Consider the following 57011-nt stretch of genomic DNA (forward strand, 5'->3'; position numbering starts at 1 on the left):
GTGAAGTCCGCGGCCATGTGCTGCTGATCGGCATCAACCGCCCGGCCAAGCGCAATGGCTGGACGCCGGCCATGTTCCAGCAACTGGCAGAGGCCTACACCCGGCTCGACGACGAGCCAGAGCTGCGCGTGGGCCTGCTCCATGCTTTTGGCGAACATTTCACGGCGGGACTGGATCTGCCCGTCATCGCCGAATTCATGAAGACTGGTCAGAAAGCCATCCCTGCCGGCCTCGTGGAGCCGCATGACTATGGCCTGCCCGGCTACCGCCGCCGCACCAAGCCCATGGTGGCCGCCGTCAAGGGCATCTGCTTTACCGTCGGCATAGAGCTGATGCTGGGCGCCGATATCGTCGTCGCTGCCGACAGCAGCCGCTTTGCACAGATGGAAGTACAGCGCTGCATCATGCCCACGGGCGGCGCCACGCTGCGCATGCCCGAGCGCGCCGGCGTGGGCAATGCCATGCTGCATCTGCTGACCGGCGACGCGTTCGATGCGGCCGAAGCCCTGCGCTGCAACTTTGTGCAAAAAGTGGTGCCTGCGGGCCAGGAACTGGACGAGGCTTTTCGCATTGCCGAGCGCATTGCCGCCCAGGCGCCGCAGGCCGTGGTGGCCACCCGCCTCAATGTCCTCAAGGCCATAGAGCTGGGCCAGGCCGCCGCCGTGGCCGATTTCATCCCCGTGCAGCAGCGCCTGGCCAATAGCGAGGACGCCGCCGAAGGCGTGCGCTCCTTCATCGAGAAACGCCCAGCCCGTTTCACAGGTCGTTAATTCCCATTCCAGGAGGTGATGATGCGTTTGAAGTCCTACACACGCAAGACGCTGGTGCCGCTTGCACTGACAGCGACGGTTTTTGCAGCCCAGGCCCAGACTGCGGCAGCCGCGCTGCCCGACCCGGCCAGCACCAGCGTGCAGGCCCTGGGCTGGATGCAGGGCTTTCCGCCTGCAGCCGACAAGCTCATCACCTTCGACAACCCCGTTGGCAACACCTTCCCCCGCATACGCTGGACCTTCTCGCATATCCGAGAAATCGCGCCCACAGCCAATGTCTGGCGCGGTCCCGGTGCGCCCAGCACCCTGCGCTCGGCACCGCTCGACATCGAGCAAGTGCGCTTCAAGGTCATGGGCACGGGCGAAGAGCTGAGCTTTGCCCAGGCCCTGGATCGCAACTACACCGACGGCATTCTGGTCATGCACAAGGGCCGCGTGATCTATGAAAAATATCTGGGTGCGCTGGAGCCGCAGCGCCCGCACCTGGCAATGTCGGTCACCAAGTCCCTGGTCGGCACCCTGGCCGCCCTGCTGGCCCACGAAGGTGCCATCAAGCCCGAGGCTCCGGTGACTGACTATCTGCCCGAGATGAAGAACACCGCCTATGGCGACGCCACGGTACGTCAGGTGATGGACATGACGATCGGCGTGAAGTACTCCGAAAACTATGCCGATCCCAAGGCCGAAATCTGGGACTACGCGCGAGCCGGAGGCATGCTGACCCAGGGCAGAGACTATGCCGGCCCCAGGAGCTTCTACGACTTCCTGCAGACCCTGCAGAAGGAAGGCGAGCATGACCAGGGCTTTGCCTACAAGACCGTCAACGCCGAGGTTCTGGCCTGGATCGTGCGCCGCGCCAGCGGCAAGCCTCTGGCCCAGCTGCTGTCCGAGCGCGTCTGGAGTCGCATCGGTGCCGAACAGGACGCCTACTTCATGGTCGATCGCATCGGCACGGAATCGGGCGGCGGCGGCCTCAACACCACGCTGCGCGACCTGGCCCGCTTCGGCGAGCTGATGCGCAACGAAGGCCGCTCCGCGAGCGGCCAGCAGGTACTGCCCAGGGCCGTAGTCCAGGACATTCGCCGCGGCGCCGACCCGGCAAAGTTTGCGAAGGCCGGCTATGCCACGCTGCCCGGCTGGTCGTATCGCAATATGTGGTGGGTCTCGCACAACCCCAACGGGGCCTATATGGCGCGTGGGATTCACGGCCAGGCCATCTACATCGACCCCAAGGCCCAGATGGTGGTGGTGCGCTATGCCTCCCACCCGATTGCGGGCAATGCGGGCATAGACCCGACCAGCCTGCCCATGTACCAGGCCCTGGCCGATGCTTTGACGGCCCGCTGAGCACAGGGCCGGACTGACACTGCGGCAGGCCCCGCTCTGGAAGCCTGTCAGCGTGGCGCCGCTGCGACACCCCGCTCGCTTGCGGCGACCTCCTGCAAGTTAAATTGCACGCAATTTAATTGTCTGCAATAATTCAATCCATGCGATCCGATGACAACCCTCTCCCCGACAGCTCCGAGCTGCTGCGCCTGGACAATCAGGTCTGCTTTGCGCTGTACTCGGCATCGCTGGCCATGACCAAGCTCTACAAACCCTTGCTGGATGCCATAGGCCTGACTTACCCTCAGTACCTGGTCATGCTGGTGCTCTGGGAAGGCGACCAGCTCACGGTCTCGGAACTGGGCGAACGTCTTTACCTGGATTCAGGCACGCTGACGCCCCTGCTCAAGCGACTGGAGAGCGCAGGCCTGCTGGCACGCCAGCGCGATGCACAGGACGAGCGCCGCGTGCGCATCGCCCTCACGGATACCGGCCGAGCACTGCGCGCAGAGGCCGAAAAAATACCTGCCTGCGTGCTTCAGAGCACGCAGTGCACACTGCCCGAACTGCAGGCCCTCACGGACCAGCTCGGCACACTGCGCGCACGGCTGGCGCCGCGCCGCAGCCACTCCTGACGATTTCCTCCACCCGCCCGTATTGCCGGGCAATCTCGCAAAGGAAGACACCATGGCCCAACTCGACAAGGTTCTGTACACCGCCCACGCCCACACCACCGGCGGCCGCGAAGGCGCTTCGCGCACCGATGATGGCCGCCTGGACATCCAGCTGAGCTCGCCCGGCGGCGCCGGCAAGGGCACCAACCCCGAGCAGCTGTTTGCCGCCGGCTATTCCGCCTGCTTTATCGGCGCCATGAAGGCCGTCGCAGCTCGTCAGAAGATCACCCTGCCCGCCGACCTGTCGGTGGATGCCGAAGTCGATCTGGGTCCCGTGGGCGAAGTGTTCGGCATCGCTGTGCGCATGAAGATCAGCCTGCCCGGCATGGACAAGGCTGCGGCCCAGCAACTGGTGGACACTGCTCACCAGGTCTGCCCCTACTCCAATGCCACACGCGGCAATATCGGCGTGACACTGACCATCGCTTAAAGCGGCTCAGACCAAAGGGCACCGGGCGCAGCCACATAGCGCCCGGTGTCCAGTTCGAGGACGCCCTCCAGCGTCAGCGGCCCCGCAATATCGACCGCCGCATAGCGGGCCAGCGCCAGCTGCTTCACCTCGAAAACCGGCAAGTCCCGTGGCAGTGCCAGCAACTTGTCCACAGCCTCGCGCAGCGGCAGCCTTCTCGCATAGTGGCCCAGGGTTACATGGGGCACATAGCGCCAGCCCGGCGCGGGCTCTGCAGGCACCAGTGCTGCATGCAGCTGCTGCAGGCATTCCTGCCCCTCGCCTACGCCCAGATAAGGCACGGTGGTAAAGCTGCCAGCCCCCGCGATCTGCACGGCAAAAGGGCGCAGCCGCAGGCTTTGCAGCATGGCGACATCGGCGCGCAGCGCCAGCCGGTCATATTCCCGCGCCGCATGCTCGTCCCCTACCCCGCACAGCCCTCTATAGGCCAGCGTGATATGCGGCTGGCGTGCATGACGCGGCAGCAGGTCATCACCGAGCCTGGATCTGGCCTGCTGCAGCACGGACTCCAGACCATGACCTTGCAGCATCACCACCCAGACCGCACACCAGGGGCAACCTTGATGCCACTCGGCAAAATCCCGGTCCTCGCAGGGCTGTGAAAATGCTTCGCTCTCTTGCATGCAGGCAGTGTGCCAGCACGGGCGACATGCACGGCATTCCGGTCAGTTTCCCGGGATTTCCGGCCGCCAGCACCCGCCAGAAAAACGGCAACAGCTATCAAATCAAAAGCAATTTTGCCCACGCATGTGCCATGCCATCCGGTTCGCAAGAGCCTGTTTGAGCCTGACAATGCGGGGATGAGCGATACCCAAGACCCTTCTCACCCCTATGCGGACCTCACGCCGGACTGCGTGATCGATGCACTGTGCAGCACGGGCCTTGTGCCGGACGGGCGGCTGACGGCGCTGAGTTCCTATGAAAACCGCGTCTATCTGGCCCACCAGGACGAGGGCGACAAGGTCGTCGCCAAGTTCTACCGCCCAGGCCGCTGGAGCCGTGCCCAGATCGAGGAAGAACATGCCTTCTCGCAGGAGCTGGCGGACAGCGAAGTGCCCGTGGTGGCGCCGCTGGTGCTGCAGGCTCAGACCGTGCACGAACATGCGGGCTTTCTGTTCAGCATCAGCCCCTGGCGTGGCGGGCGTCGCCCCGAGCTGGACGACTGGGAGGTGCTGGAATGGATAGGCCGCTTTCTGGCCCGCATCCACACCGTGGGGGCCGCCCAGCCCTTCACCCATCGCCCGGCGCTGAACCTGAAAAGCTTTGGCTACGAATCCATGCACTATCTGCTCGAACATGAGGTCGTCGCGCTCGAAGTACGCAGCCGCTGGCAGCAGGCTTGCGACAAAGCTCTTTCATTGATAGCGCCATCCGCTGATGGATTAAGCGCTGCAGGCCATTTTTGCTTGCATTCTGCGACGCAGATTCGCCTGCATGGCGACTGCCACCCGGGAAACATTCTCTGGACGCCTCTGGATGACGAAGGCCATGGCGGCCCGCATTTTGTCGATCTGGACGATGCACGCAGCGGCCCCGCCGTGCAGGATCTGTGGATGCTGCTCTCGGGCGACCGAGGCCAGCAGACCCAGCAGCTGTCGGCCCTGCTCGAGGGTTATGAGCAGTTCCGCAGCTTCGACCGGCGCGAGCTGGCGTTGATCGAGCCTCTGCGCACCTTGCGCCTGCTGCATTACAGCGCCTGGCTGGCGCGCCGCTGGCAGGACCCGATCTTTGCCATCAACTTCCCCTGGTTCGGCAGCACCGACTACTGGCAGGGCCAGGTGGACATGCTGCACGAACAGATCGAAGCCCTGCAGCAGGAGCCGCTTTACGCCTAGGGAGCCTTCAGCCGATATCTTCAAGGAGCTAGCAGCGCCCCTGCAAACGGCACTCTGGCACGAGCTGCCCACGTGCATCGCGCCATTGCACGGCATCGTCACTCTGCACGGGGACGGCGGGTGGTGCGGGCTGCGCCTCTGGTGCCTGCGGGCGATGGGGATCATGCAGCACGGTGGAGGATCCCACCCCGACACCCACGCTGGCACCGCCCACGCCGGTGGACGCGCCGACGCCGGCACTGCCCAGCACCTGCCCGCGCTGGTTGACGCCCACCCCCACGCCGACAGGCCCGACTCCCGTGCCGACGCCGGCGCTGAGGCCACCGCTGCCAAGACCCACGCCCACAGAAAACGGCCCCACCGGAATCCCGACCCCCACCCCGGCTCCGACGGAGCCGCAGGCGGGCAAGACCAGCACCAGAGCAGCGGCGCAGACCGTGCTCAGGATTCTGTGATGACCGGGCTTGATGGCGACTGGCATGCAATGCATCTCACTGATGTTGAACAACCACATTGTCACCGGCCGCACCTGCAAAAAGGTTATCGATCAGTAACTCGACCAAGGGCTTGAGGGCCAGTTTCTGCGAGCCCTCGGAGGCCAGCAGGTTGTTGTGCACCAGCGCCATCCAGAACGGGCTGGCCAGCAGCTGGGCACTGTGGCTGACCGAACGGGTCCTGAGCTCCCCCTCCTTCACGGCCAGCGCCAGCAGATCCTGCACATAGTTCTGCCAGGCGTCAAAAGCCAGCTCTTTGTAGAGCCTGGCCAGTTCGGGCGCATGGCGCGCCTCGCTGAGCACCAGACGTGCCAGCATCCCGCGCTCGCTGCTGTCCACGGCCTCCAGCGTCGGCAGCAGACTGCGGCGCAGAAAGGCACGCACCGTCTCGCCCTTGCGGCGCCTGAGCGGCCGGTAGACGGCCGAATGCCGCAGCGCATGCTCCACCACGCCCCGCAGCAGCTCATCCTTGGACGGGTAGTAGAGGTACAGCGTGCCCTTGGCCACCTGCGCGCGGCAGGCAATGCGCTCCATGGTGCTGCGGGCCACGCCGCACTCCACGAACTCGGCCAGTGCGGCCTCCGCAATCTGCTGTCGCGTCTGCGCCGTCTTGTCGAGACTCGGGCCACGCCTGCGCCGCCGAAGCGTTGCTCCCGTGCCGATATCCGGGTCTGCACCAGGGGCAGCCGTCGCGCCATCCGTCCCGCGCGGAAATCCTTTTCTAGAATTCATAAAATTGACCAATCAGTCATTTTTAATAATTCTAGGTCAATCCGACCGGCCCACACCGGACATGCGGACGACTGCCCCACCGATCTCTGCCCAATGCAATCCCGTCTGAGTCCCTATGCCTGGGTGTGCTTTTCCATGTGCGTTGGCGTCATGGGAACGGCGCTTGCCAGCCCGCTCTATCCGCTCTACCAGCAAGCCTGGGGTCTGCAGCCCAGCCACATCACGCAGATTTTCGTGACCTATATGCTGGGCGCCTTGATCAGCCTGCTGTTTCTGGGCCGTCTGACCAACCTCTTCGGCTTCCTGAAAGTCCTGCGCCTGGGGTTGATGGTGATGACCGTGGGCGTCATCGGCTCGGCCCTGTCCTGGAATGCCTGGAGCCTGGGTGTCTCCCGCTTCGTCATCGGTCTGGCCTCGGGCCTGATCACCACCTCGGCCTCCATCGGCATGACCCAGCTCAACAACAAGGGGGACCTGCAGCGTGCGGCCGCAACCACCAGCCTGACGATTGCCTTCGGCTTCGGTCTCGGGCCCGTGGTTGGGGGCCTGATGGCGCAATGGGTGCCGCTTCCCCTGGTCAGCAGCTATCTGCCGCCCATCGGGCTGAGCTTTATCGGCATCCATGCGCTGTTCAAGATCCAGCTACCGGCGGCCCGTCCGCCCCTCCGCAGCGAGCCCGGCCTGACACTGAAAGATGTTCTGCCCAGCATCTCCCAGCCACGCAAGCCTTTTCTCCATCACTACGCGCTGGGCTGCATGGCGGCCTTTTCCGCCTTCGGCATGTTCAGCCTGTTTGCCGCCATGGCCCCCAGCTTCATGGCCCAGATGCTGCCCTGGCATGGACCTGCGGTATCGGGCCTGTCCATCGGCGTCATCCTGTTTCTGTCGGCAGGCATTCAGCTGGTCGCCCGGCCCTACCCCACCAAGCGACTGATCGTCATCGGCTTCTCCGCGCTGGCAGCGACCAATGCCCTGCTGGTGCTCAATCTGTTTGCCGGCTCGCCATGGCTGTTCGCACTGAGTGTGCTGAGCATGTCCTGCGGACATGCCCTGTGCAATCTGTCAGGCATGGCCGTGGTCAACAAAGTCTCCAAACCCGTCAACCGCACAGGCCTGCTGTCCACCTATCTGGTCGTGGGCTATGTCGGCACCATCGTCCCCATCCTGGGCATGGGCTGGCTGTCCGACCATATCGGCCTGACGGGCGCACTGATAGCCTTCTGTGCCTGTCTGGGCCTGCTGTCGACTCTGCTGGGGGTCATCAGCGCACGGGCACGCGTGTTGCCCGTGCCCCGCCAATAGGGCCGGCTATCTGAAGTGCGGGCCTGCGCCCTGCGCCGCCAGACAGTCGTGGTCGTTGCGCAGCGGGCAGGCCTGCAGCGACAGGCAGCCGCAGCCGATGCAGGAGTCGAGCTGATCCCTGAGCTGGGTCAGCATGGCGATGCGTGCATCGAGCTGTGCCTGCCAATGCAGGGACAGACGGCTCCAGTCGGCCTTGCCGGGCACACGGTTGGCAGGCAGATGGGCCAGTGCCTGTGCAATCTCGGACAGGGGCACGCCCATGCGCTGAGCCACCTTGATCACGGCCACCCGTCTCAGTACCGCTCGCGCGTAGCGGCGCTGATTGCCGGCAGTGCGCACACTCTCGATCAGGCCCTGCTTCTCGTAGAAATGCAGGGCCGATACCGCCACCCCGCTGCGGCTGGCGACTTCTCCCACGCTGAGATCCGGCAGGCCTTCCGCCTCGGCCACCAGAGCGTTGCCGCATCCCTTCATGGTGCCGGCCTCTTCACACTTCACCGTCATCTCCCGCTGCATTCCCGTTGTCTCTGCCTGGCACGCCATGGTCACCATCCTGTGTGGTCATACAAACCTCTTGACCTCAAGTTTAGTTGAGGTTTAACAATGCCAACAGCTTCCGGAATCCCCGCCTGCCGTTGACGGGCCCTGCCGGACAAGCCTTTCCAGAAAGACTTTCATGGACGCCAAGCCCAGTTTCATTGCCCAAGCCCCTGCCCCGCAACCGTGCCATCTGCAGCCTGCCGGTCTCTATGACAGCCTGCCCAACGGCTACACCCATGTCGTCACCGCCCAGGAGCCGCTGCGCTGGCTCTTCGTTTCGGGCCAGGGCGGAGAGAACGCCCTTGCCGAGCTGCCAGACAACTTTGCGCAGCAGGCTGCGCAGGCTCTCGCCAACATCAAGACCGCCCTGTCCGCCGGTGGCGCGGACATGGGACATGTGCTCAAGCTCACCGTGCTCATCGTCGATCACTCGCTGGAGCGCTTCGAGCACTGGCAACGTGCCGTGAGACAGCACTGGGGCAGCGGCGAGCCCGGAGACCGGCGACCACGCTTTCCGGCCTGCACCCTGATTCCCGTGCCCAAGCTGGCCCTGCCCGGCATGCTGATCGAGGTGGAGGCCACCGCGGCCCTGCCCATGGCAATGGGCGCCAGAGCCGCCATGCCCGCCTGACCCTGCACCTGATCCCCTCATGAAAACCACAACACCAGCGGCCACCGCAGTCCTCTCCAGAACCACCCTGCTGCTCATGGCCACGGCCTGCGGACTGTGCGCCGGAGCCAATTATTTCAACCAGCCCCTGCTCAACTCCATGGTCCAGCATCTGCGGATCAGCGATGCCCAGGCCTCCAGCACCGTGACCATGGCCCAGGTCTCCTACGGCCTGGGACTGCTGTTTCTGGTGCCGCTGGGCGATATGCTGGAGCGCCGCCGCCTGGTTCTGACCCTGATGCTGCTGGCCGCCTGCGGCATGCTGCTGTCGGGTATCAGCGGCCTGGCAGGCAGCTTTGCGCTGCTGGCCGCCGGCACTCTGATGGCAGGGGTGTTCTCGGTGGCCGCCCAGGTGCTGGTACCCATGGCCGCCACCTTTGCGGCACCGGGTGCCAGCGGGCGTGCCGTCGGCCTGGTGATGAGCGGCCTGCTGATCGGCATTCTGGCCTCGCGCAGCGTGGCGGGGATTCTGTCCGACCTGGGCGGCTGGAGCACTGTCTATTGGGTGGGGGCCGTCAGCACCGCCTTCATGGCCGTGCTGCTGGCACGGGCCCTGCCCAGGGCGGCTCCGCCCGCGCCTGTCAGCTATGGCGAGGTCATGAAGTCCCTCGGGGACTTGCTGCGCCGGCATCCGCGCCTGCGCAGCCGCGCGCTGATCGGCGGCGCCGGATTTGCCACCGTGAGCGTGCTGTTCTCCACCATGGCACTGCTGCTGGCCGGGCCGGGCTTTGAACTCTCGGATCTGATGATCGGCCTGATCGGCATCGTGGGCATTGCCGGCGCGCTGATGGCCAATATCGCCGGACGCATGGCCGACAGGGGGATGGAGCAGTCCACCACACTGACCGGCGGCATTCTGATGCTGCTGGGCTGGCTGTGCCTGTGGCTGGGCGGCCGCAGCATCTGGTGGTTTCTGCTCGGCCTGCTGGTGGTCGACGGCGCCTTGCAGGCCCTGCACATCAGCAACCAGAACGTGGTCTATGCATTGGCACCCGAGGCCCGCTCGCGCATCAACGCCGTCTACATGACCACCTACTTTCTCGGCGCATCCATCGGCTCGGCGCTGGGCTCGTGGGCCTGGCTGGCCTATGGCTGGAGCGGCACCAGCCTCATGGGCGGCCTGCTGGGGCTGCTCACTGTGGCCATGGTGCTCTGGGATCGCAGCCTGCTTGCCCGTTCACGCAGCTAATCCATTTTGATAGCTGGCCGCTCTCTACCGATGAGCGATACAGCCAGAAATCATCAAAAAACCCCGCAGAGCCTCCACGCTGCGGGGTTTTTTATCGGGGTGACTGAACCGTTCAGGCCAGCAGCGCGTTCACACGCTTGACATAGGCGGCCGGGTCCTCGGGCATGCCGCCCTCGGCCAGCACGGCCTGGTCGAACAGGATCTGTGCCAGATCGTGGAAGTGGACGGAGCCGTCCAGCTTCTTGACCAGGGCATGATCGGGGTTCACCTCCAGCACCGGCTTGGTCTCGGGAGCGGCCTGGCCAGCCTGCTTGAGCAGGCGCGCCAGCTGCAGGCTCATGCCGCCGTCGCTGACCACCAGACAGGCGGGCGAGTCGACCAGGCGGCTGGTGGCGCGCACGTCTTCGGCACGGTCCTTGAGGGCTTCCTTGAGCTTGGCCAGCACGGGCTTGAAGGCTTCGGCGGCTTCCTCGGCCGCCTTCTTCTCTTCCTCGTTCTGCAGCTTGCCCAGGTCCACGGCCCCCTTGGCCACGGACTGCAGCGGCGTGCCGTCAAAGTCGTGCAGATAGTTGAGCGCCCACTCGTCCACGCGATCGGTCATCAGCAGGACTTCGATGCCCTTCTTCTTGAACACTTCGAGCTGCGGGCTGTTCTTTGCTGCCGCCAGGGTGTCGGCCGTGATGTAGTAGATCGCGTCCTGACCCTCCTTCATGCGAGCCTTGTAGTCGGCAAACGAGGTGTTCAGGCCTTCATGCGTGGTGGTGGCGAACCGCAGCAGCTTGGCAATGCGTTCCTTGTTTCCGAAATCCTCGCCCAACCCTTCCTTGAGCACGGCGCCGAATTCTCGATAGAACTGGCTGAACTTGCCTTCCTTGGCCTTGTCTTCTTCGCTGACCACATCCTGCACGCCATCCGCGCCTTCGGCTGCGGCTTCGTGCCTGTCGTGGCGCGCCAGGTCTTCCAGCATGGAGAGCACGCGCTTGGCCGAACCGTCTCGGATCAGGCGCACATCGCGGCTTTCCTGCAGCAGCTCGCGGCTCACGTTCAGCGGCAGGTCGGCAGAGTCGATCACGCCCTTCACAAAACGCAGGTACTGGGGCATCAGCGCCTCGGCATCGTCCATGATGAAGACGCGCTTCACATAGAGCTTGATGCCGGCGTGCTTGTCACGCTGGTACAGATCGAACGGGGCCTTGGCGGGGATGTACAGCAGCTGCGTGTACTCGGTGTTGCCTTCGACGCGGTTGTGGCTCCAGGTCAGCGGGTCTTCGAAGTCATGGCTGATGGCCTTGTAGAACTCCTTGTACTGCTCTTCCGTGATGTCCTTCCTGGCGCGGGTCCACAAGGCGCTGGCCTTGTTCACGGTTTCCCACTCGCCGGTCTTGACCATCTCGCCGGGCTGATCGTTCTCGCCGTCCTTCCACTCTTCCTTTTCCATCAGGATGGGCAGGCTGATGTGGTCGGAATACTTGGAGATGACCTGCTTGAGCTTGTAGCCGTTGAGGAACTCCTGGGCGTCGTCGCGCAGGTGCAGGATGATGCTGGTGCCGCGCTGGGCGCGTTCGATCTGCTCGATCTCGAAGTCGCCCGTGCCGCCGCTGATCCAGCGCACGCCGGCCGATGCCGGCGCACCGGCACGGCGGGTTTCCACGGTGATCTTGTCCGCCACGATGAAGCCCGAGTAGAAGCCCACGCCGAACTGGCCGATCAGCTGCGAGTCGGCCTTCTGGTCGCCACTGAGCTTTTCCATGAAAGCCTTGGTGCCGCTCTTGGCAATCGTGCCCAGGTTGTCGATCGCTTCCTGCTCGCTCATGCCGATGCCGGTATCGGTGATGGTGAGCGTGCGCGCTGCCTTGTCGAAGGATACGCGCACTTCCAGCTCGGGCTGATCGCCGTAGAGGCTGGCGTCTCCCAGCGCTTCAAAGCGCAGCTTGTCGCAAGCATCCGACGCATTGGAAATCAGCTCGCGCAGGAAGATTTCCTGGTTGGAGTACAGCGAATGCGTGACCAGGTGCAGCAATTGGGCCACTTCGGCCTGGAAGGAATGGGTTTGCTTTGTCATGTCTTTGTGAGCGAAGAACTGAAATCAAACGCCGCCCGGAGATTCTCTCAAGGCGATCCGCAGACTTAGCTAGGGCCTGCCCCGGAAATTTCAAGGGCGCTTCGGGCAAGAAAAAAAGCGCAAGCGCCGATTCAAAAAGAATAGCTACTTACGCTTTCCATAAAAGGGATAGATGCCGATTTCCCTTTAGAACCGGCACCTCTCGAAACCAGAGACAGCGAGCAACAGACGTCCCGCCGCAAGGCCTTCACCTCTCCCGAAGAGACAGAGGGAGGGCTGTGCCCCCCGGGCGCGAAGCGCCCTAAGGGGTGTCAGAAGCTTTCATGCGCAGCCAGATAGCGCCACTGGCCCGTGGGCAGATTGCCCAGGGTCACGCCGCCGATACGGATGCGCTTGAGGCCCACGACCTTGAGGCCCACCAGCTCGCACATGCGGCGAATCTGGCGCTTCTTGCCTTCGGTCAGCACAAAACGCAGCTGCTCCGGGTTCTGCCAGTCCACCTGTGCCGGCTTGAGCGGCTGCTCGTCCAGCGACAGGCCGTGGCGCAGCAGAGCCAGCTTCTCCTCGGGAAAGACGGACTGCACGTCCACATCGCGATCGCCGAAGGTCACGCGCACCAGGTATTCCTTGTCGACTTCCGAGTCCTCGCCAATGATCTGACGCGCCACGCGGCCATCCTGCGTCAGCACCAGCAACCCTACCGAGTCGATGTCCAGACGTCCGCAGGGAGCCAGACCCTTGAGCTGGCTGAAGTTGAAGCGCGTCTTGCTGCGGTCTTCGTTCCAGCGGTTCTCGTTCGTGATCAGCACCACGGCAGGTTCATGGCCGTCCTCGGCCTGACCGCTGACATAGCCCATGGGCTTGTTCAGCAGAATGGTGACCTGCTGATCCTGGCGCTCCTGAGCCTTCCGGTCGATCTCGATCCTGTCGCCAGGCACCACGTTCTGGCCCATGGTTGCGACTTCGCCGTTGACCGTGACCCAGCCGTTTTCCACCCACTCATCGGCCTCGCGGCGCGAGCACAGACCCATGTCGGCAATGCGCTTGTTGATGCGCAGGGCTCCGGGACGATCGTCCTGGCGCGCTTCCACTTCGGGCGCGCGCTTGACGGGAATGGCACGATCCGAGCCATCGGCTGCGGGACGATAGGTACGAATCCCGGTGGTGGGCCGGCGTGTGGCCTCCGACACGAACGAGCCGGGGATGTGGCGCTTTTCGGGCTCGCCACCACGCTCGTCGCGGCGACTGTCGCGGTGCTCTCCACGGCGCTCGTCATTGCGGCGCTCGCTACCGCGGCGGTCACCACGATCCAAGGAGCGGCCTTCGGGACGGCCACCGTAGCCACGGCTCTGTGGACGATCACCAAAGTCGCGGCCCTGCGGGCGATCACCACCACGGGACGGGTATTCGCGGCGTTCGCCGCCTTCGGAGCGGTCCGGGCGACCCAAACCACGGTTTTGCGGACGGTCACCAAAGTCACGGCCTTGAGGACGCTCGTCGCGGCGGCCTTCAAAGCGATCACCGCCACGACGTTCGCCGTCGCGTGGACGGAACTCACGGCGTTCGCCACCTTCGGAGCGCTCAAAGCGGCCCTGGTCGGGTCGGCCAAAACCGGACGAACGTGGACGGTCACCAAAGTCGCGGCCGCCTTGAGGACGCTCATCACGGCGGTCTTCACGAGGACGGAATTCACGACGCTCTGCGCCTTCGGAGCGCTCAAAACGGCCCTGATCGGGCCGGCCAAAACCGGACGAGCGTGGACGGTCACCAAAGTCACGGCCGCCTTGAGGACGGTCATCACGGGGACGGAACTCGCGGCGCTCGCCCGCGCGATCACCATCACGCGACTCGCCATAGGGGCGGAAACCTCGATCACCGCCGCCAAAGCGACGCTCGCCGCCTTCGGCAAAGCGGTCATCGCGATCAGTGCGGGGACGCCGCTCGTCACGCTGCGAGAAGCCGCCGCGGCGTTCGCCGTCGTCACGGACAGGACGTCCGCCATCGGGGCGACCCAAACCGGAAGCGCGGGGGCGCTCGTCGCGCTCACGCTGAGGGCGTGCGCCACGCTCGCCACGCAGGCCTTCGCCGCGCGGGCCGCGATCGGATCCGCCTGCGGGCCGGGCGCCACGGGCTGCAGCGGGCTTTTCCGCCTTGGCTGGCTTGGCCGGTGCACGCAAAACAGGGCGCGCCGACGATGCATCGGAGGGCGCGGAGGAATTGCCAGCACCAGGGGTGCCGGACTCTTTAGGAGGTTTGACTGACATTTGGGCGTAATTGTCTCGCGACGCGCGGGCGCGAGGCGAGAGTTATCCACAATTCCAGCACGGAGCTAGGTTATAGGACAGGCCTCATGCCAGCGCCCTGCGCGATGCGCTGAACTCGCCATGGCGCAGCGACTCCAGGTCCAGCACGCGCAGGCCGCCATATTCGATCTGGATCACGCGCTCGCGCTGCAGCACCGACAAGGCCTCGTTCACACGCTGGCGCGACAGGCCGACCAGATTGGCCAGTTCCTGCTGGGTGATGCGCAGAATCTGCCCCACGCCGGGGTAGAGCAAGGGGTTGAACAAGGCGGCCAGACTGCGCGCCACGCGCAGATCGGGGTTGCTCATGCGGTCGATCTCGCGCGCCGCGATGAACTGCCCGAGTCGCTCGTTGAGCTGGTTCATCACAAACCGGTTGAAGCCTATGGAGTGATCGAGCAGCCAGTGGAACATGTCTATGGGCAAGCCGCCCACGACGCTCCTGCGAATGGCCTGCACGTTGTAGCGGTAGGGCTCTCGCTTGATGACCGTGCCCTCGCCAAACCAGCCGCCGGGCGGCAGCCCGGCCAGCGTCATGCTGATGCCGTCGGCGCTTTCGGTGTTCATCTTGAGCAGACCGTCGACCACCCCGAACCAGTAGGTCGGCGGGCGCCCCGTGCGGCAGACATAGTCACCGGGCTCGGCATCGCCGACGAGCAGCACGCGCGCCACATTCTCACGCTCCAGCGGCAGCAGGACAGGCCACCAGGGAATGCCATCGAGTTCTGAGCTCAAAGGCTTGCGCCGCCTTTGGTGCAGGGACAGTTCTTGACTCATGTCGAGCAGCATTGCCAAAGCCGCGCTGGCGCAACAGCGGGATTTCCACGAGGCAGCAAATGCGCCATTTTCAGCAGCATTTGTTACAGCGGATTTTCACTATGCAGACTTTCCCTCAAATTGTCGTCAAACAGACATCTTGACGTCAAAGTCACCCATAGCATGCCTGCAAGACTTTCGTGAAGGGTAGCCGCTGCGGCTCAGCCCCCAACCAAGAGGATCAGGCATGACAACCACGTTCCCGCAACTGCTGCTCAAGCACGCGACAGAACGCCCCGATGCACCCGCACTGCGCGAGAAGGAGTACGGCATCTGGCAGACCTGGAGCTGGCGCGAAGCTGCGCAAACCGTGCGCCACATGGCTTGCGGCCTGCGCGCGCTGGGGCTCGAACGCGGCCAGAACCTGGCCTTCATCAGCGACAACCGGCCCCATGTCTACATGGGCTTTCTGGCCGTGCAGACCTGCGGCGCCGTGCCCATTCCGCTGTACCAGGACGCCGTGGCCGCCGAGATGCGCTTTGTGATGGAAGACGCCGAGATAGCGTTTGCCTTCGCCGAGAACCAGGAGCAGGTGGACAAGCTGCTGGAGGTACGCGAGAGCGTGCCAGGCATTCGCCACATCATCTACGACGACCCGCGCGGCCTGCGCAAGTACGAACAGCCCGGGCTCATCAGCACCCAGGAACTGCTGGCCAAGGGCCAGGCGTGGGACGCACAGCACGCAGGAGCCTACGAGGCCATGGTCCAGGCCGTCTCGCCGGACGATGTCTCGGTCATCCTCTACACCTCGGGCACCACGGGCAAGCCCAAGGGAGTGTGCCAGACCCATGCCAGCTTTGGCGAATCCGCCCGCGGCGGCGTGCAGACCGATGACCTCAAGGCCTCGGACAATGTGATCTGCTACCTGCCCCCGGCCTGGGTGGGAGACCACCTGTTCTCGTTTGCGCAATGGCTGGTGGCGGGCTTCACCATCAACTGCCCGGAATCCGCGTCGACCATCGCCATCGACCTGCGTGAAATCGGACCCAGCTACTACTTTGCACCGCCGCGCATTTTCGAGGGCATGCTGACCTCGGTTTCCATCCGCATGGAAGATGCGTCACCGCTCAAACAGTGGATGTACGCAAGGGCCATGCAGGTGGCGCGCCGCGTAGGCTCGGACATCCTGGACGGAAAGAACGTCGGCACCCTGGACCGGCTCAAGTACCAGCTGGGCAATCTCTTCATCTACGGACCGCTGCGCAACGCCATGGGCCTGTCGCGCATCCGCGTGGCCTACACGGCAGGTGCCGCCATCGGACCGGAGCTGTTCCGCTTCTTTCGCTCCATTGGCATCAACCTCAAGCAGCTGTATGGGCAAACCGAGACCTGTGCCTATGTCTGCCTGCAGCGCGACCGCCAGGTGGAACTCTCCAGCGTGGGCCAGGCGGCACCGGGCATCGAGCTCAAGATTGCCGACAACGGCGAGGTGCTGGTCAAGGGTGTCTCCGTGCTCAAGGAGTACTACAAGCGCCCCGATGCCACGGCCGAGGTGATCGATGCCAGCGGCTACTTCCATACCGGCGATGCCGGGGTGATCGACGCCAACGGCCAGCTGCGCATCATCGACCGGGCCAAGGACGTGGGAAAGACCAGCCGTGGCGCCATGTTTGCGCCCAACTACATCGAGAACAAGCTCAAGTTCTTCCCGCATATCAAGGAAGCCGTGTGCTTTGGTCATGGCAAGGACGAAGTCTGCGCCTTCATCAACATCGACTACGAGGCCGTGGGCAACTGGGCCGAGCGCCAGGGCCTGCCCTACGGTGGCTATGTGGACCTGGCCAGCAAGGCCAAGGTGCTGGAGCTGGTGGCCGATTGCATCGACAAGGTCAATGCCGACCTGGCCAGCGAGCCCGGCATGGCCGACACCCAGGTGGCGCGCTTTCTGGTGCTGCACAAGGAGCTGGACCCCGATGACGACGAGCTGACGCGCACCCGCAAGGTGCGCCGCAACTTCATCGCCGACAAATATGGCGTGCTGGTGGAGGCACTCTACTCCGGCAAGCAACAGCAGTTCATCGAGACCCTGGTGAAATTCGAGGACGGTCGCACGGGCAGCGTCAGCGCCACGCTGACCATCGTCGACGCCAGGCGCCACCCGGCTTCGGCCAAGGCCGCCGCCTGAGAGGAATTTTCATGACTACAAGAACCAGCGGCGACGTGATCCTGGATATCAAGAACATCAGCCTGCGTTTTGGCGGCGTCAAGGCCCTGACCGATATCTCGTTCAATGTCAAAGAGCACGAGATCCGCTCCATCATCGGCCCCAACGGCGCCGGCAAGAGCTCCATGCTCAACTGCATCAACGGCGTCTACACGCCGTCCGAGGGATCCATCACCTTCCGCGGCCAGACCTTCAGCCACATGAACAGCCGCCAGGTGGCCGAGATGGGGGTCGCACGCACCTTCCAGAACCTGGCGCTGTTCAAGGGCATGAGCGTGATCGACAACATCATGACCGGCCGCAATCTCAAGATCAGGAGCAACATCCTCCTGCAGGCCCTGCGCATCGGCCCTGCGCAGCGCGAGGAGATGCAGCACCGCGAGTTCGTCGAACACATCATCGACTTCCTCGAGATCCAGGCCTATCGCAAGACGCCTGTGGGCCAGCTGCCCTACGGCCTGCAAAAGCGCGTGGACCTGGGCCGGGCCCTGGCCATGGAGCCGCAGGTGCTGCTGCTGGACGAGCCCATGGCCGGCATGAACGTGGAAGAGAAGCAGGACATGTGCCGCTTCATCCTCGATGTGAACGAAGAGTTCGGCACCACCATCGTGCTCATCGAACACGATATGGGCGTGGTCATGGACATCTCAGACCGTGTCGTGGTGCTGGACTACGGCAAGAAGATCGGCGACGGCGCTCCCGATGAAGTACGCAACAACGAAGACGTGATCCGCGCCTACCTGGGCGCGGGCCACTGAAGGAGCAGTCATGGGATTTTTCTTAGAGACATTGTTCGGTGGCCTCATGGTGGGCACGCTGTACGCACTGATCGCCATCGGCTTCGTGCTGATCTTCAAGGCCTCGGGCGTCTTCAACTTTGCGCAAGGAGCCATGGTGCTGTTTTCGGCCCTGGCCATGGCGCGCTTTTCGCAGTGGATTCCCGGCTGGCTGGGCATGGAGCCCGGCGTCGTTGGCAACCTGCTGGCCATCGTCGTCACTCTGACGCTGATGGTGGGCGTGGCCTGGGTGATCGAGCGGCTGGCCCTGCGCCATCTGGTCAATCAGGAGCCCATCACCTTGCTGATGGCCACGCTGGGCATTGCCTATCTGCTCGACGGCCTGGGCCCCATGGTCTTTGGCAGCGAGGTCTACAAGATTGACGTCGGCATGCCCAAGGACCCCGTCTTCATCATGGACAGCCTGTTTCAGGGCGGTGTGATGATCAGCCTGGAAGACCTGTATGCGGCCTGCATCGCCGCCATCCTGGTGATCTGCCTGAGCATCTTCTTTCAGAAAACCAAGACCGGGCGCGCCCTGCGTGCCGTGGCCGACGATCACCAGGCCGCGCAGTCCATCGGCATTCCGCTGTCGCGCATCTGGGTCATCGTCTGGTCGGTGGCCGGTGGCGTGGCTCTGGTCGTCGGCATCATCTGGGGCAGCAAGCTGGGCGTTCAGTATTCGCTGTCGCTGGTGGCCCTGAAGGCCCTGCCCGTGGTGATTCTGGGCGGCCTGACCTCGCTGCCCGGCGCCATCATCGGCGGCCTGATCATCGGCGTGGGCGAGAAGCTCTCCGAGGTCTATATCGGCCCCATGGTGGGCGGCGGCATCGAGACCTGGTTTGCCTACGGCCTGGCCCTTTGCTTCCTGCTGGTGCGGCCCCAGGGCCTGTTCGGCGACAAGATCATTGACCGCGTTTAAGGCCGGAGGAGCAACAGATGTTTTATCGTGAAAACGGCCAGTTCAAGACCAGCTATGCGGCAGACCAGCAGATCTTCGGCGTCGCGCAGGACCGCTGGGTCATCCTGCTGATCCTGGCGTTTGCCTTCCTGGCCATCCCTTTCATCGCCAGCGACTACACCTTCCAGGCGATTCTGATCCCCTTTGTCATCATGTCGCTGGCGGCGCTGGGCCTCAACATCCTGGTCGGCTACTGCGGCCAGATTTCGCTGGGCACCGCCGCCTTCATGGCCGTGGGTGCCTATGCGGCCTACAACCTCCAGGCCCGCATCGAAGGCATGCCCCTGCTGGTGGCGCTGATCGGCGGCGGCCTGGTGGCCATGGTGTTCGGCGTGGTGTTCGGCCTGCCCAGCCTGCGCATCCGCGGCCTGTACCTGGCCGTGGCCACGCTGGCTGCCCAGTTCTTTGTCGACTGGCTTGCGACCCGTGCGGCCTGGGTGACGAACAACTCCTCTTCCGGCTCGGTCAGCGCCAAGCCGCTGGCCATTCTGGGCTGGGCCATCGACACGCCCATGGAGAAATACCTGCTCTGCCTGGTCATCCTGTGTCTGCTCGGCCTGGCCGCCAAGAATCTGGTGCGCAGCTCGGTCGGCCGTGAATGGATGGCCATGCGCGACATGGACGTGGCGGCGGCCGTGATCGGCATCCGCCCCACCTACGCCAAGCTCTCGGCCTTCGCCGTGAGCAGCTTCATCGTCGGCGTGGCCGGTGCGCTCTGGGGCTTTGTCCACCTGGGCGCCTGGGAACCCGCTGCCTTCAGCCTGGACCGTTCGCTGCAGCTGCTTTTCATGATCATCATCGGCGGCCTGGGTTCTGTCGTGGGCAGCATCTTCGGTGCCGCCTTCTTTGTGCTGCTGCCGCTGCTGCTCAACCAGGTGCCCCACTGGCTGGGCCTGCCGCTGTCCACGGCCACGGCCACCTATCTCGAGCACATGATCTTTGGTGCACTCATCGTGTTCTTCCTGATTGTGGAACCCCACGGATTGGCCAAGCTCTGGGCCACGGCCCGTCAGAAACTGCGTGTCTGGCCCTTCCCGCATTGAGCATGAAACACCTCCCGGGTCACCGCGCGCCTTGCGGCCCATGCACGATGCCCTCTCCTATTCCGGAGGGCGAGGGCTTGCAGGCAGCCGGCGACCTCCTCGCTGCGGGGCGGCATGGCCGGTCCCGCTCCTGGCGCGATGCCACGAAGCGAGTCATGCCGGATCAGGGAGCGTTGAGCTACCTCAGTATTCTTTTCTTCAAGACACCGCAGAGTGCCTGCAACCGGGACCGCGTCCCATACAACCCAAGGAGACCGTCGATGATGTTCAAGAAAGTTGCGATTGCTGCCGCTGCTGTTGCTGCGGGCATGGGAGCCCTGATGGCCTCGCCTGCCGCTCAGGCACAGGAGCAGTTTGTGCCTCTGCTGGTGTATCGCACGGGCCAGTTCGCGCCCCTGGGGATTCCATGGGCGGACGGCAAGCAGGACTACCTCAAGCTGGTCAATGCCAAGGGCGGCATCAACGGCGTGAAGATCAAGTTCGAGGAATGCGAAACCGCCTACGACACGGCCAAGGGCGTGGAATGCTACGAGCGCCTGAAGAACAAGGACGGTGGTGCCTCCGGCTTTGACACCCAGTCCACCGGCATCACCTTTGCCGTGACCGACAAGGCCCCTGGCGACAAGGTGCCGGTGGTCACCCCGGGCTATGGCCTGTCCCAGTCCGTGGACGGCAGGGTCTTCGAGTGGAACTTCCCGCTGCTGGGCAACTACTGGACTGCGGCCGACTCCATCGTGCAGGACATCCTGAAGAAGGAAAAAGGCAGCCTCAAGGGCAAGAAGATTGCCCTCGTCTATCACGACTCGCCTTACGGCAAGGAACCGATTCCGCTGCTGGAAAAGCGCGCTGCCAAGGACGGCTTTGAGCTGATCAAGCTGCCCGTGACCGCGCCCGGTGTGGAGCAGAAATCCACCTGGCTGCAGATTCGCCAGAACCGTCCCGACTATGTGCTGCTATGGTCGGCTGGCGTAATGACGCCCACAGCCGTGCGTGAGGCACAGGCCACGGGCTACCCGCGCGAGAAGATGTATGCCGTGTGGTGGGGCGGCTCCGACCATGACGTCAAGGACATCGGTGCCGGCGCCAAGGGCTACAACACGGTGACCATCCACAACACGGCCGAAAGCGACAAGGTGCATGGCGACATCAAGTCCATGCTCTACGACAAGGGTCAGGGTACGGCCAAGGACGCCAAGGAGCTGGGTCAGCTGGCACATACCCGCGGCATGGTGATCTCCATGCTGCAGGTCGAAGCCATCCGCACCGCACAGGAAAAGTTCGGCAAGGGCAAGGTCATGACCCCCGAGCAGGTGCGCTGGGGCCTGGAGAACCTGAACCTGACGCAGGAGCGCCTGAACGAGCTGGGTTTCGGCAAGATCATCCGCCCCTTCAAGACCAGCTGCGACAACCACCTGGGTGCCGACTGGGCGCGTATTGCCACCTGGGACGGCGCCAAGTTCAAGGTCAGCTCCGACTGGTACCAGGCCGACAAGTCCATGGTCGATCCGCTCTACAAGGAGTTCGCGGACAAGTACGCCAAGGAAAAGAACGTCAAGGTAAGGACCTGCACCCCCTGAGGCGCCTCGCGCCTTGCCCCTCTGCGGCGCTGAGCGCCCGAGGGGCACCATCCCCGCAACGGGGCGAGCGGCCGGCATCGGCCCTTGCATGATGCCTCGGTGCAAGGCTCGCCTCGTCGCAAATGGATTGATAAAAATCAGCCTAAATCGCTGACCCATCAAGCGTATATAGCTATCTATTTTGAGTTACCAGGTGACCGCATGACCGATAACGCGCACACAGTCTCCACGTCCCCGCAGGCCACGCCGCTGGTGGAAGTCAATGGCATCGAGGTCATCTACAACCATGTGATCCTGGTGCTCAAGGGCGTTTCGCTGCAAGTGCCGCACCAGAGCATCGTGGCCCTGCTGGGCGGCAATGGCGCGGGCAAGACCACCACGCTGCGCGCCATCTCCAACCTGCTCAAGGGCGAGCGCGGTGAAGTCACCAAAGGCGGCATCACGCTGGAGGGCGAGCAGATCGCCAACCTCTCGCCGGCTGAACTCGTCAAGCGTGGCGTGGTACAGGTCATGGAAGGGCGTCACTGCTTTGCCCACCTGACGATCGAGGAAAACCTGCTCACCGGCAGCTACACCCGCAGCGACAAGGGCGAGATTGCCGCCAATCTGGAGAAGGTCTACAACTACTTCCCGCGCCTCAAGACCCGGCGCACCAGCCAGGCCGCCTACACCTCGGGCGGCGAGCAGCAGATGTGCGCCATCGGCCGGGCGCTGATGAGCAACCCGCGCATGGTGCTGCTCGATGAGCCCTCCATGGGGCTGGCACCGCAGATCGTGGATGAGGTGTTCCACATCGTCAAAGACCTCAACAGCAAGGAGAAAGTCACTTTCCTGCTGGCCGAGCAGAACACCAACATGGCCCTCAAATATGCCGACTACGGCTACATCATGGAGAGCGGACGCATCGTCATGGACGGCTCCGCCAGGGATCTGGCCAGCAACGAGGACGTCAAGGAGTTCTACCTGGGCGTGGGCGGCGGCGAGCGCAAGAGCTTCAAGGACGTGAAAAGCTACAAGCGCCGCAAGCGCTGGCTGGCGTAACGGATACCCCCTGAGCGGCTGCACCGCTTCCCCCAAGGGGGGACGACAGCCTCGCTGCGCGGCGGCGCTTGCTCGCTGTCTCTCGCTGGGTGCAGGTCAGTTCTCAGAGCTAACGCCCATTGTTTTCCGTTTTGTTTGCAGATTTTCCCTACAGGATTTGCCATGAGTGACTTCTACGACTCCCTGGAAATACGCAGCCCTGATGAGCGCGAAGCGGCACTGATGGCGGCATTGCCCGCGCAGATCGCCCATGCCCAGCAGCGCTCGGCTGCGTTTGCCGAGATCCTCAAGGGCGTGGATGCGACAAGCATCACGAACCGCAGCGCACTGGCCCAGCTCCCCGTCACCCGCAAGAGCGAACTGCTGGAACGCCAGGCTGCGCAGCGACCGCGCCAGATCTTCGGAGGCTTCAACGCCATTGGCCTGGGCCATGACATGCCCAGGCTTTTCGCCAGCCCAGGCCCCATCTACGAACCTGAAAGCCGTCGCACCGATTACTGGCGCATGGCCCGCTCCATGTACGCTGCCGGATTCCGGTCTGGCGAGCTGGTGCACAACTGCTTCAGCTATCACTTCGTGCCTGCGGGCTCGATGATGGAGACCGGAGCCCAGGCCCTGGGCTGCACGGTGTTTGCAGGCGGGACGGGCCAGACCGAGCAGCAGGTGCAGGCCATGGCCGATCTGCGGCCAGCCGCCTATGTGGGCACGCCCAGCTTCCTCAAGATCATTGTGGAAAAGGCCCAGGAGATGGGGGTGAAGCTGCCCAGCCTGACCAAGGCCATGGTCAGCGGCGAGGCCTTCCCTCCCTCGCTCAGCCAATGGATGCGCGAACACGGCATTGACGCCTACCAGAGCTACGGCACCGCCGATCTGGGACTGATTGCCTATGAAACCAGCGCCCGCGAAGGCCTGGTGCTGGACGAAGGCGTGATCGTGGAGATCGTGCGCCCCGGCACCGGCGACCCCGTGGCCGAAGGCGAGGTGGGCGAGCTGGTCGTCACCACGCTCAACCCCGACTATCCCCTGATCCGCTTCGGTACGGGCGACCTCTCGGCCTATCTGCCGGGGACCTGTCCCACGGGCCGCACCAATGCCCGCATCAAGGGCTGGATGGGCCGCGCCGACCAGACCACCAAGGTACGCGGCATGTTCGTGCATGCCAAACAGGTGGCAGAAGTGGTCAAGCGCTTTCCGCAGATCGTCAAGGCCAGACTGGTGGTGACGGGCGAGATGGCCAACGACCAGATGCAGCTGCTCGTGGAGACCACGGAAACCTCGCCGGGCTTTGCCTTGCAGGTGATCGATGCCATGCGTGAGGTCACCAAGCTGCGCGGCGAAGTACAGATGGTGGCCCCCGGCAGCCTGCCCAATGACGGCAAGGTGATCGAGGACGCGCGCTCCTACCGATGAATCTCTGCAGAGCGGCTGACAGTCTGCTCTGCGGGCCGGCAGGACTTTTGTGCAACGCACGCGGCTCGCTGCGAACGCCATGGCGGATGTCGCCAATTAGCCACATGTCATCCGCTTGCTTTAGCGCAAATGCAATGTGATCGCCTGCTCCATCAAGGGATAACACTTAGGAAATAACAAAAACCCCACAGATTAGCGCTCCCTAGAATCCGGCTTTACGTCACGACAAGTCAACCGTCCTGGTCTGCTTGCACATTATTTTTAGGGAGACACTGTGAAAACTATTTTCAAGATCGCCACCATCGCTCTGGCCGCCACCGCCGCCATCAGCAGCCATGCCGACAGCTACCCTGCCGCTGGCAAGACGATCACGATCATCGTGCCTTTCACGGCAGGCGGCCCCACCGACAAGGTGGCACGCGACCTCGCTGAATCCATGCGCAAACAGCTGAACAACGCCACCATCGTCATCGACAACGCCGACGGTGCCGGCAGCACGATTGGCACGGCCAAGGCCGCACGGGCACGCAACGACGGCTACACGCTGCTGCTGACGCATATCGGCATGTCCACCATCCCGACGCTGTACCGCAAGCTGTCCTTCAACGTGCTCAACGACTTCGAGTACGCCGGCATCATCAACGATGTGCCCATGACACTGATCGGCCGCCCCACCCTGCCTGCCAAGAACTTCGCCGAAGTCAAGGACTGGGTCAGCAAGAACCAGGGCAAGGTGAATCTGGCCAACGCCGGCGTGGGCTCCGCCTCGCACCTGTGCGGCCTGATGTTCCAGGCCTCGCTGCAGCAGGATATGACGCCTGTGCCCTACAAGGGTGCGGCTCCTGCGATTGCCGACCTGATGGGCAACCAGGTGGACCTGCTGTGCGACCAGACCACCAACACCACTTCGCAGATTGCCGCCAAGAAGGTTCAGGCCTATGCCGTGACCACGGCCAAGCCGCTGACCACGCCTGCACTCAAGGACCTGCCCACGCTGCAGTCCCTGGGCCTGAAGGACTTCAACGTGACCATCTGGCACGGTCTGTACGCCCCCAAGGGCACGCCTGCCGATGTGGTGCAGAAGATCAACGATGCCATGAAGGCGTCGCTCAAGGACCCCGAGTTCATCAAGCGCCAGGAAGCCCTGGGTGCCGTGATTGCCACGGATGACCGCACCAACCCTGCCGGCCACAAGAAGTTTGTGGAATCCGAAATCGCCAAGTGGGGCAAGGTTATCAAGGCCGCCGGCATCTACGCCGACTGACAGGGCGCGAGCCAAAACAGAAAAGCCTGCATCTGCAGGCTTTTTTTCTGGGCAGCCGCATGGCGGCGGCTGGACTTACCAGGTCACTTCCTTGCCATCGGCCGCGCTGCGCCTGAGCATGTCGACAAAAGGCACGATGCGCTGGCCCAGAGCCACGCTGTCCTGGCTCGCGGCCGCCGAATCGTCTTCCTGCGCGTCGTCTTCCGGCTGCTTGCGCCTGGCTGCCTCCTCGGCGGCAGCCGCCTCCAGCGCGGCAATGGCCGCCGGAATCTGCTCTACGGTGATGATGCCATGCATCTCGTCTGGCGACTTGCCGATGATTTCCAGCAGCTTGCGGCCATTGGCGTCCAGCATGATGAGGTCTGCCGTGGCACGCGATTTGAATTTGTAGGGCATGGAGCGGTTCCTTCAACGGTAGATGTATTCCCGATTGAAAGGATAGCCGCTCTGCGCGCCCGCCATCGCGCCGCTGTGCAGATCTCCATCGGGTTTGCAGCAAAGCATCTGATGCAGCGCAATCCAGCCATGTTCGAAGCCCATGGCCGAGCCGGCCAGATAGAGGCGATAGGCGCGCAGCGCCTTGGCGGCTTTTTCTGCGTCATACTGCGCCTGCAAGATGGCCTGGGCCTCACCCAGCCGGCTCTCCAGCGTGTCCGACCAGGACCAGAGCGTGCGCGCATAGTGCGGGCGCAAGTTTTCGGTATCCACCATCTCCAGTCCGCTGGCCGCCAGATCATGCAGCACGCGGCTGACATGCATGAGCTCGCCACCGGGAAAGATGTAGCGGTTGATGAACTCGCCCATGCCGGCGCCCAGCTCCACATTGCTGACTCCGCCCGCCGTGATGCCGTGGATCAGCGCCAGACCACCGGGCCTGAGCATGGAATGGATGGTTTCGAAATATTCCGGCAGGTTGGCGCTGCCCACGTGCTCGAACATGCCGACCGAACCGATCTTGTCGAACGGCTCCACATCCCCCATTTGCCGGTAGTCGCGCAGCTCGACCCGGACCTTGCCCTGCAGACCCTTCTCGGCAATCAGGCGCTGCACATGATCGAACTGGTTGCGCGACAGCGTGATGCCATGGGCCTGGACTCCGTAATGTTCGGCCGCCCAGAAGATCAGCCCGCCCCAGCCGGATCCGATGTCCCAGAAGCGCTCGCCAGGCTGGAGCCTGAGCTTTTTGCAGATGTGATCGAGCTTGGCCTCCTGCGCCTGGGCCAGGCTCATGCTCTGCTCCTTGTAGTAGGCACAGGAATAGACACGGCGCGGATCCAGCCACAGCGCGTAGAAGTCGTCGGAGAGATCGTAATGAAACTGGATCTGCTCGGCATCGCGCGTCAGCGTGTGCATGGCCAGTGATCTGGCCTTGGAAACCGTCTGCCCCAGCCAGGAGGGCGCATGGCTGACCGGATCGCCGCGCAGCAGCCCGGCGGCGGCTGCCATGATGTCGCGGGAGCTGCCCTTGACCTCCACCCACCCCTCGACGATGGCCGAACCGATCGATCCGATCTGGCCGTCCAGCAATGCCGCCAGGGCCTTGGGGGAGCGAAAAACGAGTTGAACCGCACTGTGTTCAGACCCGATGCGCTCGCCCGATGGTAGTTCTACCGATGCCGTCACAGGAAGTCTTGCTAGCAACGGCTCCAGTGTGCTCAACAGGTTTTTCATGAAAACCATTGTTCACATCGACCATGGCAGGGTCAAGACGGCAAACATCTCCGAACCGGGACCGGTCCGGGTCAGACGAGGCCTCAGCTGCGGGCCTTCACCAACTTTTCATAGGCTTTGAGGGTGCCTGGGGCGATGGACTGCAGCACTTGCTCATAGGCCGTCTTGTGGCGCGCCAGCAAACGCATGGACGCAACGGTACGGCTGCGGCAGAACCAGTGACAAGTGTGTTGCATCAGCATCAGTTCGGCCGTCATGGTGAAGGCACGGCGCTTGCGCTCCTCCTCGTCGACCGCGTCGCCGACACGGGCTGCTGCAAGCGCCTGGGCGTGCAGCTTCATGGCCTCGCGCACATCCAGGCTGGCCGAAGGAAGAACGCGGGTCGCATAGGGCAGCGCCAGCGGCAGGGTGCTGGCACGTGTCTGCTCGGCTGGCAAGGTGGCAAATTCTTGTGCAAAACGCTGGAACTGGCTCACCAGGCTGCTCTCGGTATTGGCCAGCACGGGCCAGATCTGCTCACGCCGCTGGGCATCCTTCTCGCCGATGACGCGCAGATACCCTTCCATCAGATTGGCCATGAGCTTCTCGATCTGAAAGCGTGCCAGGTGCTGGGCCAGAAGCTGGGTGTGCTGGCGTTGCTCCTGCTTCTTGAGCACGTAGAGCACGGTGGTGACAATGATGGCGAGCGTTAGAAAATCCATGAAGCGAAACCAGACAGGCGGACAAGCGCAATGAGAAAAAGGATGAGTGTAGTCAGCCTGAGGGCTCTGCTGGGAATTGGCGCCGCAATGGCCGGCCTCACGGGCTGCAGCAGTGCCGGCTATTACTGGCAGGGTTTCAAGGGCCAGATGCAGATTCTTCAGGCCGCGCGGCCCGTCGATGACTGGCTGCGCGAGGACAGCACCCCTGCGGAGCTGCGACAGCGCCTGCAGACGGCGCAGCGCATGCGCCGCTTTGCCAGCCAGGAGCTCGCCCTTCCCGACAACGCCAGCTACACCCGCTATGCCCAGCTGCAGCGCCCATATGCCGTCTGGAACGTGGTGGCAGCCCCGGTCTACAGCCTGGAGATGCACCAGTGGTGCTTCCCCATCACCGGCTGCATTGCCTACCGGGGCTATTTCAGCCAGGAAGATGCACGGGCAGAGGCGCTCAGGCTTCAGGTCCGAGGGCTGGAGACCAGCGTCTATGGCGTTCCGGCCTACTCCACGCTGGGCTATCTGAACTGGCTGGGCGGCGACCCCCTGCTCAGCACCTTCGCCTCCTGGCAGGAAGGCGACTTTGCCGGTCTGCTGTTCCACGAATTGGCCCACCAGCTGCTGTATGTGAAGAACGACACGGCCTTCAACGAGTCCTTTGCCACCACGGTGGAGCGCATGGCCACGCCTTTATGGCTGCACGGCCACGCCAGCCCCGCCACGCAGCAACGCTGGCAGCAGGGCCTGCAGCGGCGAGAGCGCTGGCAGCAGCTCACACGCGAGACCCGCCGGCGCCTGCAACAAATCTACGAGACTGACGGTACCCGGCCCGTTGATGCAAAATCGCTGCCCGCGCTCAAAGACAAGGTATTGGAAGAATTCCGCAGCACCTATGCACAGCTCAGGGCGCAATGGATCGCCGCAGACGCGCCCCTGCTCACCAGCCCGGCCTTGCGCGAGCAGTATGACCGCCGCCTCGCCCAGACCGACGAGTGGGTGGCGCAGGCCAATAACGCCAGCTTCGGCGCCCTGGCTGCCTACGATGACTGGGTCCCTGCCATGACCAGCTGGTGGCTGAAGCTGCGCGGCGATGGCCCGGCCACGCAGGAAACCTGGCACCGCTTCTATGCGCAGATGCGCGATCTGTCGAAACTGCCTCCTGAGGAACGCAAGCTGCGGCTATGCGCCCAATGGGGAGAAGCGGCAAAAACAGCGTCGCAGTGTCAATAATTTCCTCCGATAGACAGAAAATCATTTTTTAACAGGGTTAACCATGTAGGAAGCTTCAGCGCTTTTTAAGAAAGTCCCGCCAGACTTGTCCGACACCCATTTTTTTGCCCTCTGCCGTGGCTATCCAAGACTCCGTTTCCGCCCCCGTTCACAAGGGGCTTTTTCAACCTCGCTCCCCTCAGTTCATTGCTCTGGCACTGGCCCTATGGCTGACGCTGACGGCCAACTGGGCCCTGTGGCTGCGCCTGCCCTCACTGGATGGCTACCACGGCAGCCTGGCCGTTCTTGCACTGCGGGTCGCACCGCTGGTGCTGGGTGCCAGCCTGTTGCTGACCTCCCTGTTCGCCTGGCCGCGCTTTACCAAGCCGTTCTGGATCGCGCTGCTGCTCGTGGCGGCCAGCTCCCAGTACTTCATGGTCAGCTACGGCACCGTGATGGACAAGGGCATGATCCACAACATCCTCCAGACCGACGCACGCGAAAGCTCCGACCTGTTCAACATCAAGCTGCTGCTCGAAGTGCTGGTCATCGCCATCCTGCCAGCCATCTGGCTGTGGAAAACCCCGCTCAAGCGCGCCCGAAGCATCTGGCGCAACCTGCTGCGCACCGCCTTGTTGCTGCTGGGGGGCATTGCACTGATCGCCGCCTCGCTGGCGGTCTCTTATCGAGACCTGGCGCCGGTGGTGCGCAACAATCTCTGGCTGCGCTACATGATCAATCCGATCAATCCCGTGCTGTCCGCGGCCTCGGTGGCTCTGGACCCTATCCTCAACAAACCCAAGCCTTTTGTCAGCATCACGAGCGGTGCAGCCCTGGGGGCCAGCTACGCTGCCGCCAAGAAGCCACCGCTGCTGGTGCTGGTCGTCGGCGAGACGGCGCGCGCCAGGAACTTCAGCCTCAACGGCTATGAACGCGATACCAACCCCGAGCTGGCCAAGCGCGACGTGCTGAGCTGGCGCAACGCGCGCTCCTGCGGCACCAGCACCCGCGAGTCGGTGCCCTGCATGTTCTCCAACCTGGGCCGAGAAGGCTTCTACGCCTCCAAGGTCGAGCATGACAATCTTCTCGACGTCCTGCAGGCTGCCGGACTCGCCGTGCTTTGGATCGACAACCAGGCCGGCTGCAAAGGCGTGTGCAAGCGCATTCCCATGGCAGATACCGCCGACAGCGTGAATACGCCTGCCGGCAAGGCCTTGTGCGCCCAGGATGGCGAATGCCTGGATGCCCTGCTGCTCGAGGGTCTGGACGAGCGCATCGCCAAGCTGGACCCCGCACGCCGCGCCAAGGGTCTGGTTCTGGTCATGCACCAGATGGGCAGTCATGGCCCCGAATACTTCAAGCGCTCCACTCCGGACCTCAAGGCCTTCAAACCCGAATGCGCCACCAATGCCCTGTCCAGCTGCCCACAGCAAAACGTGGTCAATGTCTACGACAACTCCATTCGCTATACCGACCATTTCCTGGCCCAGACCATCGACTGGCTCAAGACCCAGCAGAGCCAGTTTGAAACCGGCATGTTCTACATGTCCGACCACGGCGAGTCGCTGGGCGAACTCGGTGTCTATCTGCATGGCATGCCCTATGCCATGGCCCCCGATGATCAGAAACATGTGCCCATGATTGCCTGGCTGGGAACGCTGGGTGCTCGTACCGGCCTGAATCAGAACTGCCTGAGCAAGACACTGGATCAGCCCCTCTCGCATGACAACCTGTTCCATACGGTCATGGGCCTGATGGACGTCACCTCGCCGACCTACAAACAGCCGCTGGATGCATTTGCCAGCTGCCGCAAGGCCAGCTAGGTATTGACTGCGCAGCACAAAAAAGGCCTGCCGGATGGACAATCCGGCAGGCCTTTTTCCTTTTCAACCGCGATCAGCGTCAGCGCATCACTCGCCCTGAGAGCCGCGGCGTGCCCAGCCCGTGGTGTGCTTTTCCAGCAGATTGAACAGCTCGTACATCACCATGGCCATGGCCCCCACCACGATCAGCCCCGCAAAGGCCAGGCCCATCTGCATGGAAGAGCCGGCGGAGACCAGCAGGTAGCCGATACCCTCGTTGGCTGCCGTCATTTCGCTGACCGTGGTGCCCACGAAGGCCAGCGTGATCGCGACCTTGAGCGATCCGTAGAAATACGGCAGGGAACGCGGCAGGCCGACCTTGATCAGCACGTCCCAGCGCTTGGCTCCCAGCACGCGCAGCACATCTTCCAGTTCGGGCTCCAGCGTGGCCAGACCCGTGGCGATATTGACCATGATGGGGAAGAAGCTGATCAGAAAGGCCGTGAGAATGGCCGGGCCTGCACCGATGCCGAACCAGACCACCAGAATCGGCACGAACGCGGCCTTGGGCAGGGCGTTGAAAGCCGTCATCAGCGGATAGAACGCCGCATAGGCCAGGCGCGAGGAGCCGATCAGAAACCCCAGCAGCACGCCCACCACGATCGCCAGCGCAAAGCCCGCCATCGTCACCCAGTAGGTGCGCCACGCATGCAGGGCAATCGTGCCCGCAAACTCATAGAGCTGATGACCGATGGCCCAGGGGCTGGGGAAGATGAATTCCGAGACGCCGAAGCCCGAACAGATGATCTGCCATAGCAGGACGATCAGCAGCAACAGCAGCCAGGGAGCCCAGCGCTCGGCAGTTTTTTGATGTTTCATGGTGCGCCTTATTGAGGAATGGCTGCAGCGGTATCGGTGCCGCTTTTGCGCAGGGCTCCGATATGGCCGCGCAGCTCGTAGACGATGTCCGAGAACTCGGGGGTGTAGGTGACCTCCAGATCGCGCGGGCGCGGCAGGTCGATGTCGCGGCGCACCACGAAGCGGCCCGGGCTTTTGCTCATCACATAGACGGTATCGGCCAGGAACACGCTCTCGCGCAGATCATGCGTGACCAGGATCACATTGAACTTCTGCTCGGCCTGCAGGTCGCGCAAAATGCACCACAGCTCTTCACGCGTGAAGGCGTCGAGCGCGCCAAAAGGCTCGTCGAGCAGCAGCATCTGCGGCTCGTGAATCAGGGCGCGGCAGATGCTGGCGCGCTGCTGCATGCCGCCTGACAGCTGCCAGGGGTATTTGCGTTCATAGCCCGCGAGTCCGACCTTGCCCAGCAGCTCGATGGCACGCGCCTCGTATTCCTTGCGCTTTTGCTTGAATTGCGAGCGGTGCGGCTCCACGATCTCCAGCGGCAGCAGCACATTGTCCAACGTGGTGCGCCAGGGCAGCAGCGACGAGGACTGGAATGCCATGCCCGAGATCTTGAGCGGCCCCGTCACGCGCTGGCCATCGACCGTGATGCGCCCCATGGACGGCATCTTCAGGCCCGTGGTGAGCTTCATGAAAGTGGACTTGCCGCAGCCCGAAGGGCCGACGATGGCGATGAACTCGCCGCGCTGCACCGTGAGGTCGATGGCCTCCACCGCAAAGTGGTTGGCCTGCAGCAGCTCTTCGTTATAAGCCAGCCAGACGTCCTTGAATTCGACAAAGGGCCGGGCAGCTTCTGTATCTGATGACTTCATAAAAACAGGCTGTAGCGCCTGTCACACAAGCGCATCCAGCAATCAATCAATGGGCAATTACTTTTTGGGAAAAACGTCGAGTTCCGCGACGGGCGGCAGGAAACGGCCGTTCCAGAGCGTCTCGGGGTTCACGCGTGTCTTGGTCGCATAGACGTCAGAGATCTGGGAAGCCATCAGCGCCATGCGTGTCGGGCTGACCTGGCCAAAGCCTTCGCCGCGTGCATCGGCGGTGTTGATCACGGTGTCGATCGCCAGTTGCAGACGCCGGGTTTCCAGAGCGGTGTTGACGATGCCGTCGCGCTCCTTCACATAGGCGATGGCGGCTGCGGGGTTAGCCATGACTTCCTTGGCCCCTTTACTGAAGGCCTTGAGGAAGGCACGCACGGCTTCGGGGTTCTCGCGCACCAGCTTGGCGCTGGCGATGATGGCGTTGCCATAGAGCTTGACGCCGTTGTCGGCAAACGGCATGACCACCACATCGGCCGCCTTCACGCCGCGTGCCTCCAGGTTCAGCAGCGACGTAAAGGTAAAGCCCGTGATGGCGTCGATATCGCCGCGCACCAGCATGGTCTCGCGCAGCGGTGGATCCATGGTGGTCCATTGCACATCGCCCACCTTGTTGGCCTTGGCAAACAACGGAAAGCCGCGCCGGCCGGCATCAAACACCGGGGCCCCCAGCTTTTTGCCCGTCAGATCGGCGGGCTTGGCAATGGCACTCTTCTTGAGCGCCATGACCGAAGCCGGGGTATTGTTGTAGACCATCATCACGGCGACGGGTTTGTCCTTGACTTCCGGGTTGTTGGCATGAAACTCCATGAGCGCTGCCAGATCGGCAAACCCCATGTCGTAGGAGCCCGATGCCACGCGCTGAATCGCGCCACCGGAGCCGCTGCCGGCGTCCACCGTCACATTCAGACCCGCAGCCTGAAAATAGCCCTTGGCAACTGGCTGCAGGAACAGCGCCGCAGGTCCTTCGAAACGCCAGTCGAGCTGGAATTTGATGGGCGTGGCGGCAAAGGCGGCCGTGGCGCTGGCAAAGCTGCCCAGGGCCAGAACGGATTGCAGGAACAGGCGCTTGGTTTGCATGGTGGCTTCCCTCTCTCTATGTCAATGAATTGCGGTTGAATGCGTGCGGGTGCTCAGACCTTCCAGGCGCCCTGGTGCGAACTGCTGGCCTCTTCGATCAAGGCTGGCCCGATGCATTCGATGGCGTGCGAAGCGGCCTGAAACACATCGCGGCAGGACAGCTCGGCATCCTTCTGATCGAGCCGCTCGCCACGGAACACGCGCAGCCGCTCGGCATCGATGCCATAGACCACCCGGCCGATGGCGGACCAGAAGATCGCACCGGCGCACATCACGCAGGGCTCGGCCGATGAGTACAGCGTGGCGAGGGCCAGCTCATCGCGTGAATGCAGAGGGCTGGCCAGGCGGATGGCCGACAGCTCGGCATGGGCCGTGCAATCGCCGCTCTCGCCGTTGGCATTGCTGGCCTGCGCCAGCACGCGACCGTCGGCTGCCACGATCAGCGCGCCAAACGGACGGTTTCCACGCTCGCGCGCCTTATCCGCGAGCGCAATGGCCTGACGCAGATAACGGCCGTCGGTGTCACTCAAAGGCTGGGCTTGAGGCAATGACATGGTTGATTCCTCCTCAGGCCTTGGGCATGCGAGCCGACCTGGCGGGCAGCATGCTGCTGTTGAACAGGGCATCGGCCGATGGCGTGGTCTTGAGCGCAAAGGTCTGCACCACGCTGTCCAGTTGCTGTTCCATCACGCGCTTGCTGAAATCGCCCAGCCCATGGCTTTTCGTGTCTGCCGCTGCCACATACTGTGCGGTGATGGACCAGCGCTCCAGCTCCAGCTTCTCGTCGAGAATCGGCTCGCGCTGGCGCACGGCGGCAATGCCTGCGGCCGGGTTGCCCAGGCATTCCACGATCGCACGGTTGGTGGCGCGCAGGAAGGCGGCCACGACCTGCGGTTTCTCGGCGATCAGCTGGCTGGACGCCAGGATCGCGTTGCCATACAGGTGAACGCCTGCGTCGCTGTAGCGCAGGATGGAAAGCTCCTCGGGCTTGAGACGCGCAAACAGCGATACCGCCGAGTCATGGAAATAGGTGGCGGCATCCACATCGCCACGCACCATGACGTTGTCGCGTGCCGAAAACTCCGTCGTCGACCAGGCAAACAGATCGGCAGGCAGATTCCTGCGCCGCGCCACCATCGGCCAGGCTCGGCGCGTGGACTCCACCGCCGCCGCGGCCACCTTCTTGCCCTGGAGGCTTGCGAAGTCCGAAGTGATGCCCCGGTCCTTGCGCCCGATGATCACAAAGGGTGCGCGGTTGTAGTACTGATAGACAGCCTGAACACGAGGCGTGCCGGCGTTCTGTGCGTTGAACTCGATCAGCGAGCTGATATCGCCCAGGCCCAGCTGGTAGGCACCGCTGGCAATGCGGGTGATGGAAGCCACCGAACCCGACCCCACGTCCAGGCTCACATCCAGCCCCTCATCGCGGTAATAGCCGTTTTGCTGCGCCAGAAAGAAGGGCGCCGTCTGACCATTGACGCGGAAGTCCAGCGTGAATTTCAGCGGAGTCAGCGACTTGCCCTGGGCATGAACCCAGGGCGCAGTGCAAAGAGGCAGGGCGGCAAGAAAATGACGACGTTGCATGGAGGAACTCTCAGGTCTCTGGCGACAGGAATGCCGGCGGCGGCAGCCACTGGCAGGACTTGAGCAATTTCCTGGCACTGCACACGGATGCAGGCTGAACGCTTCTACTCGTTCAACCTTCTAGCAATTGGCGTGCCTGCTTTTGATTTCCGCTTGCCGGGTATCAACAAGGTGCACGCCCGAGCAGCGCATGCATGGATTCATGCACGGCAGTGCACCAGTTTGAAGCCATGCACCAAAACCAAGAGCGCCTGTGCCCCGGTGAATGGCTGGCACGCTGTTTGCTGCACTCAAATCAAGAGTAGAAGCGTTCAGCACGGTGCTTCTGACCATCGCCGGTCAGCAGCTTCGCGGGTCATTGCTCTTGAAGTGGGTGCGGCACACAGCCGCACCTGGTATCCACACTTCAGGTGCCCGCAACCGCAAGCCTCACTGGCATCGCCTGTGCCTGAAGTCATCGCAAGAGAAATTCGTATGCAGAGCATGACCAACCACTCTTACAGCCTTGGCGAACTGGACAAGGAAGCCCGCATGGGCGGGCAAGGCGCAGAAACCTCGGCGCGCGAAGTGCGCGTCATAGACATCAGCGACTTCGAGCAGCGCAAGCAGGAGATTTCCGAGCAGATCTGGAGCGCTTCGGTAGAAATCGGCTTCTTCCAGGTTTCCGGCCACGGCATAGCCCAGCCCGATATCGACGCCGCATTCGGCAGGGCCGAACAGCTATTTGCACTGCCGCCCGAAACCAAGGCGCAATGGCCGCTGTCGCGCAACGCGGGCTGGGAGCACAAGGCGCAGATTCGGCCCTCCACGCGCACTCCCGACCAGAAAGAGTCCTATCAGGTCACACGCCCACGCATGCAGGGCCTGTGGCCCAGCGAGCAGGAGCTGCCCGGCTTCCAGCAGGCCACGCTGGCCTTTGAGCACCAATGCTGGCAGGTGGGCATGCAGCTGCTGTCCTGCTTTGCCTACAAGCTGGGCTTTGACGAGGAATTCTTCACCCGTGCACACGACCCCGCCGTTCCCACCTACCAGAGCACGCTGCGCATGCTGCATTACTTTGCCGTGGACCCGGCGCTCAAGGACGAGATCGGCCTGTGGCGGGCCGGCGCACATACGGACTTCGACTGTCTGACGCTGCTGTTCCAGCGCGCCGGCCAGGGGGGACTGCAGGTGCTGCCCGGCAAGGAGGCCGATGCCCAGCAATGGACCCCCGTGAAGCCCGTGGATGGCGTCATCACCTGCAATATCGGCGACATGCTGATGCGCTGGAGCGACGACCAGTTGCCCAGCAACTTCCACCGCGTGCGCAACCCCCTGCCCCATGAGTATCAGGGAGCCCGCTACAGCCTGGCCTTTTTCTGCCAGGCCAATGAAGATGCGGTGATTGAAGGGCCGGCCAAAAAATATCCGCCCATCACCGGGGCGGACTACTTGCGACAGCGCATCAGCGCCAACTTCTCGAACAGGTATTGACCCCCTGGGCAGCTGCACCTGTCTTCAACACCCCGGGCTCGGGCCTGGAATCTTGTGGGCGGAAACGGCAAGGCCCCGGAACCCGGGGCCTTGCCGGCGATCAGAGGCGGGGCGTATCAGCGCAGCGACTCGATGAGATCGATGTACTGCTGCTTGGCCTCGTCCGGCGTCGTGCCCTCCAGCTTGGACCAGGCATCCCACTTGGCGCGGGCCACCATGTCCGTGAAGCTGGGCTTCTTGGCTTCGTTGTCACCTTCGGTCGCCTGCTTGTACAGGGCATAAATCCTGAGCAAGGTGGCGTTGTCGGGGCGCTCGCCGAGCGACGTGGAATTCTTGACGGTCTCTTCAAACCGGGCGTTCAGATCGGACATGAAAGGTCTCCTGGGCTTTGATCATCGAAGCCAGTGTAGCCAAAAATCCGATAAATTAGAACGACCGTTCTTTTTATTTGCAGAGTACTGCCTCGGCGGAAGACTGTCGGCCCTGCGAGACCGGCTCGCGGTTCGATGCCTCTCCTCGTGCTCGCCTTGCAGCTGCGGCAGGATGACCGGACCGCGGACGGCCAGAGGCGTCATGCCCATGACAGCGGGATGGCGATGGACGCCGATCGAGCGAGAGCACGACCACCTGACGGCCCGCCCGAGGCCTGCGTGCAGGGAGTCTTCCCCCGGACCGCTTCACCTCGGCGCGGGCTGGCGTGCGTCAGCCGCGCGCAGGCTGGGCCAGCCAGCGCTGGGCCAGCCTGACCCAGAAGGTCGCGCCCAGCGGAATCAACGCATCGTTGAAGTCGTAGCTGGGGTTGTGCAAGGTACAGGGACCGCCGCCATGCCCCAGGGCGCGGTGATCACCGTCGCCGTTAGCGATAAAGCAGTAGGCTCCGGGCTTTTCCTGCAGCATGAAAGCGAAGTCCTCGGCCCCCATGGAGGGCTCTTGCGGCACCACACCGGCATCGCCCAGAATCTCGCGCATCACCGCCTGGGCAAATTCTGCCTCGGGGGCCGTGTTGATGGTGGGAGGATAGTTGCGCACAAATTCGAACGTGCATTGCGTGCCATGGGCTGCACAGACGGCTTCGCTGATCTGCTGCATGCGCTGCTCGATGAGGTCCAGCACCTCCAGCGTGAAGGTGCGGACCGTGCCCTGCAGTTCCACGCTGTCCGGCACGACGTTGGTAGCCTCGCCCGCATGGACCATGGTGACCGACACCACGCCTGCCTCGATGGGCTTGACGTTACGGCTGACGATGGTCTGGAAGGCCATGATGAGCTGGGCCGCCACGGGCACCGGGTCCACCACCATGTGCGGCATGGCCGCGTGACCGCCCTTGCCCCGCACCACGATCTTGAATTCGTTGCTGGAGGCCATGGCCGGCCCTGCCCCCACGGCCATGGTGCCGGCCTTCATGCCAGGCCAGTTGTGCATGCCGAACACGGCCTGCATGGGGAACTGCTCGAACAGTCCGTCGCTCACCATCTCTCGCGCACCCCCACCCCCCTCCTCGGCGGGCTGGAAGATGGTGTAGACCGTTCCGTCAAAGCTGTCCCGATGCGCGGCCAGATATTGCGCTGCCGCCAGCAGCATGGCCGTGTGGCCGTCATGGCCGCAGGCATGCATCTTGCCCGCATGTCGGCTGGCATGATCGAAAGTGTTGAACTCCTGCATGGGCAGGGCGTCCATGTCGGCGCGAAGGCCGATGGCCCGGCCGCAGCTGCCGCCGTCACGGCCATGGATGATGCCCACCACACCGGTCCTGTCCAGACCGCGATGGATCGCTATGCCCCATTGCTCCAGCTTCGCCGCGACGAGATCCGAGGTTCGTATCTCCTCGAAACACAGCTCGGGGTGGGCGTGGATATCGCGACGCAGCGCGGCAATGTCAGGGGCGCTCGCTTCAAGTTCGGGCAGCAGGGCCATGCGCTCTCTCCTTGGGGTCATCAATGGCAAAGACGCCATGATGGCCCAAAGCGAGACAGCGTGCCCCGGGACTCCTCAAAGCCTCACACACGGACCTTGCCATCGCCCGTGAGCATGGACAGCTCGACAAAACGCGGCTTGCCGGGCTGTGGACGGAAGGCGATGGGGAAGCCCGCCACCTGCTGGCCATTCATGGCCTCCAGTGCCGCCACCAGGCCTTCGCGCTGCAGCCGGCCTGCGCCAGCCGCAGATTTCAGCGCCTCGCCCACAACGCGGGCGGCCAGGTATCCCTCCATGCTCGAGTAATCGGGCTGCAGCGAAGCACCGCTTTTATGCAGGGCCGCCTGGAACTCGCGAGCCAGGGGATGCGAGGTCTTGAACGGCGATGGCACGACCTGGGTCACCACCACGCCCTCGGCCTCCTTGCCCAGGGCCTGCGCCAGAGCCGAAGTGCCCACGAAAGAGACGTTGTAGAACTGCCCGCCATAGCCTGCCTGGCGGGCGGCTCGCACAAAGGCCGCACTGGCCGCATAGGTGCAGACCTGCACGATCACATCGGCACCCAGCGGCACCAGGGTCTTGACGGCCTGGGCCACGTCCCGCGAGTTGCGCTCCACCGTGGCGGTGCCCACCGCCTTGAGGCCATGGCTTTGAAGCGCCTGTGTCACCCCTTCGAGACCCGACTGGCCATAGGCATCGTTCTGGTGAAAAACCGCGATCTTCTGCAGCCCCAGCGAAACCAGCTGCCTGACCATGAGAGCGGTTTCATCGGCATACGAGGCCCGCAGATTGAAGACCACCTGGGCGAGCCTGGGTTCGCGCAGACCGGCCGCCCCTGTCAACGGGGCAATCAGCGGCAGCCTGGCTTTCTGCAGCAAAGGCAGCGCCGCCATGCTGGTAGGCGTCCCCAGATAGCCGAACAGGGCCGTCACATCGTCGGCAATGAATTTCTGGGTATTGGCCACGCAACGTTCGGGTTCGTAACCGTCGTCCATCGTGCGCAACTCCACCAGACGACGGCCGATCCCCCCCTGGGCGTTGAGCTGATCGAAGTACAGCTTGGCGCCCTGGGCGAACTGTATGCCCAGCTGTGCCGAGGGGCCGCTCAGCGCACAGGATTGCCCGAGCACGATGGACCCGCCCGCATCCTGGGCATAACTGGCACCGGTCAGGCCCCCGACGGTCATGGCCGCTGCTGCGGTCATGAACTGACGACGATTCCACTCCACTCGCTTGTCTTGCATTGCTCTCGCTCTTTCTCTACGGCTACACATCGCTACGGGCCGGATCGGCCCGCCCCGGCGTCTCGCATCTCTGGCTTTTTGACAGGGATGCGCGCCGCATAATAGGCTTACAAACCGGTCATCAGCCGCAAACCGGTCCAGATTTTTCGAGTCCACGACATGCCTCATATCGTTCACGTACGCGGCGCCTGCCCGCATGACTGCCCCGACACCTGTGCCCTGGTCACCACGGTGGTCGACGGCACGGCCACCAAGGTCCAGGGCAATGCAGAACATGGACACACCGGCGGCGTTCTCTGCGCCAAGGTCAGCAAGTACACGGAGCGCACCTACCACGCCGGTCGGGTTCTGCAGCCGCTCAGACGCAGCGGCCCCAAGGGCAGCGGCCAGTTCACCCCGGTGAGCTGGGACGAAGCCCTGAGCGATATTGCCCAGCGCCTGCACGACATTGCCCGGCGTGCGCCCGAAGCCATACTGCCCTACAGCTATGCCGGCACCATGGGTATGGTGCAGGGCGAAAGCATGGACCGGCGCTTTTTCCACCAGTTGGGCGCCAGCCTGCTGGATCGCACCATCTGCGCCAGTGCCGGCAGCGAAGCCCTGACCGCCACCTATGGCGGCAAGCTGGGCATGCGCGTGGAGTTCTTTGCCGAAAGCCAGCTGATCCTGATCTGGGGAAGCAACAGCATTGCCAGCAATCTGCACTTCTGGCGCTATGCGCAGGAAGCCAAGCGCCAGGGTGCCAAGCTCATCTGCATCAACCCGCGCAAGAGCGAGACCGCAGACAAATGCCATGAACACCTGCAATTGCTGCCCGGCACCGATGCGGCATTGGCATTGGCACTGATGCACGAGCTGATCGTGCATGACTGGCTGGATCATGACTATCTTGCCAAGCACACCTTGGGCTGGGAGGCGCTCAAGACCAGGGCCTTGCAGTGGCCGCCCGAGCGCGCGGCCCGTGTCTGTGGCCTGGGCGTGGAGCAGATCCGGTCCCTGGCTCGCGATTACGGCACGACCAGGCCAGCGGCGATTCGCCTCAACTACGGCATGCAGCGCGCACGCGGCGGCGGCAATGCCGTGCGTGCCGTGGCCTGCTTGCCGGCCCTGGTGGGCGCCTGGCGTCACCGCGCGGGAGGACTGCTGCTGTCCGCCTCCGGGGTCTCCCCGTTCAACCGTTCGGCGCTCCAGTTGCCGCAGTTGCTGGGTGAACGCCGGCCACGCACGCTGAACATGAGCCAGATCGGCGATGTGCTGCTGCATGAGGGCGATGCCATCTTCGGCTCCAGGGTGGAAGCCCTGGTGGTCTACAACAGCAACCCCGTGGCAGTGGCGCCCGAGTCGGCCAAGGTGGCTGCGGGCTTTGCGCGCGAAGACCTGTTCACCGTGGTGCTCGAGCATTTCATGACCGACACCGCAGACCATGCCGACTACGTACTTCCCGCCACCACGCAACTGGAGCACTGGGACATTCACGGCAGTTACGGCCACACCGATGTGCTGCTGAATCACCCCGCGATTGCGCCCCTGGGACAGGCGCGCAGCAATGGGCAGATCTTCCGCGACTTGGCCCGGCATATGGCCGGGCTGGACCCTGCGTTTTCCGCAGCCTGTTTCTCGGAGTCCGATGAAGCCCTGTGCCGTGCAGCAGTCGCACATACCGCGATTGATTTCGACGATCTCCTGCGACAGGGCTTTGCCCATATTCCGCTGCCCGATGCACCGTTTGCCGAGGGAGGCTTTGCCACGCCTTCGGGCCGATGCGAATTCGACAACCCCGCCCTGGCGCGGCTGGGCATCGACACCCTGCCCGACTATCTGCCCAATTACGAACCACCCACGAGCGCATTCCCGCTGGCCATGATTTCGCCGCCGGCACGCAACTTCCTCAATAGCAGCTTTGCCAATGTGGCCAGCCTGGCCCGCATGGAAGAGCGCCCGCTGCTGGAGATGCATCCCGATGACGCTGCCGCGCGCGGTATTGCCGACGGCGACCGCTTGCGGGTCTTCAACCGGCGCGGCGAGTATGTCTGCCACGCCGCCATCAACGGCCGTGCCCGCGCAGGCGTGGTGGTGGGTCTGGGCATCTGGTGGCGCAAGCAGGGGGCCAATGGCACGAATGTGAACGAATTGACGCATCAGCAGCTCACCGATATCGGCCGGGCGCCCTGTTTCTACGACTGCGCGGTAGAGGTGGAAAAGTTCGAAGTGTTGTCAGCCTGACACGGCCGCATGGTGGTTGACCATGTGCAGGGCTGCGGCGCAAGGAACCATAATGCAGGCATTCATTGAATTTGCGGCCGGGGTCTGAGCCTGTCAGAGCACACGGGTTCAGCGCAGAGCCGCCCTGCTCTCGCGACATCATCTGTGAAGAAATCTCTCCCCTGGCGGCACCGCCTCGCACCGGCCCGGCTCGACCTGCGCCGCCTGATCCTGGCCCTGACCATCTGCAGTGCGCTGATCCCGTTTCTCAACACCTTCTACGCCGGCTATCTGGTGCAGCGCCAGCAGCTGATCGACAACACGCTCGAGGGTCATCACGCCTACGCGACCAAGCTGGCCAAGAGCACGGATGATTTTCTGCAATCCGCACTGCAACAACTGGAATACAGCGCCCGTCTGATGGCGACGCGCATGGCAGATGTGGACTATCTGGCCCAGGAGGCCTCGCGTCTGCGCCTGCAGACCAAGAGCTTCAACTCCGTCACCATCATCGACCCCACGGGCTATGTGCTGGCGACATCGCCCGAGACCCTGCAGATCAAGGGCAAGACGCTGCAAAGCACCGGAGTGGCCCAGACCCTGAGCACCCGCGGTCCGGTCATCAGCCAGCCCTACATGTCCACGGCCGGCAACTACATCGTCTTCGTCTCCCAGCCCATTCTGGGTCCACAGGGGGAATTCCTGGGGGCGGTGGGCGGCAGCATCTACCTCAAGGAAGACAATATCCTCGACACCCTGCTGGGCTCGCACTACTACCAGGACGGCACCTATGTCTATGTGGTGGACAGGAACAAACACATCATCTATCACCCCGACAACCACCGCGTCGGTGACCAGGTGATCAACAACGATGTCATCAACGCAGTCATCCGGGGCGAATCGGGCACGGCGCCGGTCGTCAACAGCAAGGGGGTGGAGATGCTGGCCGGCTATGCCGTCATTCCGGCCTCGGGCTGGGGTATCGTGGCCCAGCGTCCACAGTCGGCCACGCTGGCCCCGCTCAATAAACTGATGCGCTCCGTGCTCTACAAGACCCTGCCCATCGCCCTGCTGATGCTGGTGATCATCTGGTGGAGCGCGCGCCGCATCGCCAGCCCCCTGCGCCAGCTGGCCAACGGCGCGCACGATATGGACAAACCCGAAACCGCGCAGAACATCCAGGCCGTCAAGTCCTGGTACTTCGAGTCCTACGAGCTCAAGAAAGCCATGCTCAAGGGCCTGAACCTGCTTCAACGCAACATCACCAAGCTGCGTGAGGACGTGAACACCGATCCGCTGACCGGCCTGGGAAACCGCCGCCATCTGGAAGCCGCCATCAATTCCTTCCAGGCGCAGGCGCTGCCCTTCTCGGTGATTGCCATCGACATCGATCACTTCAAGCGCATCAACGACGGATTCGGCCACGACACGGGCGACGAGGTACTCCGGCAGCTCGCGCGCACCATCCGCGAGGTCTCCCGTATCGATGACGTGCCCTGCCGCGTGGGTGGCGAGGAGTTTCTGCTGCTGCTGCCCGGAACCGCACCGGAGGATGCCACCCATGCCGCCGAACGCCTGCGCCAGCTGGTCGAGAAGATGGAGATGCCGCCCGTGGGCCACATCACCATTTCGCTGGGCGTGGCCCACTGGCCCGACAACTCCCCCGAGATCAAGACCGTCTTCCAGCAGGCCGATGCCATGCTCTACGCAGCCAAGCGTGCTGGACGCAATCGCATCATGGTCAGCCAGGCCAGCGTGCCTCCCGGCGAACTCTGAGGCCGGGCATCTGCCAGGGCTGCTGCCGCAGGGTCCTGAGCAAAGACACCAGGGGCGCACTTCGTCGCCGCGCCAGCCGCCAGCGCCAGGCAGGCGGCTGCGGCCCGGTCACGGTCACGGTCGCCATGAACGGCATGCCGACATTGCCTGCAGCTGTCCGATGAGCAGATTGCAGGCATCGTGAAGCGGGTACGCTGCAGCCTCGACAGCCAGTGCCTGTCAGCGATCAAGGCCGATTCCCGCGCCACTCTGTGTGCGGGTAGGCCTCTCACCGAGCGGCACTGCGCGCCTCAAGTGCCAGGAAGTGGTGGACCACGGGCTTGTCCGGCCCCTGGTGATAGCGCGCCGCGGCGGCCTGCAGGTCGGCGTCGGCCCTGGACACACGGCCATGCTGGCGCAGATGCTCGGCCCATGACTCGACCAGAAACCACTCGATCACCCGCCCCGGCTCGCCGGTGTGCTCGGCCACGCCCCAAGCATAGGCACCGTCACGACGGCGCTCCCGGGCCACGTGCTGCATGGCCTGCAGGAAGGCAGGCAGGTCGCTCTGCTGAACGCGGTACTCGACCTGGATCATCACCGGCCCGCGATCATGGGCCACGGGTTCGGCCAGCAGAGGCTCGGGCCAGTGGTTGGACGGCTGCAGATCGGCTTCGCCGCCCGGCAGCTTGACACGGTGGAAGACCAGAGACACCAGCACCAGGCCCACGGCGCCGCTCAGCAGCGTGACCGGCAGACCCAGCTGGCCAGCGATCAGCCCCCAGCCCAGGCTGCCCAGGGCCATGGCACCGTTGAACACCATCAGGTAGATGGCAAGACCGCGGCCGCGCACCCAATTGGGCAGCACCGCCTGGGCCACGCCGTTGAGCGTGGTCAGCGCAACAATCCATCCCAGGCCCAGCACCAGCATCAGTGCCACGGCAGCCCACCGGGGAGGAGCCAGGGTCAGCACGCCCATGACCAAGGCCGTAACCACGGACGCCAGCAACACCAGCCCGTCGGTATCCAGGTGCTTGCGCAGCCTGGGCAGCAGCACGGCCCCCAGGATGGCACCGGCCCCCACGGCACCCAGCATCACTCCGTAGAAGCCGGCCGTGCCGCCCAGCATGCGGCGCGCCACCAGGGGCAGCAGGGCCCAGACCGAACTGGCAAACAGGAAAAAGACTGCCGCACGCAGCAGCACCACGTGCAGTTCCCGGCTGGCACGGGCGTAGCGCACGCCGGCCCGGAAGGCGCCGAAGAACTGCTCGTTGAGGGCCGATGCCTCCGGCCTGGGTCGTCTCCACCAGATGAGGGCGGCGATCACGAACAGATAGCTCAGGACATCGAGACCGTAGGCGGCTGCGGCGCCGAAACTGGCCAGCAGCAGGCCGCCGGCGGCCGGGCCGATGGCCCGGGCGATGTTGATGCCCAGGGAGTTCAGGGCCACGGCACTCTTGAGTTCGCTGCGCGGCACCAGCTCGGGCACGATGGACTGCCAGGTCGGCCCCATGAGGGCGGCACCGATGCCGCCGACAAAGGTCAGGGCCACCAGGTACTCCACCGTGAGGGCATGGGTCTGGGCCAGCACCAGCAGCGTGCCACTCACGGCCCCCAGCAGCACCTGCACGCCGATGAGGAAACGGCGGCGGTCCAGGATGTCGGACAGCACACCGGCCGGGATGGCCAGCAGAAAAACCGGCAGCGTGGCCGCCGTCTGGATCAGGGCCACGGCCGTGGGGCTGGAGGAGAGTTCTGTCACCATCCAGGCGCTGGCCACATCGCGCATGAAGCTGCCGATATTGCCCAGCACCGTGGCGCCCCACAGCACGGCAAAGACGGGGATGGCCAGGGGCGCGAAGCTGCCCGAGGCGACTTTGGGGTTATCCGGCATGGAAGCCTCCGAGATCGTGCCAGGCGACGAGCAACATGCCGCCGACCAGGCCCCAGTGTTCAAAAAATGCATTGGCAGCACGTTGGCGCCCGGCCTGCGGCGCTGCCCAGAAGCGGTCGGCCAGCAAGGCCGCCAGCACGGTGAATCCGGCCAGGGCCAGAGCACCCAGCCAGCGGTACCAGCCCGTGAGGATCAAGGCCGATGCCCCCACCTGCAGCACCAGGGTGGCAGCGGCGATGGGGACTGCAGGGGTCAGGCCCAGGGCCTTCACCTCGGCGACAGCCCCGCGGAAATCCCGGGCCTTGTGCCAGCCCCCTTGCAGATAGGCCGCGCACAGGCACACAAGGGCCAGCGACTGCACCCAGGGGGCGGTGGCCGCAGCGCGAAGCGCCTCGCCCATGTCACACCGCCCAGCAGGCGCAGCCCAGTGCGCCCCAGAAGCCTTTGAGATCGGCCACGGGCAGCCTGCTGCTCCAGGCCGTGGCATGGGCATGTCCGTGCAGATTGCAGTTGCTGGCGCAGGCGCAGCTGGCAGCGGCGTTGCGCATCACGGACTGCAGCGGTGCGCCCTCCTGCACTCCCCAGGCCCCGTAGCCCTTGAAGGTGCGAACGGGGGACCAGTCGGGCATGGCCAGGGGCGGTGCCGCTTCGTCGAAATCGGCGAAAGCACCGGTGCCGTAGACCACCTTGCCCCCCACCACGGTGAGCAGGGCCGAGGTATCGGCAATGTCGGACTCGGGGCAGGCGAAGAAGTCCCGGTCGGGCACGACGAGGTCGGCCAGCTGACCCACCTGAATGCGCCCCTTCTTGCCCTGTTCGTTGCTGAACCAGGTCACGTTTTCGGTCCACATGCGCAGGGCCTGATCGCGGCTCAGGCAGTTGCGCTGGGGTGTGAGCTGCAGGCCACCGACGGTCTTGCCCGTGATGAGCCAGGACAGCGAGACCCAGGGGTTGTAGCTGGCGACACGGGTTGCGTCGGTGCCGGCGGACACGTTGACGCCTTTTTCCAGCATGCGCCTGACGGGGGGCGTGGCCTCGGCTGCGGCGGCACCATAGCGCTCCACAAAGTATTCGCCCTGATAGGCCATGCGGTGTTGCACGGCCACGCCGCCGCCCAGGGCCGCAATGCGGTCGATGGACTTGTCGGAAATGGTTTCGGCGTGGTCGAAAAACCAGTTCAGGCCGGCCAGGGGCGTGTCCTTGTTGACCTTCTCGAACACATTGAGGGCGCGGTCGATGGTCTCGTCATAGGTCGCGTGCATGCGCCAGGGCCAGCGGTTCTGGGCCAGGATGCGCACCACTTCCTCGAGCTCGCCTTCCATGCCCGGCGCCAGCTCGGGCCGGGGCTGACGGAAGTCCTCGAAGTCCGCTGCCGAGAACACCAGCATCTCGCCTGCGCCGTTATGGCGAAAATAGTCCGTTCCCTGCTTGTACTGCGAGGTGGCGGTCCAGCGCAGAAAGTCATCCTTCTCCTCCTTGGGCTTCTGCGTGAACAGGTTGTAGGCCAGGCGCACGGTGAGCTGGCCGGCATCGGCCAGTTCCTGGATCACCTCGTAGTCGTCGGGGTAGTTCTGCATGCCGCCTCCCGCATCGATGGCGCCGGTCACGCCCAGGCGGTTGAGTTCGCGCATGAAGTGGCGCGTGGAATTGAGCTGGTAGTCGCGCGGCAGCTTGGGGCCCTTGGCCAGCGTGGCGTAGAGGATGGACGCATTGGGCTTGGCCAGCAGCAGCCCCGTGGGATTGCCGGCGCTGTCGCGCAGGATCTGGCCACCCGGCGGCTCGGGCGTGTCTTTGGTATAGCCCACGGCGCGCAGGGCGGCAGCGTTGAGCAGGGCTCGATCGTACAGATGCAGGATGAAGACCGGGGTGTCGGGTGCCACGGCGTTGAGCTCGGCCAGCGTGGGCAGGCGCTTTTCCACAAACTGGTGCTCGCTGAAGCCGCCGACCACCCGCACCCACTGGGGTGCGGGTGTGACATCGACCTGGGCCTTGAGCATGGCCATGGCGTCGGCCAGGCTCTTCACGCCGTCCCAGCGCAGCTCCATATTGAAGTTCAGACCACCGCGGATGAGGTGCAGATGGTTGTCGATCAGGCCCGGCAGCACACTGCGACCGCCCAGATCGATGCGTCGGGTCTGCGCACCGGCCAGGGGCAGGACCTCGTGGTCGCTGCCGACGGCGCTGAAGCGCCCCTGACTCACGGCCACGGCCGTGGCCGTGGGCTTGCTGCGGTCCAGCGTGGTGAAGCGGCCGTTGAACAGGATCAGATCGGGAGTGGTGGGCTGGGTCATGGGGGTCTCACGAAGTTCGGCGGCGCAACGACTGCGCCGGGTTGCGTGGCAAGCAGGGAGATGGTGCGCTTTTTTAGCCTTCGTGGGCGCCGAACATGGTCTTGGCGTAGGTGATGCCGATGCCGTAGCCGCCGCCCAGCTTCCTGGCGATGCCCGTGGTCATGTCATAGGTCTCGGTGCGGGCCCAGTCGCGCTGCATTTCCAGCAGATACTGCAAGGACGTGATAGGTTGGGCCCCGGCCTGGACCATGCGCTCCATGGCGCGGTTGTGGGCTTCGGTCGAGATGTCGCCGCAGGCATCGGCGATCACGAAGACCTCGAAGCCCTGGTCCAGGGCCGACAGGGCCGGTCCGACGATGCACACGCTGGTCCACAGGCCGGCCAGCACGATGCGGGGCTTGCCGATCTCGTTGACCTTGTCGATCACGGCCGGGTCTTCCCAGGTGTTCATGGAAGTGCGGTCCAGCAGGGCCTGGCCGGGGAAAGGCCCGGTCACTTCCTCGAACATGGGGCCGGAGAAGCTCTTTTCGGCCACGGTGGTGAGGATGGTCGAGGCCCCGAAACCGGCGGCAGCCGAGGCGACCAGGGCGGCGTTGGAGCGCAGCTGCACGGGATCGATGGAGTGCGTGGCAAAGGCCATCTGCGACTGGAAGTCGATCATGATCAGCGTGTGATCATGGGGATTGAGCAGCCTGGCACCGGGCTTGGCGACGGCGACGGGACGGGCGATGGCGGCATTGGCGTTGGTCATGGTGAAACTCCTGGGTCAAAGGTGAGCGAGAGGCTGCGGGAAAACAAGAAAGCCGAATGAAAACCGGGTTGTGCAAACTATTGCCTACAGGCGGGGCAGTTCACGAGGACGCAGGTCAAAGACCAGCACCTCGGCCTGTTCACCCTGGTCGAAACGCAGGGCACCGGCGTTGCGGATGCGGGCGCCGTCGCCTTCGGACAGGCGCTCGCCATTCACGCTGAGGCTGCCGCGGGCCACATGCACATAGACATGGCGCTCGGGACCGACATCGAGTTCGGCAGACTCCTGGCCGTCGAACAGGCCGGCATAGACCCGGGCGTCCTGGCGCACGGCCAGCGTGCCGTCTGCGCCTTCGGGGGCGATGATCAGGCGCAGGCGGCCGCGCTTGTCGGCATCGTCCACATGGACCTGCTGATAGCGCGGGGTGGCGCCGCGCTCGTCGGGCACGATCCAGATCTGCAGAAAGTGCACCGGATCCCGGTCCGAGTGGTTGAATTCGCTGTGCTCCACGCCGGTGCCGGCGCTCATCATCTGCACGTCGCCGGGACGGATCACCGAGCCCGTGCCCATGGAGTCCTTGTGCTCCAGGGCACCGTCGAGCACATAGGAGAAGATTTCCATGTCGCGGTGACCGTGGGTGCCGAAGCCCTGACCGGGGGACACCTGGTCGTCATTGATGACCAGCAGATCCGAAAATCCTTGCTGATTGGCGTCGCGGTAGTGACCGAAGGAGAAGGTGTGACGGGATTGCAGCCAGCCATGGTTGGCGCGACCGCGGTGGTTGGATGGACGAACTTCAAGCATTTCGATCTCCTGAACAATCGATGGAGTTCACACTTCCTGCGGCGGGCCTGCTTGCCTTGACTTCTGCATTCCGTGTGGCGATGAATGAAGTATCTGCGGCCTGATCAACGGTTATGCTGAAAGAAAATCCATTCAATCATCGATAATTTCGATGATTATTTTTCAGGCACCCCTATGCTCAAACTATCTCTGGAAGCCATCGAACTGGTGGAGACCATTGCGCGCCATGGCTCGTTCGCCGGTGCGGCAGAACGCCTGCACAAAGTACCGTCGACCATCTCCTATGCCGTCTCCAAGCTGGAGGAGCAGCTGGGCCTGAACCTGTTTGTGCGCAACGGCCCGCGCGTCAGTCTCACGCCAGCGGGCGAGGAACTGCTCAAGGAAGGGCGCTGGCTGCTGGCTGCCGCGCGTCAGCTCGAATCCCGGCTGCGGCAGATCGCCACGGGCTTCGAGACCGAGGTACGCCTGGTGCATGACTCGCTGATCCCCACCAGCGCGTTCGGCGCCGACATTCAGGCCTTCGAGGCGCTGAACAGCGGCACGCGCCTGCGCATCGGCAGCGAGACGCTGACCGGCACCTGGGAAGCCCTGCGCGAAGGCCGGGCCGACCTGATCGTGGCGGCAGGCGAAGGCCCGGCCGGCGGCGGCCACAAGGCCGTGGCCGTGGGCCAGCTCGATTTCGTGTTCTGCGTGACGGCCAGCCACCCGCTGGCGCGCCTGGGCCGGCCGCTGGCGCGCAGCGACCTGCTCGAACACACCGCCGTGGTGGTGGGGGACGGCGCGCGCTCGCTGACCGACCGCACCGTGGGCCTGCTCACCGGCCAGCGGCGCATCACCGTACCGAGCATGCAGGCCAAGATCGCATGCCAGGCTGCCGGGCTGGGCCACGGCTTTGTGCCGCGCGCCTGCGTTCGTGTGGAGCTGGAGACCGGGGTGCTGGTGGAACTGCCGGTGGAAGAGCCACGTCCGCCCGAAACCTTCTGGCTGGCCTGGCGCAGCGATGCTCGCGGACGGGCCCAGCAATGGTGGCGCGAGCGCCTCGGCCGGCCCCTGCTGCCCGGCATACTGCCCTATTGAAAACGGCCCTGCAACGCAAGGAGGCAGGGCCGTGGCGATATGAGCCGACGAGGTCTGTGCAAAGGCTTCAAGCGATGCCCAGGACCACGTACAGCCCGGAGAAAAGACGATCAGTCCAGCTTCACGCCAGCCGCCTTGATGACCTCACCCCAGCGCTTGGCTTCGGTGCGCGCCAGTTGGTGGAACTGCTCGGGCGTTCCGGGCAGGGCTTCCATGCCGAAGTCGGCCATGCGCTTGACCACGTCGGGGTCCTTGAACGCTTTTTGCAGGTCTGCATTGAGGCGCTGCACGATGACTGGCGGCAATCCCTTGGGACCCAGAATGCCCTGGAAGGCGTAGACCTCGGAGTCCTTGAGGCCCAGCTCGGCCAGCGTGGGCACATTGGGCAGATTGGGCACGCGCTTGGCCGTGCCGATCGCCAGGGCTCGCACCTTGCCGGACTGAATCACGGGCAGGCCCGATGCCAGATCCAGGAACATGCAAGGCACCTGGCCGCCCATCACATCGGCCAGCGCGGGCGCGGCACCCTTGTAGGGGATATGGGTCAGGCTGGTGCCGGTGCGGTTCTTGAACAGCTCCATGGCCAGATGGTGGGGCGAGCCATTGCCGGGCGAGGCGTAGTTGAGCTTGCCGGGGTTGGCCTTGGCATAGGCCAGGAACTCCTTGAAATCCCTGGCTTCGAACGCGGGGTTGACCACCAGCGCCATGGGGAAGCGGCTGATGCCGCCCACATAGGTGAAATCCTTGTCGGGGCTGAAAGGCAGCTTGCTGAACAGGTGTTCGTTGAAGGCCAGGATGGCGTTGTCGGCCGACATGATCGTGTAGCCGTCGGGCTTGGCCGAGGCAACGATCTGGCCGCCGATATTGGTCGAGGCGCCGGGGCGGTTGTCGACCACGATGGTCTGGTTCAGCGTCTTGCGCATGGACTCGGCCACGGTGCGGGCCAGCACGTCGGTGCCGCCTCCGGGTGGATAGGGCACAACCCAGCGCACGGGGTTGGCGGGCCAGTCCTGCGCCATGGCGAAGGGGGATGCGGCAGCAGCCGAGCCGGCTGCCACGGCAGCCAGGAATTGACGACGATCCATCGTTTGTCTCCTTGAGGGTGATGTAGGGGGTTATGGATTGATTTTTGGACCCCGCCAGGCTGCCTGCTTTTTAGAATTGAAGCAGCTTGCGCTTGTCTCTATTTGGTTTGAAGTTCTTTTGACTCCGATTCCTGTTTGGCTGGCGGCCTGAATCTCACGCGCTCGACCCGATAGCCTTTTTGCCGCAGCAACTCGGGCAGGCCCATGGGCCCGACCATATGCAGCGCGCCGACGGCAGCAAACACCGTCTTGCCCTGTTTGAGCTGGTTCGCAATACCTTGCGCCATGCCGGGATTGCGCCCCTCCATCAGGCGCGCGTATTTGCGCCGGTCACGCTCGGTCTTGATGCAGCCACACCAGTCGGCATAGTTCTCCAGCGTTTCCTCGTTGCCGCTGGCCCAGATATTCGCCAGCTGTTGCAGAATTTCCGGGGACTGGGGATCTTCGAGCTGTTCAAGCCCCTCACGCACGCTTTCCTGGACCTCCACCGGATCGTCGGACAGCAGCTCCTGGAGCTGGGTCTGGACCGACTCCAGCCCCAGCACGGGCTTGCGCAGTGCCTGCGCCATGCTCGCCAGCAACAGGTCGGCACCAAACTCGGCCATCAGCCCGTGCTTGCGCCCCAGTTGACTGACCAGCCCCAGCAGCTGCGCATCCGGGCGCTCCGTGCTCAGGTGTTCGGCACAGGCCTGCTTTCGCTGCAGCGCCAGACGGGCCTCCAGATCCGCAGGCAATGCCGGAGCGTCGGCACGGGCCTTGAAACCTTCGAGCAATTGCTGCAGGACCTGCGGATTCAGCAGATCCAGCTCCAGCGCCAGAAGGTCTGCACCGTACATGGAGCGCACGACGGTGCGGCCGGGCAGCATCCACTCCCGCTTGCCCACATGCAAGGTACCGTAGAGCCAGCTGGTGCGCTCGCCGTCCTGCACGCGCCACAGCAGACCCCGGTCCTGCATATGGGGGGCCATGGCCTGCACTTCGGCCTGCGTGGGCGGACTGACGGGCGGCGGGCAGATCGCTGTGGGCTCGGCCGCCAGGGACAGGCCCGAACACAGTGCAAGCACCACCGCCGGCACGGCCTTCAGGGAGGGCCTGCGGCCAGGGAGATTCAGACTTGGCAAGGGCATGGCTGCTGCATTGCGGCTTCAGTCCTCGGAGGCCTGCAAGGCCTGGCCTTCTGCCTCGTCATCCCTGCTGCTGCCGGGCGGCGCAATGTTCTGATCGATGGCACCGAAGATGCTCTGGCCGTCCTTGCCCTTCATTTCGATGCGGATGGTGTCGCCGAACTGCATGAATTCGGTCTTGGGCGCACCGTCCTGAATGGTTTCGATGCAGCGCTTTTCGGCGATGCAGCTATAGCCCTTGGGCCATTCCATGCGCTTGTTCTTGCCGCTGCCGGTCTCCACGCCCTTGTTGCTCACCGTGCCGCTGCCCACGATGGAGCCGGCGCGGACATTGCGCGTCTTGGCGATGTGGGCAATCAGCTGGCCGAAGTGGAACGTCATCTCCTCGCCCGCATCGCACATGCCGACCTTGCGGCCGTTCCAGGTACTTTGCAGCGTCAGATGCAGGCGGCCGCTCTTCCAGGCATCGCCCAGCTCGTCCAGCGTCACGGCCACGGGGCTGAAGGCCGTGGCGGGCTTGCTCTGAAAGAAGCCGAAGCCCTTGGCCAGTTCACCGGGGATCAGGTTGCGCAGACTCACGTCATTGACCAGCATGACGAGACGGATGCCGTCCAGCGCATCTTTGGCGTCGGTCCCCATGGGAACATCGCCGGTGACGACGGCGATCTCGGCCTCGAAATCGATGCCCATGGCCGTGCTGGGCACGATCACATCGTCGCAGGGGCCGATGAAATCATCGCTGCCGCCCTGGTACATCAGCGGGTCGGTGTAGAAGTTGGCCGGCACCTCGGCATTGCGGGCCTTGCGCACCAGTTCCACATGGTTGATGTAGGCCGAGCCATCGGCCCACTGATACGCACGCGGCAGCGGGGCCATGCAGCGCCGGGGATCGAAAGGAAACGCATGACGCGCCTTGCCGTGATTGAGCTCATGCGACAAATCCTGCAACTGGGGCGCCATATAGCTCCAGTCGTCCAGCACCTGCTGCATGCGGTTGGCAATGCCGGTGGCATAGCAGGCCTGGCTCAGGTCACGCGACACCACGACCAGTTGCCCGTCACGCGAGCCATCCTTGTACGTTGCCAGTTTCATTCTCTGTCCCTCTGCGCATGGCAGCGGTGCTGGCACAATGCCTGACAACGCTAGCCAAAATTACGATTGGTTAAATTGATTTAACTAAACAAAACACGATTCTATTGCAATGGAAAAGGAACGCGCAGGGATTCAGTCGGTCGAAGTGGGTTTCTCCCTCATCGAGGCGCTGGCACAGGCCAGCGGACCGCTGATGCTCAAGGATGTCGCCGCTGCGGCCGGCATGAGTGCCGCCAAGGCGCACCGCTATCTGGTGAGCTTCCAGCGCATCGGACTGGTGGCGCAGGACGAGCGCAACTCGCGCTACGACCTCGGCCCTGCGGCCCTCAAGATCGGCCTGGCATCACTGGCCCGCCTCGACCCGGTGCGTCTGGCGCGCGAACGCATTCCGGCGCTGCTCGAGACCCTGAACCACACACTGGCCATCGCCGTCTGGGGCAACCACGGCCCGACCATCGTGCATTGGGAAGAATCGGCGCAGTCCGTCACCGCCAATCTGCGCCTGGGCGATGTCATGCCCATGCTGGCATCGGCCACCGGCCGGTGCTTTGCGGCCTGGCTGCCACGCGAAATGACCGCACCGCTGCTGGAGCCTGAAATCGAGCGTGCCCGCAAGGCCAGACGCCAGGATCTGCCCCAGACCGAAGAGGCCGTGACGGACATGCTGGCCGAAGTCCGAGCCCGCGGCACGGCCCGCGTGGTCGACACTGTGCTGCCGGGCATCGTGGCCTTTTGCGTGCCGGTCTTCGACGCATCCGGGCATATCGTGCTGGGTCTGATGACCCTGGGCTCGCTGGCGACTTTCGACCCGGACTATGGTGGAGCCATCGATGCGCCACTGCAGGCGGCCGCCCGCCAGCTCTCCAGCGACCTGGGCTGGCGCGCCGATCAGAAGCACTGAAACCCGCAATCTCCGATCCACACTCATGGGCCGCTCACCTCAGGCAAGCCAGGCAAGCAAAGCGCTGCTGCCCATCACCGGCATGGTGCTGGCAGCCCATGGGCTGCTGCTCTGGGGTCTGCCGCAGCCGACCCCGGCACACAAGCCTGCCGATGCCCAGATCGTCATGGAGACACGCCTGCTGCAGGCGCCTCCTCCCCCCCCGCCGCCGACCGCCGCCCCCACACCGGCTGCGCCGCCGCGCCAACCCCGGGCTGCCCCGCGCCCGGCTGCGCCGCCCCCCGCGCCCGCTTCCGTGACGCAGGAGCAGGAATCCACGCCAAACTCGGCCCGTGAGCCGCATGCGCAAGCGGTTCCCGACACAGAATCGACACCCCATGCAGAGCAACCCGCTGTGGCAGAGCCGGCTGCCGAGCCGGCCGCCGAGCCCTCCGAGGGCCAGGGCGCTGACACGGCCCGCCCCATTCTGGTCACGCCCGCAGGCAGCGCGCCGCTGCCTCCAGGCTCCGTGCTGCCCGTCACCCTGCCCAACTCCGCCACGCTGGAGTTCGATGCCTCGGGTCAGGTCAAGGGCTTTCAATACTCGGCCGGCGCCCAGTTGCAATGGCAGCATGACGGCCAGTACTACCAGGCCAGGCAGTCGATCAGCATGTTCCTGCTGGGCGAGCGTGCCCAGACCAGCGAGGGGCTGATCACCCCCAGGGGACTCCAACCGCTCAACTTCAGCGACAAGGGCCGCAAAACCCAGTCTGCGGCCTTTGATGTGGCCGGGGGCAAGGCGCGCTACAGCGGTGGCCAGACCGATGCAGCCATTGGCGATGGCGTGCAGGACCGCCTCAGCGTCTTTCTCCAGCTTTCGGCCCTGATGGCCGCCGGCCCCGAAAAATATCCGCCCGGCACCCTGATCGAGCTGACTACCAGCAGCGCACGCTCGGCAGTGCGGTGGCAGTTCCGCGTGGGGGCCAGCGAGGCTCTGGAGCTGCCATTCGGCAGCGTCATGGCGCTTCGGCTGGACAAGCTGCCCGGCAAAAGCAGCAGCGACCAGCGCGGCTCGGTCTGGCTGGCTCCGGCCATGCAATACCTGCCCGTGCGCATCCAGCTCACCCAGGGCCAGGATGACTTTGTCGATCTGCAGCTCAAGAAATATCTGCCCGCCCCGCAATAGCCCGAAACGCCGTTTCCTGGCGTAAACCCTGTGTTCAACGCGCCACAAGCGCTCACTCACACCCCGGACAAAGCCTGCAGCCTGCACCGACGCGGGCTGCACACTGTCGCAGCGCTCAAGGACTTGCCTACTGCAGCTCGGGAAAACCGGTTGCCCGCAACCACGTCAAATCCATGGAATACTGTGCTCAAGTGCCAAGAGCAGGCATTTCCACCTTGAAATGCGGCACCCTGCCGCCATCTCCATGGCAGGCATGCTCATAACGGAAGTGAAAGGAGGAACACCATGCAAATGCTTTACGACTCTGAATCCTTTGCGGTGCTCCATCTGCGTCCCGACATGGAAGCAGACGCTCCCGCGGGCACAGCCAAGGCCGAGACCGAGAAAGTCCATCAACTGCCGCGCCATGGCTTCGAGATCGTGGACAAGCGCTCGGGCAAGGAGGTGTATCTCGATGGCTCCTGGGCTGAAATGTTCCAGAAACAGATCCTCGCCTGGCAGCAGGATGCCCCCACCGAGGAAGAGGTGGAGGAAATTCTCGACACCTACACGGGCCTGGCCCAGCAGCCGGTCATCATTCACTGAACAGCATGCAGAAAGCCACTTGAAAGAGTGGCTTTTTTGATGCCCGGAAACGGCTGCATCGCCTATCGCCCAGCTGCCTGCCGCGATGACCTGTGCACAGCAGCAACACCCGGCCGTCCACGCTGCCAGCGAACGGCCCGGTCAATCCCTGGCTCTGCGCAGGAAATCTCGCACCGGGAAGTTATGCTCCCAGGCGATCCACATCCGCAGCCCGGCCAACATCAGGCCCGTGCTGGCACCGACGAGCAGGGCCGACTTCCAGGGATTTCTCAGGGCAGCCCCCGGTTCAGCCATCGGTACAGCGGCGCCACCAGCAGCAGCACGGCAATCAGCCGGCAGACCTGGAAAGCTGTGACCACGGGCACGCCCAGTTGCAGCACCTTGGCGGTGATGGCCATCTCGGTAATACCACCCGGCGATGTGCCCAGCAGCAAGGTGACCCAGGGCAGGCCT

52 protein-coding genes (1 of these 52 running past the window's edge) are annotated in these 57011 nt (G+C 64.0%); 25 read left to right on the forward strand and 27 right to left on the reverse strand.

The window, feature by feature from the left end; translation table 11 throughout:
- From E2583_RS17150 to E2583_RS17165, 4 genes are all read left to right on the forward strand, one after another.
- Positions 1-770, forward strand: a 770-nt coding sequence (locus tag E2583_RS17150) for a crotonase/enoyl-CoA hydratase family protein (protein WP_291597425.1), incomplete at its 5' end; no start/stop codon positions are given.
- 21 nt (positions 771-791) lie between these two features.
- The gene (locus tag E2583_RS17155) at positions 792-2117 is read left to right on the forward strand and encodes a serine hydrolase (RefSeq protein WP_291597426.1); all 1326 of its coding nucleotides are present in this window, start codon (positions 792-794) and stop codon (positions 2115-2117) included.
- Between the two features lie 140 nt (positions 2118-2257).
- A complete protein-coding gene (locus tag E2583_RS17160; RefSeq protein ID WP_291597427.1) occupies positions 2258-2731 on the forward strand; it encodes a MarR family winged helix-turn-helix transcriptional regulator in 474 nt (157 codons plus the stop codon).
- 52 nt (positions 2732-2783) lie between these two features.
- Positions 2784-3200: an organic hydroperoxide resistance protein gene (locus tag E2583_RS17165; RefSeq protein WP_057093717.1), complete on the forward strand. Its 417-nt coding sequence runs from the start codon at positions 2784-2786 to the stop codon at positions 3198-3200.
- On the opposite strand, the gene E2583_RS17170 is transcribed toward E2583_RS17165, so the two are convergent.
- The gene (locus E2583_RS17170) at positions 3197-3862 is read right to left on the reverse strand and encodes a 2'-5' RNA ligase family protein (protein WP_291597428.1); all 666 of its coding nucleotides are present in this window, start codon (positions 3860-3862) and stop codon (positions 3197-3199) included. The two genes, E2583_RS17165 and E2583_RS17170, sit on opposite strands and share 4 nt — an antisense overlap.
- Before the next feature lie 177 nt (positions 3863-4039).
- Between E2583_RS17170 and E2583_RS17175 the strand changes: the two genes are divergently transcribed.
- Positions 4040-5074: a serine/threonine protein kinase gene (locus E2583_RS17175; protein WP_291597429.1), complete on the forward strand. Its 1035-nt coding sequence runs from the start codon at positions 4040-4042 to the stop codon at positions 5072-5074.
- A 28-nt stretch (positions 5075-5102) separates the two neighbouring features.
- Here E2583_RS17175 and E2583_RS17180 read toward each other — a convergent pair whose 3' ends face one another.
- Both E2583_RS17180 and E2583_RS17185 read right to left on the reverse strand, forming a co-directional pair.
- Positions 5103-5564: a hypothetical protein gene (locus E2583_RS17180; RefSeq protein WP_291597430.1), complete on the reverse strand. Its 462-nt coding sequence runs from the start codon at positions 5562-5564 to the stop codon at positions 5103-5105.
- A 1-nt stretch (position 5565) separates the two neighbouring features.
- Positions 5566-6300: a TetR/AcrR family transcriptional regulator gene (locus E2583_RS17185; protein WP_291597431.1), complete on the reverse strand. Its 735-nt coding sequence runs from the start codon at positions 6298-6300 to the stop codon at positions 5566-5568.
- Between the two features lie 93 nt (positions 6301-6393).
- Here E2583_RS17185 and E2583_RS17190 point away from each other — a divergent pair, with 93 nt between their 5' ends.
- A complete protein-coding gene (locus tag E2583_RS17190; protein ID WP_291597432.1) occupies positions 6394-7602 on the forward strand; it encodes an MFS transporter in 1209 nt (402 codons plus the stop codon).
- A 6-nt stretch (positions 7603-7608) separates the two neighbouring features.
- Here E2583_RS17190 and soxR read toward each other — a convergent pair whose 3' ends face one another.
- Complete coding sequence (soxR, locus tag E2583_RS17195; RefSeq protein WP_291597478.1) at positions 7609-8076, reverse strand: redox-sensitive transcriptional activator SoxR; 468 nt, start codon at positions 8074-8076, stop codon at positions 7609-7611.
- 202 nt (positions 8077-8278) lie between these two features.
- Here soxR and E2583_RS17200 point away from each other — a divergent pair, with 202 nt between their 5' ends.
- Positions 8279-8773, forward strand: a complete 495-nt coding sequence (locus E2583_RS17200) for a RidA family protein (RefSeq protein WP_291597433.1) — start codon at positions 8279-8281, stop codon at positions 8771-8773.
- 19 nt (positions 8774-8792) lie between these two features.
- Positions 8793-10001, forward strand: coding sequence for an MFS transporter (locus tag E2583_RS17205; protein WP_291597434.1), 1209 nt, complete (start codon positions 8793-8795; stop codon positions 9999-10001).
- Positions 10002-10113: 112 nt separating this feature from the next.
- Here the strand turns inward: E2583_RS17205 and htpG are convergent, their stop codons facing one another.
- From htpG to E2583_RS17220, 3 genes are all read right to left on the reverse strand, one after another.
- Positions 10114-12063 (reverse strand): molecular chaperone HtpG, encoded by a 1950-nt coding sequence (gene htpG, locus E2583_RS17210; RefSeq protein WP_291597435.1) that lies wholly within the window; start codon positions 12061-12063, stop codon positions 10114-10116.
- A 311-nt stretch (positions 12064-12374) separates the two neighbouring features.
- A complete protein-coding gene (locus E2583_RS17215) occupies positions 12375-14327 on the reverse strand; it encodes a pseudouridine synthase (protein ID WP_291597436.1) in 1953 nt (650 codons plus the stop codon).
- Between the two features lie 84 nt (positions 14328-14411).
- Positions 14412-15143 (reverse strand): Crp/Fnr family transcriptional regulator, encoded by a 732-nt coding sequence (locus tag E2583_RS17220; protein ID WP_291597437.1) that lies wholly within the window; start codon positions 15141-15143, stop codon positions 14412-14414.
- A 226-nt stretch (positions 15144-15369) separates the two neighbouring features.
- On the opposite strand from E2583_RS17220, the gene E2583_RS17225 reads away from it, so the two are divergent.
- The 8 genes from E2583_RS17225 (at position 15370) to E2583_RS17260 (ending at position 25418) form a co-directional block, all read left to right on the forward strand.
- Positions 15370-17307 (forward strand): long-chain fatty acid--CoA ligase, encoded by a 1938-nt coding sequence (locus E2583_RS17225; protein ID WP_291597438.1) that lies wholly within the window; start codon positions 15370-15372, stop codon positions 17305-17307.
- Between the two features lie 11 nt (positions 17308-17318).
- Positions 17319-18104 (forward strand): ABC transporter ATP-binding protein, encoded by a 786-nt coding sequence (locus E2583_RS17230; protein ID WP_291597439.1) that lies wholly within the window; start codon positions 17319-17321, stop codon positions 18102-18104.
- Positions 18105-18114: 10 nt separating this feature from the next.
- Complete coding sequence (locus tag E2583_RS17235) at positions 18115-19044, forward strand: branched-chain amino acid ABC transporter permease (protein WP_003050785.1); 930 nt, start codon at positions 18115-18117, stop codon at positions 19042-19044.
- A gap of 17 nt (positions 19045-19061) precedes the next feature.
- On the forward strand, positions 19062-20126 hold the full coding sequence (locus E2583_RS17240; RefSeq protein ID WP_291597440.1) for a branched-chain amino acid ABC transporter permease: 1065 nt from the start codon (positions 19062-19064) through the stop codon (positions 20124-20126).
- A 260-nt stretch (positions 20127-20386) separates the two neighbouring features.
- Positions 20387-21703 carry an ABC transporter substrate-binding protein gene (locus E2583_RS17245; protein ID WP_291597441.1) on the forward strand — a complete coding sequence of 439 codons (1317 nt, stop codon included), beginning with the start codon at positions 20387-20389 and terminating at the stop codon, positions 21701-21703.
- A 201-nt stretch (positions 21704-21904) separates the two neighbouring features.
- A complete protein-coding gene (locus E2583_RS17250; RefSeq protein WP_291597442.1) occupies positions 21905-22744 on the forward strand; it encodes an ABC transporter ATP-binding protein in 840 nt (279 codons plus the stop codon).
- A 162-nt stretch (positions 22745-22906) separates the two neighbouring features.
- The gene (locus E2583_RS17255) at positions 22907-24154 is read left to right on the forward strand and encodes a phenylacetate--CoA ligase family protein (protein ID WP_291597443.1); all 1248 of its coding nucleotides are present in this window, start codon (positions 22907-22909) and stop codon (positions 24152-24154) included.
- 274 nt (positions 24155-24428) lie between these two features.
- Positions 24429-25418, forward strand: a complete 990-nt coding sequence (locus tag E2583_RS17260) for a tripartite tricarboxylate transporter substrate-binding protein (RefSeq protein WP_291597444.1) — start codon at positions 24429-24431, stop codon at positions 25416-25418.
- A 75-nt stretch (positions 25419-25493) separates the two neighbouring features.
- Here E2583_RS17260 and E2583_RS17265 read toward each other — a convergent pair whose 3' ends face one another.
- The 3 genes from E2583_RS17265 to E2583_RS17275 all read right to left on the reverse strand — a co-directional run bounded on the left by E2583_RS17265 (position 25494) and on the right by E2583_RS17275 (position 27790).
- Positions 25494-25814: a DUF1840 domain-containing protein gene (locus E2583_RS17265; RefSeq protein WP_291597445.1), complete on the reverse strand. Its 321-nt coding sequence runs from the start codon at positions 25812-25814 to the stop codon at positions 25494-25496.
- Positions 25815-25826: 12 nt separating this feature from the next.
- Entirely contained in the window at positions 25827-27098 is a 1272-nt protein-coding gene (locus E2583_RS17270) for a cyclopropane-fatty-acyl-phospholipid synthase family protein (RefSeq protein WP_291597446.1), read from the reverse strand.
- A 74-nt stretch (positions 27099-27172) separates the two neighbouring features.
- Positions 27173-27790, reverse strand: a complete 618-nt coding sequence (locus E2583_RS17275; RefSeq protein ID WP_291597447.1) for a hypothetical protein — start codon at positions 27788-27790, stop codon at positions 27173-27175.
- Positions 27791-27832: 42 nt separating this feature from the next.
- Between E2583_RS17275 and E2583_RS17280 the strand changes: the two genes are divergently transcribed.
- Both E2583_RS17280 and E2583_RS17285 read left to right on the forward strand, forming a co-directional pair.
- Entirely contained in the window at positions 27833-29014 is a 1182-nt protein-coding gene (locus tag E2583_RS17280) for an aminopeptidase (RefSeq protein WP_291597448.1), read from the forward strand.
- 116 nt (positions 29015-29130) lie between these two features.
- Positions 29131-30816, forward strand: a complete 1686-nt coding sequence (locus E2583_RS17285; protein ID WP_291597449.1) for a phosphoethanolamine transferase — start codon at positions 29131-29133, stop codon at positions 30814-30816.
- An 87-nt stretch (positions 30817-30903) separates the two neighbouring features.
- Here the strand turns inward: E2583_RS17285 and E2583_RS17290 are convergent, their stop codons facing one another.
- From E2583_RS17290 to E2583_RS17310, 5 genes are read right to left on the reverse strand one after another with little or no spacing between them, the layout of a single operon-like run.
- Positions 30904-31674: an ABC transporter permease gene (locus E2583_RS17290; RefSeq protein ID WP_291597450.1), complete on the reverse strand. Its 771-nt coding sequence runs from the start codon at positions 31672-31674 to the stop codon at positions 30904-30906.
- 8 nt (positions 31675-31682) lie between these two features.
- On the reverse strand, positions 31683-32531 hold the full coding sequence (locus tag E2583_RS17295; RefSeq protein ID WP_003050765.1) for an ABC transporter ATP-binding protein: 849 nt from the start codon (positions 32529-32531) through the stop codon (positions 31683-31685).
- Positions 32532-32588: 57 nt separating this feature from the next.
- Positions 32589-33617 carry an ABC transporter substrate-binding protein gene (locus tag E2583_RS17300; RefSeq protein WP_291597451.1) on the reverse strand — a complete coding sequence of 343 codons (1029 nt, stop codon included), beginning with the start codon at positions 33615-33617 and terminating at the stop codon, positions 32589-32591.
- Between the two features lie 53 nt (positions 33618-33670).
- A complete protein-coding gene (locus tag E2583_RS17305; RefSeq protein WP_291597452.1) occupies positions 33671-34171 on the reverse strand; it encodes a nucleoside deaminase in 501 nt (166 codons plus the stop codon).
- A 13-nt stretch (positions 34172-34184) separates the two neighbouring features.
- Positions 34185-35201 (reverse strand): ABC transporter substrate-binding protein, encoded by a 1017-nt coding sequence (locus E2583_RS17310; protein ID WP_291597453.1) that lies wholly within the window; start codon positions 35199-35201, stop codon positions 34185-34187.
- 474 nt (positions 35202-35675) lie between these two features.
- Here E2583_RS17310 and E2583_RS17315 point away from each other — a divergent pair, with 474 nt between their 5' ends.
- Complete coding sequence (locus E2583_RS17315) at positions 35676-36674, forward strand: 2OG-Fe(II) oxygenase family protein (protein WP_291597454.1); 999 nt, start codon at positions 35676-35678, stop codon at positions 36672-36674.
- Between the two features lie 116 nt (positions 36675-36790).
- Here E2583_RS17315 and E2583_RS17320 read toward each other — a convergent pair whose 3' ends face one another.
- From E2583_RS17320 to E2583_RS17330, 3 genes are all read right to left on the reverse strand, one after another.
- Positions 36791-37045, reverse strand: coding sequence for an acyl-CoA-binding protein (locus E2583_RS17320; RefSeq protein ID WP_291597455.1), 255 nt, complete (start codon positions 37043-37045; stop codon positions 36791-36793).
- Positions 37046-37376: 331 nt separating this feature from the next.
- On the reverse strand, positions 37377-38588 hold the full coding sequence (locus E2583_RS17325; RefSeq protein ID WP_291597456.1) for a M20 aminoacylase family protein: 1212 nt from the start codon (positions 38586-38588) through the stop codon (positions 37377-37379).
- A gap of 83 nt (positions 38589-38671) precedes the next feature.
- Entirely contained in the window at positions 38672-39832 is a 1161-nt protein-coding gene (locus E2583_RS17330) for an ABC transporter substrate-binding protein (protein WP_291597457.1), read from the reverse strand.
- 159 nt (positions 39833-39991) lie between these two features.
- Here E2583_RS17330 and E2583_RS17335 point away from each other — a divergent pair, with 159 nt between their 5' ends.
- Positions 39992-42055, forward strand: a complete 2064-nt coding sequence (locus tag E2583_RS17335) for a molybdopterin oxidoreductase family protein (RefSeq protein ID WP_291597458.1) — start codon at positions 39992-39994, stop codon at positions 42053-42055.
- 144 nt (positions 42056-42199) lie between these two features.
- A complete protein-coding gene (locus E2583_RS17340) occupies positions 42200-43810 on the forward strand; it encodes a sensor domain-containing diguanylate cyclase (protein WP_291597459.1) in 1611 nt (536 codons plus the stop codon).
- 268 nt (positions 43811-44078) lie between these two features.
- Here E2583_RS17340 and E2583_RS17345 read toward each other — a convergent pair whose 3' ends face one another.
- The 5 genes from E2583_RS17345 to E2583_RS17365 form a co-directional block, all read right to left on the reverse strand.
- A complete protein-coding gene (locus tag E2583_RS17345) occupies positions 44079-45683 on the reverse strand; it encodes an MFS transporter (RefSeq protein ID WP_291597460.1) in 1605 nt (534 codons plus the stop codon).
- Entirely contained in the window at positions 45673-46083 is a 411-nt protein-coding gene (locus E2583_RS17350; RefSeq protein ID WP_291597461.1) for a DoxX family protein, read from the reverse strand. The genes E2583_RS17345 and E2583_RS17350 overlap by 11 nt, the downstream gene beginning before the upstream one ends.
- A 1-nt stretch (position 46084) precedes the next feature.
- Positions 46085-47974 (reverse strand): amidohydrolase, encoded by a 1890-nt coding sequence (locus tag E2583_RS17355; RefSeq protein ID WP_291597462.1) that lies wholly within the window; start codon positions 47972-47974, stop codon positions 46085-46087.
- 73 nt (positions 47975-48047) lie between these two features.
- On the reverse strand, positions 48048-48725 hold the full coding sequence (locus E2583_RS17360) for an isochorismatase family protein (RefSeq protein WP_291597463.1): 678 nt from the start codon (positions 48723-48725) through the stop codon (positions 48048-48050).
- 84 nt (positions 48726-48809) lie between these two features.
- Entirely contained in the window at positions 48810-49529 is a 720-nt protein-coding gene (locus tag E2583_RS17365; RefSeq protein WP_291597464.1) for a pirin family protein, read from the reverse strand.
- A gap of 174 nt (positions 49530-49703) precedes the next feature.
- Between E2583_RS17365 and E2583_RS17370 the strand changes: the two genes are divergently transcribed.
- Positions 49704-50606, forward strand: coding sequence for a LysR family transcriptional regulator (locus E2583_RS17370; RefSeq protein WP_291597465.1), 903 nt, complete (start codon positions 49704-49706; stop codon positions 50604-50606).
- Between the two features lie 110 nt (positions 50607-50716).
- Here E2583_RS17370 and E2583_RS17375 read toward each other — a convergent pair whose 3' ends face one another.
- From E2583_RS17375 to E2583_RS17385, 3 genes are all read right to left on the reverse strand, one after another.
- A complete protein-coding gene (locus tag E2583_RS17375) occupies positions 50717-51691 on the reverse strand; it encodes a tripartite tricarboxylate transporter substrate binding protein (RefSeq protein WP_291597466.1) in 975 nt (324 codons plus the stop codon).
- Between the two features lie 98 nt (positions 51692-51789).
- Positions 51790-52818 (reverse strand): TraB/GumN family protein, encoded by a 1029-nt coding sequence (locus tag E2583_RS17380; RefSeq protein ID WP_291597468.1) that lies wholly within the window; start codon positions 52816-52818, stop codon positions 51790-51792.
- A gap of 18 nt (positions 52819-52836) precedes the next feature.
- On the reverse strand, positions 52837-53907 hold the full coding sequence (locus tag E2583_RS17385; protein WP_291597469.1) for a fumarylacetoacetate hydrolase family protein: 1071 nt from the start codon (positions 53905-53907) through the stop codon (positions 52837-52839).
- 109 nt (positions 53908-54016) lie between these two features.
- Between E2583_RS17385 and E2583_RS17390 the strand changes: the two genes are divergently transcribed.
- The 3 genes from E2583_RS17390 (at position 54017) to E2583_RS17400 (ending at position 56558) form a co-directional block, all read left to right on the forward strand.
- The gene (locus tag E2583_RS17390; protein WP_291597470.1) at positions 54017-54808 is read left to right on the forward strand and encodes an IclR family transcriptional regulator; all 792 of its coding nucleotides are present in this window, start codon (positions 54017-54019) and stop codon (positions 54806-54808) included.
- 25 nt (positions 54809-54833) lie between these two features.
- On the forward strand, positions 54834-55973 hold the full coding sequence (locus tag E2583_RS17395; RefSeq protein WP_291597471.1) for a DUF3108 domain-containing protein: 1140 nt from the start codon (positions 54834-54836) through the stop codon (positions 55971-55973).
- A 285-nt stretch (positions 55974-56258) separates the two neighbouring features.
- Positions 56259-56558 (forward strand): DUF3567 domain-containing protein, encoded by a 300-nt coding sequence (locus tag E2583_RS17400; RefSeq protein ID WP_291597472.1) that lies wholly within the window; start codon positions 56259-56261, stop codon positions 56556-56558.
- 269 nt (positions 56559-56827) lie between these two features.
- Here the strand turns inward: E2583_RS17400 and E2583_RS17405 are convergent, their stop codons facing one another.
- Positions 56828-57011, reverse strand: partial view of an AbrB family transcriptional regulator gene (locus E2583_RS17405; protein ID WP_291597473.1) — the final stretch only. Its footprint extends 905 nt past the window's final position; only the last 184 of its 1089 coding nucleotides appear in the window; its start codon lies beyond the right edge, outside the window; its stop codon occupies positions 56828-56830.

This window comes from Comamonas sp. (genome assembly GCF_009360615.1).
GTDB lineage: Bacteria > Pseudomonadota > Gammaproteobacteria > Burkholderiales > Burkholderiaceae_C > Comamonas.

What these genes read in the sequence shown, in the direction of transcription:
- E2583_RS17155 (WP_291597426.1), top strand. Translation starts at nt 792, where the DNA reads ATGCGTTTGAAGTCCTACACACGCAAGACGCTGGTGCCGCTTGCACTG.
- E2583_RS17160 (WP_291597427.1), top strand. Translation starts at nt 2,258, where the DNA reads ATGCGATCCGATGACAACCCTCTCCCCGACAGCTCCGAGCTGCTGCGC.
- E2583_RS17165 (WP_057093717.1), top strand. Translation starts at nt 2,784, where the DNA reads ATGGCCCAACTCGACAAGGTTCTGTACACCGCCCACGCCCACACCACC.
- E2583_RS17170 (WP_291597428.1), bottom strand. Translation starts at nt 3,862, where the DNA reads ATGCAAGAGAGCGAAGCATTTTCACAGCCCTGCGAGGACCGGGATTTT.
- E2583_RS17175 (WP_291597429.1), top strand. Translation starts at nt 4,040, where the DNA reads ATGAGCGATACCCAAGACCCTTCTCACCCCTATGCGGACCTCACGCCG.
- E2583_RS17180 (WP_291597430.1), bottom strand. Translation starts at nt 5,564, where the DNA reads ATGCATTGCATGCCAGTCGCCATCAAGCCCGGTCATCACAGAATCCTG.
- E2583_RS17185 (WP_291597431.1), bottom strand. Translation starts at nt 6,300, where the DNA reads ATGAATTCTAGAAAAGGATTTCCGCGCGGGACGGATGGCGCGACGGCT.
- E2583_RS17190 (WP_291597432.1), top strand. Translation starts at nt 6,394, where the DNA reads ATGCAATCCCGTCTGAGTCCCTATGCCTGGGTGTGCTTTTCCATGTGC.
- soxR (WP_291597478.1), bottom strand. Translation starts at nt 8,076, where the DNA reads ATGAAGGGATGCGGCAACGCTCTGGTGGCCGAGGCGGAAGGCCTGCCG.
- E2583_RS17200 (WP_291597433.1), top strand. Translation starts at nt 8,279, where the DNA reads ATGGACGCCAAGCCCAGTTTCATTGCCCAAGCCCCTGCCCCGCAACCG.
- E2583_RS17205 (WP_291597434.1), top strand. Translation starts at nt 8,793, where the DNA reads ATGAAAACCACAACACCAGCGGCCACCGCAGTCCTCTCCAGAACCACC.
- htpG (WP_291597435.1), bottom strand. Translation starts at nt 12,063, where the DNA reads ATGACAAAGCAAACCCATTCCTTCCAGGCCGAAGTGGCCCAATTGCTG.
- E2583_RS17215 (WP_291597436.1), bottom strand. Translation starts at nt 14,327, where the DNA reads ATGTCAGTCAAACCTCCTAAAGAGTCCGGCACCCCTGGTGCTGGCAAT.
- E2583_RS17220 (WP_291597437.1), bottom strand. Translation starts at nt 15,143, where the DNA reads ATGAGTCAAGAACTGTCCCTGCACCAAAGGCGGCGCAAGCCTTTGAGC.
- E2583_RS17225 (WP_291597438.1), top strand. Translation starts at nt 15,370, where the DNA reads ATGACAACCACGTTCCCGCAACTGCTGCTCAAGCACGCGACAGAACGC.
- E2583_RS17230 (WP_291597439.1), top strand. Translation starts at nt 17,319, where the DNA reads ATGACTACAAGAACCAGCGGCGACGTGATCCTGGATATCAAGAACATC.
- E2583_RS17235 (WP_003050785.1), top strand. Translation starts at nt 18,115, where the DNA reads ATGGGATTTTTCTTAGAGACATTGTTCGGTGGCCTCATGGTGGGCACG.
- E2583_RS17240 (WP_291597440.1), top strand. Translation starts at nt 19,062, where the DNA reads ATGTTTTATCGTGAAAACGGCCAGTTCAAGACCAGCTATGCGGCAGAC.
- E2583_RS17245 (WP_291597441.1), top strand. Translation starts at nt 20,387, where the DNA reads ATGATGTTCAAGAAAGTTGCGATTGCTGCCGCTGCTGTTGCTGCGGGC.
- E2583_RS17250 (WP_291597442.1), top strand. Translation starts at nt 21,905, where the DNA reads ATGACCGATAACGCGCACACAGTCTCCACGTCCCCGCAGGCCACGCCG.
- E2583_RS17255 (WP_291597443.1), top strand. Translation starts at nt 22,907, where the DNA reads ATGAGTGACTTCTACGACTCCCTGGAAATACGCAGCCCTGATGAGCGC.
- E2583_RS17265 (WP_291597445.1), bottom strand. Translation starts at nt 25,814, where the DNA reads ATGCCCTACAAATTCAAATCGCGTGCCACGGCAGACCTCATCATGCTG.
- E2583_RS17270 (WP_291597446.1), bottom strand. Translation starts at nt 27,098, where the DNA reads ATGGTTTTCATGAAAAACCTGTTGAGCACACTGGAGCCGTTGCTAGCA.
- E2583_RS17275 (WP_291597447.1), bottom strand. Translation starts at nt 27,790, where the DNA reads ATGGATTTTCTAACGCTCGCCATCATTGTCACCACCGTGCTCTACGTG.
- E2583_RS17280 (WP_291597448.1), top strand. Translation starts at nt 27,833, where the DNA reads ATGAGTGTAGTCAGCCTGAGGGCTCTGCTGGGAATTGGCGCCGCAATG.
- E2583_RS17290 (WP_291597450.1), bottom strand. Translation starts at nt 31,674, where the DNA reads ATGAAACATCAAAAAACTGCCGAGCGCTGGGCTCCCTGGCTGCTGTTG.
- E2583_RS17295 (WP_003050765.1), bottom strand. Translation starts at nt 32,531, where the DNA reads ATGAAGTCATCAGATACAGAAGCTGCCCGGCCCTTTGTCGAATTCAAG.
- E2583_RS17300 (WP_291597451.1), bottom strand. Translation starts at nt 33,617, where the DNA reads ATGCAAACCAAGCGCCTGTTCCTGCAATCCGTTCTGGCCCTGGGCAGC.
- E2583_RS17305 (WP_291597452.1), bottom strand. Translation starts at nt 34,171, where the DNA reads ATGTCATTGCCTCAAGCCCAGCCTTTGAGTGACACCGACGGCCGTTAT.
- E2583_RS17310 (WP_291597453.1), bottom strand. Translation starts at nt 35,201, where the DNA reads ATGCAACGTCGTCATTTTCTTGCCGCCCTGCCTCTTTGCACTGCGCCC.
- E2583_RS17315 (WP_291597454.1), top strand. Translation starts at nt 35,676, where the DNA reads ATGCAGAGCATGACCAACCACTCTTACAGCCTTGGCGAACTGGACAAG.
- E2583_RS17320 (WP_291597455.1), bottom strand. Translation starts at nt 37,045, where the DNA reads ATGTCCGATCTGAACGCCCGGTTTGAAGAGACCGTCAAGAATTCCACG.
- E2583_RS17325 (WP_291597456.1), bottom strand. Translation starts at nt 38,588, where the DNA reads ATGGCCCTGCTGCCCGAACTTGAAGCGAGCGCCCCTGACATTGCCGCG.
- E2583_RS17330 (WP_291597457.1), bottom strand. Translation starts at nt 39,832, where the DNA reads ATGCAAGACAAGCGAGTGGAGTGGAATCGTCGTCAGTTCATGACCGCA.
- E2583_RS17335 (WP_291597458.1), top strand. Translation starts at nt 39,992, where the DNA reads ATGCCTCATATCGTTCACGTACGCGGCGCCTGCCCGCATGACTGCCCC.
- E2583_RS17345 (WP_291597460.1), bottom strand. Translation starts at nt 45,683, where the DNA reads ATGCCGGATAACCCCAAAGTCGCCTCGGGCAGCTTCGCGCCCCTGGCC.
- E2583_RS17350 (WP_291597461.1), bottom strand. Translation starts at nt 46,083, where the DNA reads ATGGGCGAGGCGCTTCGCGCTGCGGCCACCGCCCCCTGGGTGCAGTCG.
- E2583_RS17355 (WP_291597462.1), bottom strand. Translation starts at nt 47,974, where the DNA reads ATGACCCAGCCCACCACTCCCGATCTGATCCTGTTCAACGGCCGCTTC.
- E2583_RS17360 (WP_291597463.1), bottom strand. Translation starts at nt 48,725, where the DNA reads ATGACCAACGCCAATGCCGCCATCGCCCGTCCCGTCGCCGTCGCCAAG.
- E2583_RS17365 (WP_291597464.1), bottom strand. Translation starts at nt 49,529, where the DNA reads ATGCTTGAAGTTCGTCCATCCAACCACCGCGGTCGCGCCAACCATGGC.
- E2583_RS17370 (WP_291597465.1), top strand. Translation starts at nt 49,704, where the DNA reads ATGCTCAAACTATCTCTGGAAGCCATCGAACTGGTGGAGACCATTGCG.
- E2583_RS17375 (WP_291597466.1), bottom strand. Translation starts at nt 51,691, where the DNA reads ATGGATCGTCGTCAATTCCTGGCTGCCGTGGCAGCCGGCTCGGCTGCT.
- E2583_RS17380 (WP_291597468.1), bottom strand. Translation starts at nt 52,818, where the DNA reads ATGCCCTTGCCAAGTCTGAATCTCCCTGGCCGCAGGCCCTCCCTGAAG.
- E2583_RS17385 (WP_291597469.1), bottom strand. Translation starts at nt 53,907, where the DNA reads ATGAAACTGGCAACGTACAAGGATGGCTCGCGTGACGGGCAACTGGTC.
- E2583_RS17390 (WP_291597470.1), top strand. Translation starts at nt 54,017, where the DNA reads ATGGAAAAGGAACGCGCAGGGATTCAGTCGGTCGAAGTGGGTTTCTCC.
- E2583_RS17395 (WP_291597471.1), top strand. Translation starts at nt 54,834, where the DNA reads ATGGGCCGCTCACCTCAGGCAAGCCAGGCAAGCAAAGCGCTGCTGCCC.
- E2583_RS17400 (WP_291597472.1), top strand. Translation starts at nt 56,259, where the DNA reads ATGCAAATGCTTTACGACTCTGAATCCTTTGCGGTGCTCCATCTGCGT.